The following is a 57,671-nucleotide window of genomic DNA, read 5'->3' on the forward strand; positions in this document are numbered from 1 at the left end:
GGCAGCAGCGGAACCGGCAGCGACTCCGACGCCACCCTTCCGCCCGAGCGGGGTGCCCGATGAGCGTCCCCGGGGTGATCATCGACGCGTCGAACGTGGCGGCGACCAAGCAGCGGCCCTGGCCGTTCTCCCGGGTCGTCGCCGTGCGGGACGCCTGGCTGAAGAAGCATCCGGGCGCCGGCGCCCTCGCGGTGCTGGACGCCAGCGTCCGGCCCGTGCTCGGCGACCAGCGGCTCGTCGAGCAGGCGGAGCGGGCCCAGTGGCTGGAGGTCCACCAGGGCGACGCGGACGACCGGATCCTGGCGCTGGCCCACCAGTACGGCGCCGACATCGTCTCCCGGGACAACTTCCGCTACGCCCGCCGCGAGCACCCCTGGCTGCAGGGCAACGGCTCGCGGGTGTGGAGCGCGCGCCACGTCGGCGGGGAGGTCGTCTTCAGCCCGCGGCAGCTCGGCGTGGCCACCGAGGAGGAGATCGAGCGGGACTGGCAGCGCAAGCGGGCCAAGGCGGGCCTGCTGAGCCGGGACGCCGAGGAACGCTTCCGCTGCACCTCCGAGCCCGCCGGCTGCCCGCGCGGCGGCCAGGTGCTGCTGCCGAGGCAGGTCAACAAGGACGGCTCCCGCTGGTACTGCCGCTCCTGCGGCTACGAGGCGGTCGAGATCATCGCCGAGCCGCCGCTGCCGGAGGGCCCGGCCACCGGACCCGTCCAGGTGGCCGTCCAGCACGGGCACACCGTCCGCACGGTGATCCCCGTGCCCGCCGAGGGCCTGACCCTGGGCCGGGCCTCGCGCAGCCGCCCCGGTGTCACCGACGTCACCGAGGGTCTCGGCCGGGACGAGGCGGGCGAGATATCCCGCACCCATCTGCGGATCTCCCTCGACGACGACGGGCTGCCGATGGTCGAGCACGTGCCGGAGCCGCACCAGAACGTCACGTTCCTCAACCCGGAGCTCGACTTCGCGAGCCGCCCCCGCTCGGGCCGGCTCGCCACGGCGACGCCGTACGCGCTGGAGGACGGCGACGAACTCCATCTCGGGCCGGGCACCGTTCGGCTGCGGATCAGCTTCGGGGGTGGCACGTGAGCGACTTCGTACCGAAATGGGAGGAAGCCGGCCACGCCGACGAGTACGGTTCGCCGCGCAAGGCCTTCATCCCCGCCGAGTACGGCGTGGACGGCCGGTTCGCCACCCGGGACGTGCTCGCCAAAGCCGGCCAGGGATACATCGTGCTCGCCGAGGACCGCTGGTCCGGCGGAGACGTCGTGATCAAGGGCATGTGGTGGCCGGATACCGCCCTCGACGACCCACGGCTGGTCCACGACGCGCTGGCCCAGCAGCACCGCCAGCGGCAGGCGGGGCTGCGGGCGGTCCGGCGGGCCACCCAGCTCACCCAGCAGTGCCCGGTCGTCATCAGCGTCGAGGCCCAGCCGTCGCCGTCGCTGATCGCCGCCGGCCGGCACCCGGACCCGCCCGACGAGAGCTTCCTGGTGCAGCAGTTCATCGGCCCCCGGGGCGGCAGGCCGCTCACGCTGAAGGCCGAGATCGAGGCCAGGAAGCGGGAGAACCGCCGCTTCACAGAGGACGAACTCCTGGATCTCGCCGAGCAGCTGTGCAACACCCTCGCCGCCCTGCACGCCGAGCGGCACACCGGCCGCACCGCCGCCAAGGGCTGGATCCACGCCGACATCAAACCGGAGAACATCCTCGTCCTCGGCCCGCCCGCCCGCTACGTCCTCATCGACTACGACGCCGCCGTCCGCGTCGGCGGCCGGATCGCCACCACCACCCAGGCCTACGCGCCGCCCGGCCCCGAGGGCTCCGACGAACCCGGCGAGACGGCCGAGGCGTCCGTACGGTTCGACATCTACATGCTCGGCGCCACCCTCGCGCACGCCGCCGCCCTGGACCGGCTCACCGAGCAGCAGCAGCGGCAGCTGTACGCCGACGACTTCGACGCCAGCGCCCCGGCCCGCAGGTACCTGACCTCCCTCGACTACGGCCCGGTGCTCACCAACGCCCTGGCCACCTGTCTGTCCTCCAAGAAGTTCCGGCTGGCCACCGTCGACCGGGTCCGTATCGACCTCGCCCGCGCCCGCGACGCCACGGTGCTGCAGTCGGCGCTGCGGGGACTGGGAGGCGCCGCATGAGCACCGGCCACACCACCCCCGGCCGTCTCCTCACCCGCATCCCCGGCCGCTCCGGGCGCTGGTGGGAACCGCACGCCGTCCAGCTGCGGCCCGGTCACCTGCGGTCGGCGGGGGCGGCCGAGGTACGCGCCACCCGGCTGGTGAAGGAAGAGGGCGCCGACGTCTACGGCGCCCTGCGGCTCTTCCCCAACCGGAAGCGGCGCGGGCAGGCCGCCGCGCTGCTCGCGGCCGGGAACCCGGTCACACCCGCCCTCCTCGACATCGTCGACCACCCGGGGCTGCCGCCCGCCCTGATCACCGCCTGGGCGCCGGGCGCCTCCTCCGTGCCGCTGCACACCCTGCGCGAACGCGACGACCTGGACGCGATGCTGGCCGCCGGGCACCGCTGGACGCCCGCGCAGGCACTGCGCACTCTGGTGCCGCTCGGCCGGGCCCTGGACGACATGGCCCGCGAGGGATTCGTGCCGATCGAGCTGTCACCCGACCACCTCGTGGTCAACTCCGGCTCGCTGATGCTGGCCGGCATCGGCCGGCACGGCTACCTGCCCCACGAGGGCCGGATGCCCGGCGTCCAGGGCATGTCCCTGCCCAGCGCGCTGCTGCTCGGCGGCGACCTGCCGACCGCGGCCACCGGCCAGGAGGCCCTGGTGCGCTGGCGCGAGGTCCAGGTCCGGGCCCTGACCCGGCTGGCCGGCTGGATGGCCTGCGGGCTGCCGCCCGGCGCCTGGGGCTCGGTGGACGGTCCGGCCGACCTGCACGGCTACCTGGCCGCGGCCGGCTTCCAGCGCGTCCCCGCTCTGCGCCCGGGCCGGCTCGCCGACACCCTGGCCCGCGCCGCCCGCCTGGAGGAACAGGCCCGCGCCCACGCCGACTTCGCCGAGGCGGAGGCGCTGCTCGTCTACGACGACACCGCCCAGTACAGCGGCGGCGAACGGCTCGCCGTCAACCCCGAGGCACTGCGCCTGGGCCTGCTGCACGAACACGGCCCGAAGGTGATCGCGCTGGCCGCCTTCGACAACCGCCGGCTGAGCACGCGCGGCGCCACCCTGCTCTCCGGCGCCGGCTGGGTCCTCGTACGCCCCGACGAACTGATCGGCCTGGCCGGCCGGGCCGCCTCCGCCGCCCCAACGCGCGCCCGGCTGGTGGTCGCGGGCCGGATGGGCGCCGCCGGACTGCGCGAGCTGCAGCGGGTGCGCGGCGGGCGGGTCGAACAGGTCGACCCCGACGACATGTCCGTCCTCCCGCCGAAGATCGCGGGCATGCGCGCCGACCAGCTGCCGTTCTTCAACGACCGGGACATGGAGGCGTACTCGGCGGAGATCCTGGACGGCAAGGGCGGCCAGGCCATGCGCCGGCGCACCTTCGCCGGAGGCTGGACGCTGCGGCTCGGCGGCGCCGACCGCGGGATGCGGCCCCGGGACCGGGCGATGCTGCTCGACCGGATGGCGGACTGCTTCGGCACCAACACCGAACTGCTGGTCGCGGTCCGCGCCCGGCAGAACGCGCCCGGCCTGCGCAAGCAGACCCGGCTGCTCGACGAGGCCGGCATGCGCCGCCTGGTCACCGCCCTGTCGGGCGTGCCCCGCTCGGTCTTCCGGGACTGCCTGATGTCCGCGCTGCTCGGACCCGCCGAGGAGGACCTGTACGAGGAGGCCGCCCGCCGGCTGCTGCCGGTGGCCGCACGGCTCGCCGAGGTCTTCGACCCGCACCGGCCGATCGGCGCGGACGGCCTGGCGATGGACGACGCGCTGCGCGAGCGGGCCGGCATCCGCCGGGTCGGCCTGTATGGCCGGCTGTGCACGGCCGTGGCGGAGGTGCCGCCGGAGCGGCTGGCGGTCGCGGTCACCGGCATGGACGACGCGCTGGTGCGCCTGCTGTCCCAGATCCCGGCGCCCAGCCTGCAGTTCCTCGCCACCCGCCTGGAGGACCCGGAGCTGTTCGCGCTGCTCAGGCCGCACCTCCAGGGCGACGACCTGGACCTGCTCGCCCGCTACACCCCGCAGATGTGGCGGCGTCTGCTGGACGGGCTGCGCCAGCCCGAACACCTGGGCGTACTGGGGCTCGGCTGGGTGCAGGTCGTCGACCAGGACCCGGCCGGTGCGGTGGACGCCCGGGTGCTGCTGCGGATCGCCGCCGACTCCCGGGCCCCCGGGCACGACACGGTCCGTGCGCTGCTCGGCACCGCGCCCGCCGACTGGCCGGTGATCTGCGCCCACCCGGTGCTCGCCGCCCGCTGGCTGGCCGAACAGGGCGACCTGGAGATCGCCGAGATCGTCGCGGCCTTCCCCGACACCGAGGAGGCCCTCGCCCGCTACGGCACCGACGGGCTGCGCAACGCCGTCGAACTCGGCCTGGACCAGCGGGCGATGGGCCTGCTCAAGGGGTACGCCGACGGCGTCGGCCACTCCCTGGCCGACGTGGTCGCCGCCTTCCAGCAACGCGGCTACGAACGTGCCGACCAGACCGGGCCGCTCGGCACCGTGGCCGCCGTCGCCTGGTCGCGCTGGCAGCTGGGGCGCGGCAGGGAGCTCGACTGGGTCATCGGCAACGTGGTCGAACGCCCCGGGAAGATCCGCGACTGGGCGGTCAACGGCCCGCAGCCGGCGCAGCGGGTCAGCGCCGCGATCCTCGGCCCCGGAGCCGCACCCGCCACGGCCGACGCCCTGGCCGCCGACCCGCCCCTGCTGCCCCTGCTGGCGACCCTGAGCACCCCCGAGCAACGCGCCGCCCTGCTGCGGCTGTACGGCACCGACCCCGACGGCACCCTCGACCCCCGCGCCCGCCGCGAGCTGCCGCTGATCCTCGCCTCCTCGGATCCGCCCCTCGCGCTGCGCACCCTGCTGCGCGAGGGCCTCGGCGTGGTGGCCCAGCAGTTCGCCGACCGCTTCCGGCTCAGCCCCGAGCAGCGCCGTATGCTCGCCGAACTCTCCCCGCTCACCACTGAGCTGGCGGCCCGCTCGCTGGAGGCCGTGCTCTCGGCCGGGGCCCGCTTCGGGCCCAGGGTCGCGGTCACCGCGGCCATCGTGGAGCAGCGCCTGCCGGGCTCCGCCGAAGCGGTGACCGTCTGGGGCCCGCGCTGGCTGCCCCTGCTGGCCGGCCGCTCCGGGGCACGCGTCCTCAGGCTGCTGGTGGAGCAGCGCGAGAAACACGGCGCCCGCGCCGGCCGGCTCACCCCCTGGCTGCTGGCGGCCGGGGAGGACGGCCTGGCCCTGGTCGAGCGCTACGGCTCCGACGCCCTGGACCTGGTCCTGGCCACCGGCGCCCCACCGGCCGAGGCCCGTCTGCTGGGCGAGTTGCTGATGCTTCCCGGCCCCGGCCCCACCCTGTACCGCCTGGTCACCGACCACGGCCTGCCCCCCGAGACCTGGCCCCGGGCCGCCCGCCTGCTGGCCCGCGGCGAACAGCCGGAACGGGTGCTGCTCACGCTGTGGAGCAGCACGCCGGTCCGCTGACCGGAGCCTGTCGTCAGATCCCCTCGACGCGGGCCACGGTGAACGGCGTCTCGGGCACGCCCGGTCCCATCGGCCCGCCCTTGTCGAACTGCGACCGCACGACCAGCAGCCGCCCCCGGTCGCGGACCAGCGTGGTCGGGATCTGCAGCGCGGGATCGGTCAGCCGCCGTTCCAGGCGGGCGGAGGTGCCGTCCGCGGAAAGGCGCCAGCGGCTGATCGTGTTGACGGTGTTGTGCGCGGCCCACAGCGTGCCGTGCGCCAGCTCCAGGCCGTCGCCGTGCGTCAGGTCGCCGCCCCGCAGGGCGACTCGGCGTACGGCGCCGGTGGCGGTGTCCACCCGGTAGAGGTCGCCGCCGGTCATGTCCACCACGAACAGGGTGCGTCCCGTCGGCTCGACGACGATGCCGTTGAGGGTGAACGCGTCGGGTGCCTGCGGATCCTTGACGCCGCTCAGGTCGTAGGCCGGGGTCAGTGTTCCCCGGCCGCCGCGGGCCAGGTCGGCGGGGGTGACACGGTAGACCACAGCGCGGGTGCTGTCGGTGAGGTATGCCGTGCCGTCGGGGGCGACGGCCAGGTCGTTGACGAAGCGGGGCGCGTCGCCGGGGACGTCGAGGCGGGCGATCAGGGCGCGGGTGCGCAGGTCGTAGACGCCGACCCCGGTGGTGGAGTCGGTGACCCACAGGCGGCCGGCCCGGTCGGCCTTCAGCCCGTTGGCGGTGGTGCGGCCGTCCGCGCCCGCCGGCAGGAAGACCTCGGCGGCACGCCGTCCGCGCGCGGCCCGGTAGACGGCCCCCGTCGTGTACGAGCCGACGTACGCGTCACCGGTGCGCGGGTCGAGCGCGATGCCCTCGGGGTAGGCGCGGTCGCCGGGGAGGGTGAAGGCGGTGGAGACGCGGGGCGCGGTGGCCGCGCGGGCCGTGGGGGCGGCCGCTGCCACGGTCAGGGCGGCGGCGGTGGTCAGGAAGGTGCGGCGATGGATCTGAGGGGACACGTCGGTGCCTCTCGCTTCGACTTCTCACTGGCTGACGCACATGAACGTAGATTAGAGCTCTAATGCTCGTCAATGCATTAATGAATGTGAGGGGGTGAATCGTCGGACGCGCCCGCTACCATGCGGAAATGACGTCCATGCCCGCATCCGAGCGCCTCGGCTCCCACCTCAAGCGGGCCGAACAGGCTCTCAACACGACCAAGACCGCGGTCCTGAAGCCGGCGGGCGTGACCGTCGCGCAGTACGGCGCGCTGCTCCACCTCTCCGCCAACCCCGGCATCTCCGCCGCGGCCCTGGCCCGCCTGTGCGGGGTCACCCCGCCGACCATGAACACGGTCCTGAACAACCTCCAGGACCGTGCCCTGATCGAACGCACCCCGCACGAGTGGCACCGGAACGTCCTGGAGACCCGCCTCACCGACGAGGGCCGCGCGGTCCTGGCCGACGCGGACACGCGGGCCGTACGCGTGGAGCGGGCGCTGGCCGCCGAGTTCACCGACGAGGAGCGGGCGGCGCTGGTCGGCCTGCTCGCCCGCTGCGTCGACCTCCTGGAGCGCGAGCGCCCCTGACCTCAGCTCACCGGTACGGCGTCGGCTCCGTCACCCACCCCGCCGCGAGGACCAGACAGGTCGCCCGGTCCACGGCGACAAAGCCGAAGGGACGGTCGAACACCGCCCGGACGACGGTGGTCTCGTAGCGGAACTGGGGAACCGCACCCGGCGCGGGCATCACGGCCGTCACCGCGGCTGCCCGGAAGCCCAGGGCGCCGAACTGCGCGACCGCCGACTGCCGGGCCGCCCCGATGGCCAGCGGCGCGGCACTGATCCCCGGGAAGTGACCCTGCCGGGCGTCCCGTGCCGTCGCGAGGCCGAACAGACGGTCCAGCGCCAGCAGGTCGTGGTCCGCCCGCACGTCGTACGCCACCGTCGTCACGTCGAGCGTCACCGGTTCCGGGCTGACGGACGGCTCCCGCTCGACGTACAGCCCCGGCCCCACGTGCCCGTACGGCAGTTGCCCGCCGCCGGTCACCGCCTGCTCGCGCTCCACGACGGCCACGCCCGCGCCCAGCACCTGGCCCGGCGTCATGCGCTCCTCGCCGAGGACGAGATGGACGTCGAGGCCGTTGTCGCCGGGCACCTTCAGGGCGGTCACGAAGCCGTCCGGGGTGCGGGCCACGCCGACCCGGTCCGGCCGCACGCCCCTGCGGTGCAGGCCCAGCAGCGTGCGGCCCTGCCACGGCCCGGCGTCCGGGCACAGCGGGCGCTCGCCGAAGGGGCGCGGCCAGTCGGTGCGCAGCGCCAGGGCGGTGGCGAGGACCATCCTGGCGTCCCGGGTCAGCGTGACCGGCATGCGCTCGACGAGCCCGCCGGTGCGCTTCGCCGCCCAGGCGTCCAGCGTCTGCTGGTCGGTCGCGAGGTCACCGCCGAACACCCCGTGCGTCTCGGCCGGCAGCCCCGCCCGCCACTCCTCGCGCAGTGCCAGCGCCCGGTCCGTCCACAGACCCAGGGCGCAGTCCAGCCCGGGTATGGCATCCATCCCGGCCAGCAACTCCCGCGCCGCCCCCGCAGCCTGCTCGGCGGGCAGCCCCAGCGCCTCGGCCAGCTCCGCCCGAGCCGGGCCCGCCGCCCCGTCGGCCAGGAAGGCCAGCAGCGGCCAGACACCGGCCGCCGAGAACACCGTGCCGCCCGTGCCGCCCTCCGCGGCCCACGCCCAGCGCGCGGTCAGCGCGTTGACCGCCCGGACTGCCGTCGTCCCACTCACTCGGTCCCCCACTCGTCGTCGTCCCAGGAGTACTCGGGGAACGGCAGCGGATCCGTCACCCAGCCCGCCGCGAGCACCAGCCGCGAGTGGCGGTGCAGGGCGAGGAAACCGAAGGGGCGGTCGAAGCGGGCCTCGACCGTCGTCTTCACGTAGCGCGTTTCCGGGATTCCGCCCGCGACCGCGCCGAACGCCGTCACCGCCGCCGCTTCGAAGCCCAGCGCGCCGAACCGGGCCATCGTCGACTGTCCGGCCGAGCCGATGGCCAGGGGGGAGCCGCTGACGCCGGGAAAGTGGCCCTGCCGGGCGTCGCGCGCGGTCGTCAGCCCGAACAGCGCGTGCAGTGCCGGCAGGTCGTGGTCCGCCCGCACCTCGAACGCCGCCGTCGTCACGTCGAGCGAGGGCGGCTGCGGGCTCGCGCAGCGCTCCTTCAGCACGCTCAGGCCCGGACCCACGTCCCCGTAAGGGAGTCGAGGACCGGATACCACCGCCGCCCGGCGCGCCAGCAGGTCCACGCCCGCCCCCAGCACCTGACCGGGCGCCATCCGCTCCTCGCCCAGCAGCAGGTGGACGTCGAGGGCGTTGCCGCCGAGCACCTTCAGCTCGGTGACGAAGCCGTCGGGCGTGTCCGCCACGCCGATCCGGTCCAGGACGGCGGTCGAGCGGAACAGGCCCAGCCGGCCGGGCTCGCCCCAGGGCTGGTGCGCGGTCTCCAACGGCACCTCCTGGAAGGGCGCCGACCACCGCGTCCGCATCGCCAGCGCACTCGCGAGCACCAGCTCGGTGTCCTCGTCCAGCCCGACCGGCAGGTGATCCACGAGACCCCCCGTGCGCTTCACGGCCCAGGCGTCCAGTGCCTCCCGGGTGGCGCCGAGGTCGTCGGTGAGCACCCCGTGCGTGTCCGCGGGCAGTCCCGCCGCCCACTCCTCCCGGAGCTCCAGCGTGCGCCTGGTCCACAGCCCCACGGCCGTGCCCAGGCCCCGCATCGCGCCCAGCCCGGCGAGCAACTCCCGTGCCGCTCCCGCCGCCTGATCGGCGGGCAGCCCCAGCGCCTCCGTCAACTCGGTCCGTGCCGGGCCCGCCGCCCCGTCGGCCAGGAAGGCCAGCAGCGGCCAGACACCGGCCGCCGAGAACACCGTGCCGCCGTCCGTGGCCCCCGCCCACCGGGCGGTGAGCCGGTTCACCGCCCGGACCGTCGCACTCGCGACCCGCATTCCACCCCCACCGACGGCGCGCTTACCATGCGCGCAGTCGTACGTCAGTCAGTCGGTTCCGTTGTCAGGTTCGCCGTCAGTTCAGCACTGCCGCAGCCCCCGTCCCCAGGAGCACGGTACCCGTGTCCATACCTCCGCCCCCCGGCCCCCACCAGCCCGACGGCTCCTACCCGCCGCCGTCGCCGTACTCGCCGTACCCGCAGGGCCCTTACGGACAGCAGCCCCAGGGGCCCTACGGGCAGCCGCCGTACCAGCCCTGGACGCAGGGCTACAGCCCGTACAACCGCCCGGCGGCGGTGAACGGGCTCGCCATCGCCGCCCTCGTGCTGGGCATCCTCTGCTTCCTGCCGGGCGTGGGGCTGGTGCTCGGGCTGGTGGCGCTGGCGCAGATCCGGAAGCGGGGCGAGCGCGGGAAGGGGATGGCGATCGCCGGCTGCGTGCTGTCCGGGATCGGGCTCGCGCTGTGGGTGGCGGCACTGGCGACGGGCGGGGCGGCCGACTTCTGGCAGGGCCTCAAGGACGGCGCGCGGGACGGCGCGAGCATCTCACTGGCCAAGGGCGAGTGCTTCAATGCGCCCGGCGGCTCGCTGGAGGGCGAGACGTACGACGTCGACAAGGTGCCCTGCGCCGGCGAACACGACGGCGAGGTGTTCGCCTCCTTCGAGCTGACGGGCGGTCCCTACCCCGGCGACTCCGCCGTAACGGACCGGGCGGACGAGCGCTGCTACAACCTGCAGGACAGCTACGCGATGGACGGCTGGGCCGTCCCGGACGACGTCGACGTCTACTACCTCACACCCACCCGGGACAGCTGGGCGGCCGGCGACCGCGAGGTCACCTGCGTGTTCGGCAACACCGACGAGGGCGCCGGCCTGACCGGCTCCCTGCGCAACGACGAGACGGTCCTCGACGCCGACCAGGTCGCCTATCTGAAAGCCGCGCACGTCCTCAACGCGGCCCTGGACACCGCGCCCGACGCGGAGTACGTCGAGGACGACCTGCCCGGCCACAAGGCGTGGGCGGGGCGCGTCACGGCGGCCCTGGAGAAGCAGGCCGGGATGCTGCGCGGGCACGCGTGGCCCGGGGACGCGAGGAAGCCGGTCACCGCGCTGGCCGGCGACCTCGACAAGGCGCGGGCGCAGTGGGCGAAGGCCGCGAGGGCCGCCGACGCCGACACCTTCTACGCGCACTACGACAAGGGCTTCAAGCTCATCGACCCGGACCGGACCGTCACCGCGCGCAAGGCTCTGGGGCTGGCCACGACTCCGCCGTCCTCCGACGACACCGGTCTGGAGGTGTGACGGAGGCTATAGCGGGGAGAAAGTGCCTGCGCAAAGCCCTCACCGGAGCAATGTCATCACATCGAGTGATTCTCTGGCCTTTGCTTGCACGGCACAACCCACGGTTGCCACGCTGTTGCTGTCTGTACAACCCGAGGGGAGCGGCTTGTGGCTTTCGGTGAGCAGCCGGCGTATCTGCGCGTCGCGGGCGATCTCCGCAAGAAGATCGTCGACGGTCAGCTGCTTCCCCACACCCGCCTCCCCTCGCAGGCCCGGATCCGCGAGGAGTACGGCGTCTCGGACACGGTCGCCCTCGAGGCGCGCAAGGTACTCATGGCCGAGGGCCTGGTCGAGGGCCGCTCCGGCTCGGGGACGTACGTACGGGAGCGGCCCGTGCCCCGGCGCATCGCCCGCTCCGGTTTCCGCCCGCCCGCCGGTGCCACGCCCTTCCGGCAGGAGCAGGCCGACGCCGCCGCGCGCGGCACCTGGGAGTCCCGCAGCGAGCAGGCCGAGGCGAGCGGCGCCATCGCCGAGCGGCTCGGCATCAAGCCCGGTGACCGCGTGATGTGCACCAAGTACGTCTTCAGGGACGCCGGCGAGCCGATGATGCTCTCCACCTCCTGGGAGCCCCTCGCGGTCACCGGCCGCACGCCCGTCATGCTGCCCGAGGAGGGCCCCCTGGGCGGCATGGGCGTCGTCGAGCGCATGCGCGCCATCGACGTCATCGTCGACAACGTCACCGAGGAGGTCGGCGCCCGCCCCGGCCTCGCCGAGGAGTTGCTCACCCTGGGCGGCGTCCCGGGCCATGTCGTCCTCGTCCTGCAGCGCACCTACTACGCCTCCGGCCGCCCGGTCGAGACCGCCGACGTGGTGATCCCCGCCGACCGTTACCGGGTCGCGTACCACCTGCCAGTGAAGTAGCGCACCACCCTGGGCAGTTGCTCCGGTCACCCGCCTGAGTCCCGCTCCCGCGCGGTCCGTTGGAATCCGGCCGTTTTCCCAGGTGACTCCGGGTCTGCCCGGCGACCCGTCAATCCGACGCTTCGAAGCGCACGGACGGCGCACTCGTCATCGTGCGCCCCCCGCGTTCTGGCCGGTTGCGTACCTCTTCGTGAAAAGGCGTATTCGCTGCGTGAAGGTTGGGCGTACGCTCGGGCATATGCGGACTGCGGTTTCCTCAGCGGGCGGGGCACGGCGGGAGCCGGGGACGGGAGACGGGCGGGCGAGGGCCGGAAGAAGAGGTGGGGTGCGATGAGCGAAGCCAACGGCACGGTCTCGCTGCCGTGGCTCGTCATACGGCAGGACGACAACGGCAATCGCTACCGTGTGGGCCGGTACGCGACCCGGGCCGAGGCCCAGAAGATCGCCGACAGCCTCGACGACCGCGGCCACAAACAGATGTACTGGGTCGAGCGCATCGGCCAGAACGGCAACGGCGCGCGCACCTGACCCCGGGCCCTGAAGCTTCGCTCCCGTAGGCTCCGGCGCATGACGGAACGGATCGTGGTGGTCGGAGCCGCCCTGCTGGACGACGGCCGCCTGCTCGCCGCGCGCCGCAGCGCGCCCCCCGAGCTGGCCGGCCGCTGGGAGCTGCCCGGCGGCAAGGTGGAACCCGGCGAGTCGCCCGAGGACGCCCTGGTGCGCGAGCTGCGCGAGGAACTCGGCATCGAGGCCGAGGCCGTCGGCCGCGTACCGGGGGAGTGGCCCCTGAAGCCCCCGTACGTCCTGCGGGTGTGGATGGCGCGCCCGCGCCCCGGCTCCCCCGCCCCCGAGCCCCTCCAGGACCACGACGAACTGCGCTGGCTCACGCCGGACCGGATCTGGGACGTGGACTGGCTCGACCAGGACGTCCCGGCGCTGAGGGAAGTGGCTGCGCGCCTGCGGTGACCCGGGTACGCCGTTCGGGGCCACCGGGCGCCTCTGGGGCGGTACTCGGCACTGGATATCGGGTATGTGCCCATTAACCCCACGAAACCGGACATGGGTGGGCTCGCTGGCCTGGGAAGTGATCGGCGTGATCGACTCCGAAGGCGACTGCGTCGAGTGGACCTTTCCCGCGGAGCCGGGCGCCGTGCGCTCCGCCCGCGGAGCGGTCCGCGACCAACTGCGCGGCTGGCGCCTGGACAGCCTCGCCGACCTCGCGGCCCTGCTCGTCAGCGAGCTGGTGACCAACTCCCTGCGGCACGCCACGGGCCCCATCGGCGTACGCCTGGTGCGCCCCGCCGAGCTCGGCGACACCCTGCTGGTCGAGGTCTCCGACCCGCTCCCGGACCCACCGCGCGAACGCGCCCCGCGCCCCGACGAGGAGAGCGGCCGCGGTCTCCAACTGGTCGCCGGTTCCTCGCGCCGCTGGGGTACGCGGCCGGGAACCACTGGCAAGACGGTCTGGTTCGAGCTGGTGGTGCCGGGGTGAGCGCGGGGGGCGCGCTCGCCTTGTACACGTCCGACAGCGCGGTCCAGCGACCGGCTCCCGTCCCGGACGGTTGTCGTCGCGGGTGATTCGAGGGCGTGTTCCCTGGTTAGAAGACTGGAAGTGTTGTCGCGGCCGGGACCGAAAACCACCGGGATCGTGCTGTGATCGTGAACACCGTGTTGTGCGGCGCCGTAGTGCTGGATACTGCGGGCAGCCGCCCCCGGTGACCGGTGCCGGGTGCGGTGAGCTGGAGGGGACGGTTCGCGTGAGCGAGATACCAGCGAAGGCCACGGAGTCCGAGGACCCGTCGGACGGCGCGAGGGCGGAGGCCGCGGACGAGCTGCCGTCCGGCGACGCCCTGTGGCAGAGCAGTCCGCCCGGCTCCATCTACGACTACATCAAGGTCGCCTCCTTCTCCATCAGCGCCGGAGGACTCGTCGACCAGTGGAGTCTGCGCGCCGAGCAGCTCTTCGGCGTCCCGGCCGAACGCGCCGTCGGAATGGACCCCATAGAGGCCTTCATCGACCCCGATCTGCGCGCGCGCGGGCAGCGGAAGATGGCCGAGATCCTCGACGGGCGGGAGTGGACCGGGGTCGTTCCCTTCCGGATGCCGGAGACGGCCGACGGGCAGCGCGGCGAGGAGGGCCTCGCCGAGGTCTACGTCATGCCCACCCGGACCACGGAGGGCGACAAGGCCGCCGTCTGCATCGTCGTGGACGTCCGCACCCTGCGCACCATCGAGACCGATCTCGCCGCCTCGCAGGCGATATTCGGCCAATCTCCCTTCGGCTTCCTGCTGATCGACACCGACCTGCGGGTCCGCCGCGCCAACGAGCAGTTCGCCGCGACCTTCGGCGGCACTCCCGACGACCACCGGGGCCGCGGCGTCCACGACTACCTTCAGCGCGGCGAGGCCGAACGGGTCGCGGCCACCCTGCGCCGGGTCCTGGAGACCGGCAACTCCATCACGGACATGCACGTCACGGGCTTCGTACCGGGCTCGGAAGAGCGCCGCCACTGGTCCATCAACCTCTACCGCGTGCACAGCGGCAGCGGCCGGCCCATCGGGATCGCCTGGCTCGGCACCGACATCACCGCCCGCCGTGCCGCCGCCCGCGAGGCCGCCGCCGCACGGCGCAATCTCGCCCTCCTCAACGAGGCGGGCGCCCGCATAGGGAACTCCCTCGACCTCGAGACCACCGCCCGCGAACTCCTCGACGTCGTCGTCCCCGGCTTCTGCGACCTCGCCACCGTCGACCTCTACCAGGGCCTGCTGACCGGCGACGAGACCCCGCCCGGACTCGCCGACGGCAGCGCGGAACTGCGCCGTGTCGCCTTCGCCAGTGCCGTCTCCGACGCGCCCTTCGTCGGCGGCGGAGCGCCCGTCGAGGTCGGCGCGGTCCACCACTACCCCTTCAACTCGGCCTGCGCGGACGCCCTGCGCACCGCCCGCCCGCAGTCCGTGCCCGCCGAGGGGGGCGGGCTCGTCCAGTCCACGCTGGCCGTGCCGATGGTCGCCCACGACACGGTCGTGGGGCTCGCGCAGTTCGCCCGCACGAAGGGCAGCGAGCCGTTCGGCGACCGCGACCGGGACCTCGCCGTCGAGTTGGCGGCGCGCGCGGCGGTCTGTATCGACAACGCCCGCCTTTACCGCCGCGAGCACGAGCGCGCGCTGATACTGCAACGGTCCCTTCTCCCGCCCGGCGACCCGGAGGCCTCCGGCCTGGACATCGCCTGCCGGTACCTGCCCGGCAACGCGGCGACGGAGGTCGGCGGCGACTGGTTCGACGTCATCGAACTGCCTGGCCACCGGACCGCGTTGGTGGTGGGTGACGTCATGGGCCGGGGTCTGCGCGCGGCGGTCGCGATGGGCGAACTCCGCACGGCCGTCCGCACCCTGGCCCTCCTCGACCTCGAACCGGCCGAAGTCCTCTCCGCGCTGGACGAGATCGCCCGCGGCCTCGGCACGCCTGGGGGTCCCGCCCAGGCTTTCGGCTCTGGGGGAGGCATCCAGCAGGCGACCCGCACGGCCCGCCAGCCCCGGGACGCCGACCTGTCCGAGGTGTACCTCGCGACCTGCGTGTACGCGGTCTACGACTCGGTGACCAGACGGTGCACCTTCGCCAACGCGGGCCACCTGCCGCCGCTGCTGGTGGAACCGGGCGAGGCGGCGCTCATGCTGGACGTGCCGCCCGGCATGCCGCTGGGCGTGGGCGGCGAGCCCTTCGAGGAGGTGGAGGTCGAACTGCCGGAGGGCGCCCTCCTCGCCCTCTACACGGACGGCCTGGTCGAATCCCGCGACCACCCCCTGGACGAAGGCCTGCAGGCATTCGTCGGAGCGCTGACCGACCCCTCCCAACCCCTGGAGGACGTCTGCGACCACGTCCTCAACACCCTCGACACCCACCACGGCGAGGACGACATCGCCCTGCTGATGGCCCGCGTCCAGGGCCTGCCCACCGAGTCCGTCGGCGACTGGACCCTGCCGCGCGAGCCGCGCAGCGTCGGCCGCGCCCGCGAGTACGCGCGCGGCCAGCTGCTCAGCTGGGACCTGGAGCCCCTGGTCGACACCACGGAACTCCTCGTCAGCGAACTGGTCACGAACGCCCTGCGCTACGGCGAGGGCGAGATACGACTGCGCCTGCTCCTGGACCGCACCCTCGTCTGCGAGGTCTGGGACTCCGGCCTCGTCCAGCCCCGCCGCCGCCGCGCCCGCGACACCGACGAGGGCGGCCGCGGCCTCCAGCTCGTCGGCCTCCTCAGCGCCGCCTGGGGCTCCCGCCGCACCCCACGCGGCAAGACGGTCTGGTTCGAACTCCCCCTGCCCGACGGGGAGAACGGGCTGACGGATCCGGCGGAGGCGTTGCTGAGTCTGTTCTGAGCGCCGCGGTGGGGCTGCCGACGACGCCGGGCGCGGGGCCCCGGGTCTGATCGGTGCGGGTGGTCGGGTTCAGGCGGGGTCCGGCCCTGGCGGCCGGCCCGGCCGGAGGCCGCGGCGGCCCCGGGTCTCCGGGCCGCCGAAGCTTGCCGGGGGGCCGCCGTCGGGTTCCTCGGCGAGGAGGATTCCGCCGAGGACGGCGCCGCCGAGGCCGGTCACGGGGTCGCCGGAGTAGGGGGTTCCGTGCGCTCGGACGTCCCGTTCGGCCAGGTCCCGGGCCTGACGGGCCAACTGGTCGGCGAGGGCCACGCCCGGCCCCCCCACGGCCAGTAGCCGTGCCGCCTCCGCCAGCAGCGTGCGGGCCTCGGCGCCCACGGCCCCCCGGTGCGTGTCGACGAAGTCCTCCGCCGCGCCGACGGCACCGCGGGCGACCAGCCGTACGGCCGCCCCGATCACCCCGGCCCGGCCGACGCCCAGCGGCTCGACGGCCCTGGCGATGTGCCGCAGGGCGCCCACCGGGTCGTACGGACCGCCGGTCAGCTCCTCCCGAACGGCACGCAGCACGCCGTCGGCCCGGGCGATCCGCGCCCGCAGTTCCCCGGCGGGCACGTCGGCCGGCCCGGCCTCGCGGGCCGCCGCGATCTCCGCCTCCGCGCCGGTCAGCGCCGCCGGCACCAGTCCCGCCGCCTCCCGCACCTGAGCCGCGAGCCGCTCCACGCCGGAGACCAGGACGTCGGCCTGCGCGATGGCACCCTCGGCGGCGCGCAGATGCCGGGCCGCCCGCTCACGGGCAGCGGCATCGTCCGCCTGGCGGCACGCGTTGAGGTGGCCGGTGGCGAACACCAGCCGGTCCTTGGCCTGTTCGAGATACCCCGTGACCGGCTTCACGACCGACGCGGCGAACCGCTCGCCCAGCCCGCCCAGCGTCAGCGCCGCCCCGCCCGTCCGCCCGGCCAGCTCCCGGAACCGCCCCTCCGCGATCTCCAGCGCCTCGCCCGCCCCCCGTTCCAGCGCCCGCAGCTGGTCGAACCCGGGCGCCTCCGCGTCCAGCCGCCGCCCGGCCTCCGCGCACCGCCCGACGACCCCCACCAGCGCCTGCCGCCGGGCCACCTCGTCCTGAGGCACCCCCTGCTCGTACCGCCGCCGTATCGCGAAGGCGGCCGCCAGCTCGGTTTCCGCTGCCCGCAGCGCCCGCGCGAACGGCGCCACCGCCTCCGCCCCGGACAGGGCCTCCGCGAAGGCGAGTTCCTCCCGGCTGGTGCGCACACTGTCGTCCGCGACGACCAGCGCGGTCCGTGCCTGCCGCTCGAACTCATCCGCCGTCGGCGCGGGCGGCCGGACGGACACCATCCCGGGCGTCGTACGGGTCCGGGCCCGCCGGGTGCGCCGTACGTACCCGTACCCGGCCAGCACGCCCGCCGCGCCCAGCACCGCGAGCGGCAGCAACAGATCGGTGGGCGACGTCTCGTCCCGTTCCGGCGCGGCGGCACTCGCGACCGGCCCGGCCCGGGCGACGGGAACCGGATCTTCGGTGCTGATCGTCATCCCCGGCAACACCAGCCACACGGATCCGACAGCACAGCCCAGCACGGCATGCGCCACCCGCACGGCTATGTGCGACGTGGCGTGCCGCGGCCGGCCCCTGATCAAGATGGACGTCACATTTCGGAGCGTATGGGCAGGTACCGGGCTCCGCGACCGGGGTGGGCGGTCGGGGGACGGGGATGACGAGGACAGGGGGTACGGGGATGGACGCGGAACCGACGCGGGAGCGGCCGGTGACCGGAGAGGGCATGGACGGAGAGCCCGCCGAAGCGCCGCACGCACCGACGGCCGCCGACGGCGAGAACCCCCCGCAGGGGCCACCCGCTCCCGATGACGAAAACAGCCCGGACGGTGCGGGCGGGAGCGAAGAGGCCGAAGGCGAAGCCGAGGTCAAGCGCCTGCCGAAGCGCCGCTGGGCAACCCGCATAGCCATCACCCTGGCCCTCCTGTTCCTCCTTCCCCTCCTCACCGCCGAGACCGCCCTCCGCGTCAACTACACCGGCGACCCGGCCGACGGCACCTACACCAGGGGCAAGGACGCCCTCTGGCTCGGCCACGCCTGGGTGGACGGCAGAAAGGACGAAAGGGACGTCAAAACCCTCGCCCGCCGCCTGCGGGGCACCGGCATCCGCGACCTGTACGTCCATTCCGGCCCCCTGGAACACGACGGCACCCTTCCCGATTCGGCCTACCCAAAGGCACGTTGGCTGATAGCCGCCGTCCACCGGGAACTGCCCGGCGTCCGGGTCCAGGCCTGGCTGGGCGACGTACTGGCCACTGAGTCCCCGGACGGCCTGCGCCTGGAGCGCGCGGCGACCCGCGCCGCCGTCGTCCGCTCCACCCGGGAGATCCTGGCCGACGGGTTCGAGGGCGCCCACTTCGACCTGGAGCCGCTCCACTCCGGCGACCGCGACTACCTCGCCCTCCTCGACGACCTGCGCCGCGTCACCCGCGACCACCACGCCCTGCTCTCCGTCGCCGCCCACCAGATCGACCCGCTGCCCGCCTTCCACTCCTTCTGGGGCACCACCACCGGCCACCCCAAGTGGTGGTCGCAGGCGTACTTCGGCCAGGTGGCCCGCCGCGTCGACCAGATCGCCGTGATGTCGTACGACACCATGCAGCCGCTGCAGAGCCTGTACGGCGGCTACGTCGCCCAGCAGACCTCCCTGGCCCTGGAGGTCACCCCGCCCTCCACCGACCTCCTCATGGGCCTGCCCTTCTACCACGAGAACCGTTTCGGCCACTGGGGCCACGCGGAGACCGTCCCGGCCGCCGTCCGGGGCGTGCGCCTGGGCCTGTCCCGCACCGACGCCGACCGCGCCCGCTTCGGCGTGGCCCTGTACGTGGACTTCGCGGCGACGGATGACGACTGGACCGCGTACGGGAAGGACTGGGTACACCAGTAGTGCCCCTGGCGTACAGAAGTGCCATGCTGATCGTCATGCACATGTACGTGGTGGTCGCGGGCGCGCTGGTCGTGGCGCTGATGGCGGGGTTCGGCATCGCGGGCATCACGACCGGCTGGGTGCTGCCGCCGGCCCGGCACCGCATCCTGCGGCCGAGGCTGTGGGGGTACGGCCAACTGCTCGGCGCGGCCGGGGCAGCCCTGTGGATGTTCCTCGGCGTGTTTCCCGCCAGGCTCGATGTGCTCCCGCTCATCGGCTGGTTCGTGTTCACGGGGAGCCTCGGCCTGCAGATGCTGGCCAAGCGTCCCGGCCGTACCCCCGGACCGCCCCCTACGAACTCCGCCTCCTGATCTTCGACCCCAGCCACACCAACGGGTCGTACTTGCGGTCGGCGGCGCGTTCCTTCAGCGGGATCAGCGCGTTGTCCGTGATCCTGATGCCCTCGGGGCAGACCTCCGTGCAGCACTTGGTGATGTTGCAGTAGCCGAGCCCGTGTTCGTCCTGGGCCGTGCGCTTGCGGTCCAGGCCGGTCTCGGCGGCGGCGTCCAGGGGGTGCATGTCCAGTTCGGCGATGCGCATCAGGAAGCGCGGGCCGGCGAACGCCGTCTTGTTCTCCTCGTGGTCACGGACCACATGGCAGGTGTCCTGGCACAGGAAGCACTCGATGCACTTGCGGAACTCCTGCGACCGGTCCACGTCCTCCTGCATCATGCGGTACTCGCCCGGCGCGAGACCGGCGGGCGGCACGAAGGCCGGGACCTCCCTGGCCTTCTGGTAGTTGAAGCCGACGTCCGTCACCAGGTCCCGGATCACCGGGAAGGCCCGCAGCGGGGTCACGGTGATCGTCTCCTCGCGGTCGAACACCGACATGCGCGTCATGCACATCAGCCGGGGCCGCCCGTTGATCTCCGCGGAGCACGAACCGCACTTGCCCGCCTTGCAGTTCCAGCGCACCGCGAGATCCGGCGCCTGGGTGGCCTGGAGGCGGTGGATGATGTCGAGCACCACCTCGCCGTCGTTGACCTCGACCTTGAAGTCCTCCAGGCCGCCGCCCCCCGTATCACCCCGCCACACCTTGAAGCGGGCCTCGTAGCTGCTCACTCGTAGAGCTCCTCTTCGGCGAGGTACTTGACCAGCTCCTCCTTCTCGAAGAGGGCGAGCAGGTCGGGACGGATGGGTTCGGTGGTCTCCCGTACGAGCTCGATCTGGCCGCGGACCGGGTCCGCCGCCGCCAGTCCGCCCGTGGGGTCGGTGAGCCGGCACAACAGGTTGACCCGGCGCCAGTCGCGCTCCATCGACGGGAAGTCCTCGCGGGTGTGCCCGCCGCGCGACTCGGTGCGCTCCAGCGCCGCCCGCGCCACGCACTCGCTGACCAGCAGCATGTTCCTGAGGTCCAGGGCGAGGTGCCAGCCCGGGTTGAACTGCCGGTGCCCCTCCACCCCGGCCCGCCGCGCCCGTACCCGCAGCTCCGCGAGCTTCTTCAGCGCCTGCGCCATCTCGCCCTCCCGGCGGATGATGCCGACCAGGTCGTTCATGGTCTGCTGGAGTTCCTGGTGCAGGGTGTACGGGTTCTCCGGCGGGCCGCCGGCCGGTTCCCCGGTCTCCGCCTCGGCCGAGAAGGGCCGCAGCGCCTCCGCCGCCGCCCGGTCGACCTGGGCGTCGTCCACGGGCGGGCGTCCGGACGCCCGCCCCCGCGCGTACTCGGCCGCGTGCCAGCCCGCCCGGCGTCCGAACACCAGCAGGTCGGAGAGCGAGTTGCCGCCCAGCCGGTTGGAGCCGTGCATGCCGCCCGCGACCTCCCCGGCCGCGTACAGCCCGGGCACCCCGCGCGCGGCGGCCGTGTCGGAGTCGACCGCGATGCCGCCCATCACGTAGTGGCAGGTCGGCCCGACCTCCATCGCCTCCGCCGTGATGTCGACATCGGCCAGCTCCTTGAACTGGTGGTACATGGAGGGCAGCCGCCGGCGGATCACCTCCGCCGGCATCCGCGTCGACACGTCCAGGAAGACACCGCCGTGCGGTGAGCCGCGGCCCGCCTTCACCTCGGAGTTGATCGCCCGGGCGACCTCGTCGCGGGGGAGGAGCTCCGGGGGACGCCGGTTGTTGTCCGGGTCCTCGTACCAGCGGTCGGCCTCGTCCTCCGACTCGGCGTACTTCTCCTTGAAGACGTCCGGGATGTAGTCGAACATGAACCGCTTGCCCTCGGAGTTCCTGAGCACCCCGCCGTCGCCGCGGACGGACTCCGTGACGAGGATGCCCTTGACCGACGGCGGCCAGACCATGCCCGTCGGGTGGAACTGCACGAACTCCATGTTCAGCAGCGGCGCCCCCGCCAGCAGCGCCAGCGCGTGCCCGTCGCCGGTGTACTCCCACGAGTTCGACGTCACCTTGAACGACTTGCCGATCCCGCCCGTCGCGATCACGACGGCGGGGGCCTCGAGGACGAAGAAGCGGCCGGACTCGCGCTCGTAGCCGAAGACCCCGGAGACCCGGTCGCCGTTCGTGAGGACACGGGTGACGGTGCACTCCTGGAAGACCTTGAGCCGGGACTCGTAGTCCCCGGTCTCGCGGTGGTCCTCCTGCTGGAGCGCGACGATCTTCTGCTGGAGCGTGCGGATCAGCTCAAGGCCCGTGCGGTCGCCGACATGGGCCAGGCGCGGGTACTCGTGGCCGCCGAAGTTGCGCTGCGAGATCCGGCCGTCCTTCGTACGGTCGAACAGCGCGCCCCAGGTCTCCAGCTCCCACACCCGGTCCGGGGCCTCCTGGGCGTGCAGCTCCGCCATCCGCCACTGGTTGAGGAACTTGCCGCCGCGCATGGTGTCGCGGAAATGGACCTGCCAGTTGTCGTGCTCGTTGGCGTTGGCCATCGCCGCCGCGATGCCGCCCTCGGCCATCACCGTGTGCGCCTTGCCGAACAGCGACTTGCAGATCACCGCCGTACGGGCGCCCCGCTCCCGCGCCTCGATGGCGGCCCGCAGCCCGGCGCCGCCGGCGCCCACCACGACGACGTCCCACTCCTGACGGTCGACCACGGACATCACAAAGCCCCACTCATCTAGAAGAAGCGCGGATCGTCGAAGACACCGGACGCGACCAGGTACACGTAGAAGTCGGCGAGCGCCACGCTCACCAGGGACGCCCAGGCCAGCAGCATGTGCTGGGCGTTCAGCCGCCCGATCCACTGCCACATCCGGTAGCGCACGGGGTGCTTGGAGAAGTGCTTCAGCTTGCCGCCGACGATGTGCCGGCAGGAGTGGCAGGACAGGGTGTACGCCCAGATCAGGACGATGTTGGCCAGAAACACCAGCGTGCCCAGACCCATGTGGCCCCAGCGGTAGTGCGTGTCGCGGAAGGCCAGCACGGTGTCGTAGGTGAGCACCCCGGCGACGAGCACGGCGGCGTAGAAGAAGTACCGGTGGACGTTCTGCAGGACCAGCGGGAAGCGGGTCTCGCCGGTGTACTTCCGGTGCGGCTCGGCCACCGCGCAGGCCGGCGGGGACGCCCAGAAGCTGCGGTAGTACGCCTTGCGGTAGTAGTAGCAGGTCAGGCGGAAGCCGAGCGGGAAGACCAGGATGATGATCGCGGGGGAGATGCCCCACCAGCTTCCGAAGACGTCGGCGTTCGGGCCCGCGCGCATGGCCCGGCAGTTCTCCGCCAGGCACGGCGAGTAGAACGGCGAGACGTACGGCGCCGCGTAGTAGTCGGCGTTGGTGAACCCCCGCCAGGCCGAGTAGACGACGAACGCCAGCAGGCCGGCCGCGGTGACGGCAGGGGCCAGCCACCAGCGGTCGGTCCGCAGGTGCGGGGCGGCGATCGCGGCGCGCGTACCCGTTCGTACACCGCCGCTGTTCGAATGGGATTCCGTACCAGTGGCCAAGGGATGACTCCGGTCGGTTCAGGGGGCGTGCCGGTCGCGGGCGCCCAGACCCTCGTCGTCCGAGTCCGTCCACAGGCTCATGTCGTACGGCGTGTCGGAGATGGTGACGAGGTCGGGCCGGTGCGAGGCGGCCGGGGCGGCGGCCGCCTCCCGCAGCAGTGCCACGCTCTCGCGCAGATGGTCGGCGTCCATCCGGATCCGGCGCATCTCGAGGCCACCGCTGCCGAGCTGCTTCTCCAGGCGACCCAGCGACCGGTACAGGTCGTCGAGACAGCGCTGGACCGATGTCAGTTCATCGTGTACGGACATGACTTGCCCTCACTTCCGCTGGTTCTGCGGGCCCTGGGCGGCAACGTTCATGCGCCTGCGAGTGTTGCGCGTCACACCTGTTGCTGTGAAGGCATGTGCATCGATTGGCGGAGTCGCGTGGGTGCATCTCCGGATGTGTTGCGCCGCACGGGTGGGCTTACTTTTCGTCGCCGCCGTGTCGCCCGGTGTAGCCGGATCCTTTCCTCTTCAGTAGCCGCATAGATCTGATCAGCTCCATATACCGCCAAACGTGATCATAACGCCCGCGGCTCCCCGGAGGTAAGCAGAGATGTCCCACGACGGCGTCGGACTGCGCGCGGTCATGCGCTCGGTAGCCTTCCTCACCGCGGGCGCGCTCGCGGTACCCGTCCTCACCGGCTGCGGCTCCGACGACGAGGCGAGCACCCCGCTGGCCGCACAGGACATCGCCTCCGCCGCCCGCGCCCAGGTCGCCGACGGCGGCACCCTGCGCTGGGCCGTGGACGAGGTACCGGAGACCCTGAACACCTTCCAGGCCGACGCCGACACCGGCACCACCCGGGTCGCCCAGGCCGTCCTGCCGTCGATGTTCCGTCTCGACGCCGCCGGCCGCCCGGTGCGCAACCCCGACTACCTGGACTCCGCCAAGGTCGTCGAGACCGAGCCCCGCCAGGTCGTTCTGTACAAGCTGAACCAGCAGGCCGTCTGGAGCGACGGCCGGGAGATCGGCGCCGCCGACTTCGCCGCCCAGTGGCGTGCCCTCTCCGGCAAGGACGCCGCCTACTGGACGGCCCGCAACGCCGGCTACGACCGCATCGCCAAGATCGAACGCGGCGCCAACGACCTGGAGGTCCGGGTCACTTTCAGCCGCCCCTACGCCGACTGGAAGTCGCTGTTCTCCCCGCTGTACCCGAAGGACGTCATGGGCACCCCCGACGCCTTCAACGACGGCGCCCGCCGCAAGCTCAGGGTCACCGCCGGCCCCTTCAAGGTCCAGAAGGTCGACACCGCCGCCAAGGACGTCGTCCTCACCCGCAATCCGCGCTGGTGGGGCCACCCCGCCAAGCTGTCCGAGATCGTGCTGCACGCCGTACCCCGCGACCAGCGGGCCGCCGCGCTCGCCGACGGCACGGTGAACCTTGCCGACGTCGACGCCTCCGAGGCCGGGCGCATCAACCTCGCCACCCGCGAGAAGGGCACGGGCACGCCGCTGCAGGGATCCGGGCGCACCTCCGCCAAGAAGCTGCGGGCCTGGGCCCTCGCGCACGGCTTCGACTCCGACGACGTCCACGCCGGCCAGAAGAAGCTGCGCAACGCCATCACCACCTACCTCCGCCAGCAGCAGGACCTGCGCGGCTACGAGGTCCGCAAGTCCCTGGAGCCCGCCTACACCCAGCTCGCCCTCAACGGCTCCGAGGGCCCCCTCGCCGACGAGCGGGTCCGCCGCGCCGTCGCCCGCGCCCTCGACCGCGCGGAACTCGCCAAGGTCGTCCTCACCCCCCTCGGCCTGCCCGCCGTCCCGGTCGGCAGCCACCTCGCCCTGTCCGGGCAGGCCGCCTACGCCGACAGCAGCGGCGCCCTCGGCGGCCAGGACACCGCCGAGGCGAAGGCGCTGCTCGCGGACGCCGGGTGGGTGGCCGGCGGGCCGGTCAAGGAGCAGAAGAAGGGCGAGAAGGCGGCCGGCCCCGAGCGGAAGAAGGGTGACGAGTCGGCGGGCGGCGACGACGGCACGTACATCGTCGGCGAGGACAACAAGGACGCCCGGGACCACCAGGACCACACGAAGAACGACGAGGGCGGCAAACACCTCGCGCAGGAGGGCAGGCAGCACACCGGCAAGCAGGGCGGTGCCCCCGGCGCGTACGCTCCCCGGGGCACCGCCGCCCCGGCGGGCGCCGCGGCCGGAGCGCTCGCCAAGGACGGCAAGGCGCTGATCCTGCGCTTCGTACTCCCCTCCGGCCCCGGCTCCCAGACCCTGCGCGCGGTCGCCGACCGGATCTCCGGCATGCTCCAGAAGGTCGGCATCCGCACCGACATCACCACGGTCTCGGACGAGAGCTACTTCAAGGACCACATCGCATCCGGCCAGTACGACCTCGCCCTGTACTCCTGGCCGTCCTCCCCCTTCCCCGCCACCGACGCCCGCCCGGTCTACGCCAAGCCGGTCCCGGCCGCCGACGGCTCCCTCAACGTCGAGCAGAACTACACCCGCGTCGGCACCGACCAGGTCGACCAGCTCTTCGACGAGGCCGCGGCCACCCTCGACGAGGACGAGTCCCGCGACCTGATCCGCAAGGCCGACTCCCGCATCTGGGCCGCCGCCGCCTCCATCCCCCTCTACCAGCGCCCCCAGCTCACCGCCGCCCGGAAAAACCTGGCCAACGCGGGCGCCTTCGGCTTCCAGACCCCGGTCTACGAGGACATGGGCTTCCTGAAGAAGGGCGCGAAGCCGTCGACCAGCCCGTCGTCCTAGTAGCCGCCGGCAGCCTGCCGGGGCCGCGCCGCTGCGGGCAGTCGTGCCTCCTCCAGTGCCTCACGGGCCTGGGGGACCCCCGGCGGCACGGGTGGGCGATGGGGTCCCCCCCCGCTCGAGCGAAGCCGAGAGTGGGGCGGGCGCCCCGCGGCGCGGGGCGCCCGCCCCAGCACCGGCCCGGACCCGAAAAAGCAGGCCTGACCTGCACCGACGTACCCAAGACGCCGAACTCCCGGCGGGCCCCGTACCATGGGGTGAGGCCGTGGCGTGTCCAGCCCGGCAGGGCCCGCGCAACACAGACGTCCGCGCAGGGCATTCCTCACACTCCGGGAGTACGCCGCAATATGGCCACGCGCCACGACATCCGCAACGTCGCCATCGTCGCCCACGTAGACCACGGCAAGACCACCATCGTCGACGCCATGCTCAAGCAGGCCGGTGCCTTCGCCGCGCACCAGCTCGACCAGGTCGACGACCGCGTCATGGACTCCAACGACCTGGAGCGTGAGAAGGGCATCACGATCCTCGCCAAGAACACGGCGGTGAAGTACCACCCCAAGGACGGCGGGGACCTCATCACCATCAACATCATCGACACCCCCGGCCACGCAGACTTCGGCGGCGAGGTCGAGCGCGGTCTGTCGATGGTCGACGGTGTGGTTCTGCTGGTCGACGCCTCCGAGGGGCCGCTGCCGCAGACCCGCTTCGTGCTCCGCAAGGCCCTCCAGGCCCGCCTCCCCGTCATCCTGTGCATCAACAAGACGGACCGCCCGGACGCCCGTATCGACGAGGTCGTCAACGAGACCTACGACCTCTTCCTCGACCTGGACGCGGACGAGGAGCAGATCGAGTTCCCGATCGTCTACGCCTGCGGCCGTGACGGCATCGCGTCCCTGACCAAGCCGGAGGACGGGACCGTCCCGGGCGACTCCACCAGCCTGGAGCCGTTCTTCTCCACGATCCTGGCGCACATCCCCGCCCCCACCTACGACGAGGCCGCCCCGCTGCAGGCCCACGTCACCAACCTGGATGCCGACAACTTCCTCGGCCGTATCGCGCTGCTCCGCGTGGAGCAGGGCGAGCTCAGGAAGGGGCAGACCGTCGCCTGGATCAAGCGCGACGGGTCCATCAGCAACGTCCGCATCAGCGAACTGATGATGACCGAGGCCCTCACCCGCAAGCCCGCCGAGAAGGCCGGCCCGGGTGACATCTGCGCCGTCGCCGGCATCCCGGACATCATGATCGGCGAGACCCTCGCGGACACCGAGAACCCCATCCCGCTGCCGCTGATCACGGTCGACGAGCCCGCGATCTCCATGACCATCGGCACCAACACCTCGCCGCTGGTCGGCCGTGGCGGCACCGGCAAGGGCGCCGACGCGAAGGCGGCCGTCAAGGACCGCAAGGTCACCGCCCGCCAGGTCAAGGACCGCCTCGACCGCGAGCTGATCGGCAATGTCTCCCTCCGCGTGCTCGACACCGAGCGTCCGGACGCCTGGGAGGTCCAGGGCCGTGGTGAGCTCGCGCTCGCCATCCTGGTGGAGACCATGCGCCGGGAGGGCTACGAGCTCACGGTCGGCAAGCCGCAGGTCGTCACCAAGGACGTCGACGGCAAGACGTACGAGCCGGTCGAGCGCATGACGATCGACGTGCCCGAGGAGCACATGGGCGCGGTCACGCAGCTCATGGGCGTGCGCAAGGGCCGGATGGACAACATGTCCAACCACGGCTCGGGCTGGGTCCGCATGGAGTTCGTGGTCCCCTCGCGCGGTCTCATCGGCTTCCGTACCGAGTTCCTCACCAGCACCCGCGGCACGGGTATCGCCCACTCCATCCACGAGGGCTTCGAGCCCTGGTTCGGCCCGCTGCAGACCCGCAACAACGGCTCGCTGGTCGCCGACCGCGCCGGTGCCGTCACCGCGTTCGCGATGACGAACCTCCAGGAGCGCGGCGTGCTGTTCGTGGAGCCGGGCACCGAGGTGTACGAGGGCATGATCGTCGGTGAGAACTCCCGCTCCGACGACATGGACGTCAACATCACCAAGGAGAAGAAGCTCACCAACATGCGGTCCTCGACGGCCGACGTGGCCGAGTCGATCGTGCCGCCGCGCAAGCTCTCCCTGGAGCAGTCGCTGGAGTTCTGCCGCGACGACGAGTGCGTCGAGGTGACCCCGGAGGCGGTCCGCATCCGCAAGGTCAACCTCGACCAGCGTGAGCGCGCCCGCGCCGCCAGCCGCGCCAAGCACAGCTGACGCGCAGCTCGCGCACAGCCTGAGCCCGGGTGCCCCCATGAGGGGTGCCCGGGTTTTTTGCAACCCATTTTCGAGCGACCCCTGTCCGGAATCCGGAGATCCGCGCCCGATACCCATGGAACACGTCCGTTTCGCGGCCTTCTCCCGCTCGATGGTTTGTCCAATTTCTGGAAGGTGTACGCCTCAGCTGTGACTGAATTGAGATTTAAAGACGGTGGTCGACACCTGGCTCATGGCAGATAGTTAGCCGCGTAGCGCTCGGGTCAATGGGTCTCGCGCTGTGGGGGCAGCGCCGACTCACGAGCACCAGGGGGTGCCTGACCCTCCGTCAGGGGTGTCGGAGGGCGGACGGAAACCCCTCCTGTCGGTGAACGCGTGACGTCATGAGGAGGAACCCTATGTGCGGTGTCGAGTACGCCAGGTGGGCCCCGCGGCTCTGAGGATCCGGCCGGCCACTCAGGTGGGCCGTTCAACTACGCGCGTCCGACTGCGGTTTCGCGCTGCTCGGAGTGCCCGGACCCTCACACACCCATACCTGTGAAACGGACGAACCGTGACAAGTCCTATCGACACTGAGGGCGGCGGGACGTCGGTCGTCGTCGACGGCGCATCAGGGCCGCAGACGAGACCCGAGGTCGCCAAGCTCGAGGGCCGGTCTCCCGGCCAGCTGATGTGGATCCGCTTCAAGCGCGACCGGACAGGCGTCGTCTCGGCCTACGTCGTGGGCTTCTTCTTCCTGATCGGGCTGCTCGCCCCGCTGATCTCCAAGCTGTACGGCAAGGATCCGTACACGGTGTACGCGGACGAACGCCCCGAGCTCTTCGACAGCGCGGGTGTGCCGGTGCAGCCCAACGGCGGTATCAGCGGCGAGTTCTGGTTCGGCCTCGAACCGGGCAACGGCTACGACGTCTTCACCAAGCTCCTCTACGGCATCCGCACCTCGCTGATGATCTCGGTCGCGGTCACCATCGCGGTCGTCGTCACCGGCATCCTGCTCGGCGTCGCGGCCGGCTACCTCGGCGGCAGGACCGACTACGCCATCGGCCGGGTCATCGACTTCCTGCTCGCCTTCCCGGCCCAGCTGTTCTTCATCGCCAGCATGCCCGTCGTGGTCTCACTGTTCGTCAGTCCCCGCGACGAGACCCCGACTTACGTGCGGGTGGTCGCCCTCATCCTCGTCCAGTGGTTCCTGGGCTGGATGAGCCTCGCCCGCATCCTGCGCGGCACCTCACTCGCCCTGCGGGAGCGGGAGTTCATCGAGGCGGCCAAGGTCAGCGGCGCCTCCCCGTGGCGGATCACCCGCAAGGAGATCCTGCCCAACGTCGTCACACCGCTCCTGGTGCAGTCGACGTACCTGCTGCCCGCCTTCGTGACCGCCGAGGCCGGTCTGTCCTACCTGGGCGTGGGCATCGTCGAACCGACGCCGGACTGGGGGCAGATGTTCTCCAAGGCGTCCACCGAACTCGTGATGCAGAACGACATCACGTACATGTTCTTCCCCGGCATCTCGATGATCGTCTTCATCGTCGCGTTCAACCTGCTCGGGGACTCGGTCAGAGACGCCTTCGACCCCAAGACCGCGCGCTGACCAGGCAGTTGCAGTTCTCTTCGCACGCACTTCTTCCGCACTGGTGACACACAGATGGGTGGGAAACTTCAGTGATGAGTAGGGGCGGACGCCATCTCTACGGGGCACTCTCCGTGCTCGCGGCCGGAGCTCTTGTGCTCACCGGTTGCAGCAAGGGCGGCAGCGACAACGGCACCAACGACAAGAAGGACCAGCAGGACGCCAAACGCCAGCAGGCGTCGATCAAGTTCGGCGACGCGGCCGACTCCACCGGCCCCGCGGCCGACGTCCCCGGCGCCAAGCCCGGCGGCACCATGGAAGTCCTGCAGCGCGACACCTACGCCCACCTCGACCCGGGCCAGATCTACGTCTCCGACGAGATGTCGCTCTCGCAGCTGATCCACAGAGGGCTCACCGGCTACAAGGCCACCAGCAACGACGGCAGCAAGCACGAGGTGGTCGGCGACCTCGCCACCGACTCCGGCACCACCACGGACGGCGGCAGGACCTGGAAGTACACGCTCAAGGACGGCATCAAGTTCCAGGACGGCACCCCGATCACGTCCAAGGACGTCCGGCACACCATCGAGCGGCTCTTCGCCCCCTTCATCAACCAGGGCCCCGCCTACGTCCAGCAGTGGCTGGCCGACACCGCGGGCGCCGACTACCGCAAGCTCCTCAAGGACGGCCCCTACAAGGGCAAGCACCTGCCGAACAGCGTCCTTCGGACGCCGGACGAGAAGACCATCGTCTTCCACTTCAAGACCCCGCACCCCGACCTGCCGTACGCGCTGGCCATGGCGGGCTACTCGGTGGTCTCCGAGAAGGGCGACACCAAGGAGAAGTACGACAAGGCGCCGCTGGCGACCGGACCGTACAAGGTCCGGTCGTTCAAGTCCGGCAAGTCGATGGTGCTGGTGAAGAACACCAACTGGGACTCGAAGACGGACCCGCTCCGCCACCAGTACGTGAACCAGTTCACCTTCACCTTCAACCAGCAGTTCGAGACCTCCACCAAGGCCCTGCTGGCGGACAGCGGCGCCGACCAGACCGGCCTCAGCTTCAACAACCAGGTCGACGCGGGCAACCTGTCCAACGTCCTGCGCGACCCGAAGCTCAAGTCCCGCACGGTTTCCGGCTACCAGTCGTACGTCGGCCAGATGAACATCAACATGAGCCACCCGGCGATGAAGGACAAGACGGTCCGCGAGGCCATCGCCTACGCCCTGCCGGTCACACCGTTCGTCCGCGCCTTCGGAGGCACCGACGCGATGGAGGTCGCCGGCGGTCTGATCTCCCCGACCGTCTCCGGCTACGACCCCTCGTTCGACCCGTGGGGCAAGAAGAAGAAGCCCGCCGGTGACCCGGACAAGGCCAAGGCGCTGCTGAAGAAGGCCGGCAAGCTCGGCATGAAGCTGACCTTCGGCTACATCAACACCCCCGAGGGCCAGCAGTACTCCACCGCCATGGCGGCGGGCCTGAAGAAGGCAGGCTTCGACGTCCAGCGCCAGGAGATCCCGGCCGAGACCTACTACGACCAGGTCTCCAAGCTGAACAACAACTACGACATCTTCCACACCGCGTGGGGTGCCGACTGGCCGTCCGCCTCGACCGTCATCCCGCCGCTGTACGACGGCCGCGTGATCGCCGAGGGTGCGCAGAACTACTCGCAGGTCAACGACCCGAAGATCAACAGCGAGATCGACCGCATCAGCAAGATCACCGACCCGGCCAAGTCGGCGGCCGCGTGGGAGAAGCTCGACCAGTACATCGTGAAGGACGTCGTCAACGTCGTCCCGACCGCGTACTACAAGCAGACCCAGATCGCCGGTACCAAGGTCGGCGGCCTCGTCTACGACGACGTGATCAGCGGCATCGACCCGCGTCGCCTCTACATCAAGTAACCGTCCCCGCCGGTACCCGGTGTGCCGCCCTCCTGGCGCACGCCGGGCACCGTCCGGCCAGCCGACGTCAGAGAGCTGCCCCTGTCATGCTGCGCTTCCTCGTCCGCCGGTTCCTCGGTGCCGTCGTCATTCTCTTTCTGCTGAGCATCGTCACGTTCCTGCTGTTCTTCGGGATGCCGCGCGACCCGGCGCTGCTGATGTGCGGCAAGACCTGCAATCCGGACAGCCTGGCCAACATCCACCACGTGCTCGGCCTCGACAAGTCCGTCCCCGAGCAGTACTGGATCTTCCTGCACAACCTCGTCATGGGCAGCAGCGACTTCGCCCAGGGCCCCTGCCCCGCCCCGTGCTTCGGCTACTCGTACCACACCAACGAACAGGTCTGGGGGACGCTGACGGACCGCCTGCCCACCACCGTCTCGCTCACCCTCGGCGGTGCGGTGTGCTTCCTCATCGTCGGCCTCGGCACCGGCCTGCTGGCCGCCTGGCGGCGCGGGACGCTGATCGACAAGACGGCCACCGCGGGCGCGATGGTGCTCAGTTCGATGCAGATCTACTTCCTCGGCCCGCTCGCCCTGGCGGTCCTCGTCTACCAGACCCACTGGTTCGACAAACCCGCCTACAACGAGTTCACCGCGGACCCCGTCACCTGGTTCACGGGCCTGATCATCCCCTGGGTGGTCCTCTCCACGATCTTCGCCGCGCAGTACACCCGTATGGCCCGCTCCTCGATGATCGAACAGCTCCAGGAGGAGCACGTGCGCACCGCGCGGGCCAAGGGCATGTCCCGTCGGTACGTCTTCTTCCGCTACGCCTGGCGCGGCTCGCTGATCCCGATCGTCACCATCTTCGGCATCGACCTCGGATCCCTGCTCGGCGGCGCGATCATCACCGAGTACACCTTCGGCCTGCCGGGGCTCGGCAACCTCGCGGTGCAGGCCGTCTTCTTCAGCGACCTGCCGCTGCTGCTCGGCGTGATGCTGTTCTCCGCCACCATGATCCTGCTGTTCAACATCATCGTCGACGCCGCCTACGCCTATATCGACCCGCGCGTCCGGCTGGCCTAGGCCGGGTAAGAGGAGCACTGTCGTGACCACTCTGACCAAGGAAGCCGGCGCGCCCTCACCGGCGGGCGGGGGGACCCTGCTCTCGGTGCGGGACCTGCACGTCAGCTTCAAGACCGAGGACGGCATCGTACGGGCCGTCGACGGGCTCTCCTTCGACCTCGAACGCGGCAGGACGCTGGGGATCGTGGGGGAGTCCGGGTCCGGAAAGTCCGTGACCAACCTGACGATCCTGGGCCTGCACAATCCCATGTTCACCACGGTCGAGGGCGAGATCCTGCTCGACGGGCAGGAACTGACCACGGCCCGCGAATCGGAGCTGGAGAAGCTGCGCGGCAACAAGGTCGCCATGATCTTCCAGGACCCGCTGACCGCGTTGTCCCCGTACTACACCGTGGGCCGCCAGATCGCCGAGCCGTATCGCAAGCACACCGGCGCCTCCAAGCGGGCCGCGTGGAACCGTGCGGTCGAGATGCTCGGCAAGGTGGGCATCCCCCACCCCGAGGAGCGGGCGAAGGACTACCCGCACCAGTTCTCCGGCGGCATGCGCCAGCGCGCGATGATCGCCATGGCCCTGGTCTGCGACCCCGACCTGCTGATCGCGGACGAGCCGACGACGGCGCTGGACGTGACGGTCCAGGCCCAGATCCTGGACCTCCTGAAGGACCTGCAGCAGGAGTTCGGCTCCGGGATCGTCTTCATCACGCACGACCTCGGCGTGATCGCCGACATGGCCGACGACATCATGGTGATGTACGCGGGCGGCGCGGTGGAGCGGGGGACGGTGGACGAGGTGCTGCGCGCCCCTCAACACCCCTACACCTGGGGGTTGTTGAACTCGATGCCCCGTCTGGACTCGGACATCGACGCCCCGCTGGCACCCATCCCCGGCTCGCCGCCCTCGCTGCTGAACCCACCCTCCGGCTGCCGCTTCCACCCCCGCTGCACCTTCCAGGACCGCGTGCAGGGAGCCGGCCGCTGCGTGAACGAACGCCCCCCGCTGGGGCCGGACCGGGCATCGGCCTGCCACCTCACGGCGGAACAGAAGCGGACCATCTTCATCGAAGAGATCAAGCCCCGGTTGGGCTGAGGCTCCTACGGCACAGGAGGACACCGTCATGAAAGAGGACCTGGTCCTTCCCGCCCCGCGCGAGTCGGCCACCGGGGCGGAGGGGGAGCCCCTGCTGGAGGTCTCCGCGCTGACCAAGCACTTCCCGGTCAAGGGCGGCTTCCCGATCCGGCGCACGGTCGGCCACGTCCAGGCCGTGGACGGCATCGACCTGACCGTGCGGGTCGGGGAGAGCTTCGGCCTGGTGGGCGAGTCGGGCTGCGGCAAGTCGACGACGGGCCGGCTGATCACGCGGCTGCTGGAACCGACGAGCGGGACGATCTCGTACCGGGGCCAGGACATCAGCCACGCCTCGCGCAGGCAACTGGTGCCGATCCGCTCCGAGATCCAGATGATCTTCCAGGACCCGTACTCGTCCCTGAACCCCCGCCAGACGGTGGGCAAGATCATCTCCAATCCCATGGAGGTCAACGGGATCGAACCCGAGGGAGGCAGGGAGACTCGGGTCCGCGAGCTGCTGGAGATCGTGGGGCTGAACCCCGAGCACTACAACCGCTTCCCGCACGAGTTCAGCGGGGGCCAACGTCAACGGATCGGGGTGGCACGGGCTTTGGCGCTGGAGCCGAAGCTGATCGTCGCCGACGAGCCGGTGTCGGCCCTGGACGTGTCGATCCAGGCCCAGGTGGTGAACCTGCTCCAGGAGGTCCAGAAGGAGCTGGGTATCGCGTTCCTGTTCATTGCCCACGACCTGGCGGTCGTTCGCCACTTCTCGCAGCGCGTGGCGGTGATGTACCTGGGCAAGATCATCGAGGTGGGGGACCGGGACTCCATCTACACCCGCCCCCGTCACCCCTACACACATGCCCTGCTGTCAGCGGTGCCCGAGGTGAACCTGACGGAGGAGGAGTCGGGCGGCCGCGAGCGCATCCGCCTGGCCGGCGACGTACCGTCCCCGATCTCCCCGCCGTCCGGCTGCCGCTTCCGGACACGCTGCTGGAAGGCCCAGGACACGTGCGCGACGGAGGAGCCACCGCTGGTCCAGATCACCGGCAACCGGCCCGGTCACCTGACGGCCTGCCACTTCCCGGAGGAGCCCACGACGGAGGCCCGGGACGAGGACATCGTGCTGGACCCGGCGCTGGCGGCGTTGGAGGAGACGGGGGAGACGGGGAAGGCGGCCCGGGAGGGCTAACAGGCGGCCCGTGCCACCGTGATGAGCTCCGGACTGGCGGGGGTGACCGGCCCCCGCCCCCAGTCCCCGTACTGCTCCACGACCGTCAGCCCGGCCTCGGCCAGGAAGCCGGAGAGGGCCTCGACGCCGAGGAAGCGCAGGGTCGACGTACTGACCCTGGGCCGGTCCCAGCCGTCGCTGTCGAAGGTCTCGGTCAAGGTCACCCTCTCCCCGACGGGACCGCCCCGCACCTCCTGTCGCACGCGTACGGTCCTGCCGTCGGCCCCCGTCGCCCTCCGCACCCGTTCCGGCGTCCAGCTCTCCCACGCCCGGGCGAACGGATTGGGCGTATCGAAGACGAACCGCCCGCCGGGCGCCAGCGCCGACCGCACGGCCCGCAGACAGGTACGCACCTCCTCGTCGCCGAGGAGTGCCTGGAAGGCGTGACCGGTCATCACGACCAGTTCGAACTCCCCGGCCCACAGCCGCGTCCGCAGATCGCCCAGCACCCACTCGACCCCGGGTTCCGAAGCCCATGCCCGGACGAGCATCGCGGCGGCCGGATCCAGGCCCATGAGCCGCCCCCGGTGCCCCTCCGCACGCGCCCGCCGCAGCAGCTGCCCCGTGCCGCAGCCGACGTCCAGCACAGAGCCTGCGGACATCACCAGGCCGAGATGGAAGTCGCCACCCGGCCCCCACGGGTGGAGGCTGTCGTACAGCGCGGCGAGCGAGAGATCGGCGAACGAGTGATCGACCACCGCGGCAGTGTGTCACACGCGGCAGCGACGCACGGCCGGTTCGGCTCTCTTCCTGCCCACCACCGAACTCCGCACCACAGCAAGGGACTTCACGACACAGCGAAGGCCCGCGCCTGGGGAGGCACGGGCCTTCGTCCCCTGGAACCGGACGATCATGGGCTCGGGTCAATGGGCCGGTGAAAGTCCGTTCCGCAGGCGGCGGCTGACGGAAAGGGGTGTGTCAGGCCGCCGCCTCGGGGTCCTTGGAGAGACGGGGGGCCGGAACCGTGTCCGCCGTCTCGGGGTAGTGGCACGCCGTGAGGTGGCCGGGCTTGTTGCCCTCCACCTGGACCAGCGGCGGGGCCTGAGTCGCGCACTTCTCCGTCGCCTTCCAGCAGCGGGTGCGGAAGCGGCAGCCGGAGGGCGGGTTGATCGGGGACGGCACGTCGCCGGTGAGCCGGATGCGCTCGCGGGCCGGAGCGTCGTCCACCGTCGCCTCGGGCACGGCGGACAGCAGGGCCCGCGTGTAGGGGTGACGCGGGTTGCCGTACAGGTCCTCGCGGTCGGCGATCTCCACGATCTTACCGAGGTACATGACGGCCACGCGCTGCGAGAAGTGCCGCACGATCGCCAGGTCGTGGGCGATGAAGACGAACGCGATGCCGAGTTCCTTCTGGACCTTCTGGAGCAGGTTGACGACCTGCGCCTGGATCGAGACGTCCAGGGCCGACACCGGCTCGTCCGCCACGATCAGCTTCGGCTCCAGGGCCAGCGCGCGGGCCACCCCGATGCGCTGGCGCTGGCCGCCCGAGAACTCGTGCGGGAAGCGGTTGTAGTGCTCGGGGTTGAGACCCACGATCTCCAGCAGTTCGCGGACGCGCTTCTCGTGGCCGCCGGGCGGGTTGATGCCGTTGATCTCCATCGGGCCGGAGATGATCTTGCCGACCGTGTGCCGCGGGTTCAGCGAGGCGTACGGGTCCTGGAAGATCATCTGGATCTCGGACCGGACCGGAGCCAGGTCCTTGCGGCCGGCGTGCGTGATGTCCTGCCCGCGGTACAGAACCTTGCCGCCCGTCGGCTCCAGCAGCCGCGTGATCAGCCGGCCCGTCGTCGACTTGCCGCAGCCGGACTCGCCGACCAGGCCCAGGCTCTCGCCCTCGGATACCTGGAAGTCGAGCCCGTCGACGGCCTGGACGTGGCCGACCGTACGGCGGATGGGGAAGCCGCCCTTGATCGGGAAGTGCTTGGTCAGCCCGGAGACGTCCAGGAGGGGAGTGGTGCTGCTCATGGTGGTGAAATCCCGTCTCTTGTACGTCAGTGGGCCTTGCTGGCGGCAAGGTCGGCGAGGAACTCGCGGCGCTGGTCGTCGGTCAGGTGGCAGGCGTTGCCGCGGCCGTCCACGACCTGCAGCAGCGGGCGCTCCGTCGAGCACCGGTTGCCCTCGACCTTGTCGGCGAAGGCGCAGCGCGGGTGGAAGCGGCAGCCGGACGGCGGGTTCAGCAGCGACGGCGGCGAGCCCGGGATCGGGTTCAGCGGCACGTCGACCGGGCCGTCCAGGCTCGGCATGGAGCCGAGCAGACCCCAGGTGTAGGGGTGCTGCGGCGCGCGCAGCACCTCCTCCTTCGACCCGCGCTCCACGCACCGGCCGCCGTACATCACCAGGACCTCGTCCGCGATGTCGGCGATCACGCCCAGGTCGTGGGTGATGAAGATGATCGCGGTGCCGAACTCCTGCTGGAGGTCCTTGAGCAGGTCCATGATCTGCGCCTGCACGGTCACGTCGAGGGCCGTCGTCGGCTCGTCGGCGATCAGCAGCTCGGGGTCGCAGACCAGTGCCATGGCGATCATCGCGCGCTGGCGCATACCGCCGGAGAACTGGTGCGGGTAGTCGTCCACCCGCATCTCCGGCTGCGGAATGCCGACCCGCTTGAGCATCTCGACGGCCCGCGCCCGGGACTCCTTCTTGGAGGCGCCGGTGTGCTTGCGGTACACCTCGCCGATCTGCGTGCCGATGGTGTGGTACGGCGACAGCGAGGCCAGGGCGTCCTGGAAGATCATCGCCATCTTGTTGCCGCGGAGCTTCTCTAGCGCGCGCTCCGAGGCCCCGTTCAGCTCCTCGCCGTCGAGCTCGATGGAGCCCTCGACCTTGGTGCTGTCCGGGTTGTGCAGGCCCAGGATGGTCAGGTTGGTGACCGACTTGCCGGACCCCGACTCACCCACGATGCCCAGGGTCTTGCCCCGCAGGAGGTCGAAGGAGAGGCCGTCGACGGCCTTGACGGTGCCGTCCTCGGTCGAGAAGTGCACCTTCAGGTCCTTGACGGACAGGAAGGGCTGCTGATCGGTGCTCGTCACGGGGACGCTCCAGAGGGGGGTGATGCGGGGTTGCGGTCGGGGGCGGGCGGGGTCAGGCGAGCCGGATCCGCGGGTCGATCAGGGCGTAGCAGGCGTCGACGACGATGTTGGCGACGACCACGAAGGCAGCGGTGATGATCATGACGCCGAGGAGCATCGGGAGGTCGTTGTTCATCACCGACTTCACGGAGAGCATGCCGAGGCCCTGGAGGCTGAAGGTCTTCTCGGTGATCATCGCTCCGCCGAGCAGCACGCCCATGTCGATACCGAAGATCGTGACGATCGGGCCCATCGCGCCGCGCCAGGCGAAACGGAAGAAGACGTTGCGCCGGGACAGGCCCTTGGCGCGGGCGGTGCGGACGTAGTCCTCGCTGAGCGTCTCGACCAGTTGGGAGCGGGTCATACGGGTGTAGTTGGCGGTCCAGATCAGCGCCAGGACCAGCCACGGCACGAGCAGGCCGCTGAACCAGGCGCCCGGGTTCTCGCTGAAGGGCGTGTACGAGGGCTGCTCGAGCAGGTGCGACTGGTACACGAGGAGGTACAGGGCCACCGGGCCGACGAAGTAAATCTGCATCGACGACGCGATCAGAGAGGCGGAACTCGCGATCTTGTCGGTGGGCCGGCCCTGCTTCACCGCGGCGAGCATGCCGGTGCCGATGCCGAAGACGAGGAAGACGACCGAGGAGCCGAGGGCGAGGGAGGCCGTGGTCGGGAACCGGTCCAGGACCGTGGCGAGGACGGGCTCGCGGTTGATGAACGAGTAGCCCAGGCACGGGGCGTCGCAGTGGCCGAAGCCCGTGTAGTCCCGGCCCACGAAGATGGCCTCCAGCCAGTGCCAGTACTGGACCGGCATCGGGTCGGCGATCCCCATGTTGTGGCGGATCACTTCGAGCGTCTCCGGCGTGCAGACCTTGCCGCAGGCGACTCGGGCCGGGTCGCGCGGCACCGCGTAGAAGAGCATGAACGTGATCGCGCTGATGATCACCAGCGTGATCGCGGCGCCGAGGAGTCGGCGGACGAGGAAGCGAAGCATGGGGGTTGGCTTTCCTGGGAGGGCCGTCGTGCGGATCGGGCCGGGCCGGGGTGGCCGGAGGCCCGGTGGACGAGCCGAGGGTGGGGCGGTCGGTCACCGCCCCACCTCTCAGGGATGGATCAGGCCTTGACGTACATCTTGTAGAGCATGCAGCCGTCGAAGTTCGGGTCCATCTTCACGTTGCCGAGCTTCGAGCCGTGGATGTACAGGCGCTTCATGTACACGTCGGGGATGAAGGCGCCCAGCTCGGTGACCTGCTTGTCCAGCGCGGCCCACATGGCGTTGGCCTTGTCCTGATCGGTCTCGGAGGTGGCGGCCTTGATCGCCGCGTCCACGTCGTCGTTCTTCAGGTGGCAGTAGTTGGTGCCCTGGTCCACCACGTTGTGGCTGTCGAACAGCGGCTGGAAGACCGAGTAACCGGTCGGCCAGTCGGCGGACCAGCCACCCCAGTAGATGTCGTACTCGTTGTCGATCTTGCCGATCTGGTCGTACCAGGTGGTGGAGTCGATGCCCTTGGAGACGACGTCGAAGCCGGCCGCCTTCAGGGCGTTCTCGACGACGACCTTGACCTTGGCGTTGATCGGGTCCTGCTGGTAGGCGTAGACGACCTTGGTGCCGAGCTTGCCGGCCTTCTTCAGGATCGCCTTGGCGGCCTTCGCGTCGCCCGCCGGGTTCTTCAGCTTGCCCCAGACGTCCTGCGACTTGTAGCCGGCGACGAGCGGGCTCATGATGCCGGTCGCGTAGTCACCGCGGTGGGTGCCGCCCTGGATCTGACGGATGCCGGCGGTCGGCCAGGCACGGATGATGGCCTCGCGGACCTTGATGTCCGTGACGCGGGTCTGGTTGATCCAGTAGACGCTGGTGCCGCTGCTGAGGTCCTCGAAGAGACGGTCCTTCGCCTTGGTGGTGGCCTGCTGCTGGCGCGCCTGCGGGACCGTGCGCCAGGAAACGGCGTACTGGTCGTTGCCGGAGTCGGCGATGATGCGGTCGGCGGCGGTCTCCGCCTCGATGCCGAAGGTGAAGTCGAACTCGTCCGGGTACGCGTTGCGGATCGGGTCCGTGTTCGGGTCCCAGTGCTCGTTGCGGACCAGGACCATCGACTTGTCGGTGGCGTGCGACTTGATCTTGTAAGGACCGTTCGACAACGGCTTCTTGTCGTAGTCCTGCTTGGTGTCGTGCTTCACCGGGGTGGGAGCGTACGAGCTCATGGCGAGCACGTAGTTGAAGTCCGGGCGCGCCTCGGAGAGGTGGAAGGTGATGGTCTTCCCGCTCGTCGTGATCGACTTGAGGTGCTTGTTGCCCTTGAAGGGACCCGCGTAGGACTTGCGGTACTCCTGGCTGCCCGTCAGCCAGGTCTGGGCGTACACGGCGCCCTCGGTGATGAAGTTGGCGAAGGCGCGCTCGAAGCCGTGCCGGACGTCGTCGACGGTGACGTCGGAGCCGTCCTCCCACTTGACGCCGTCCTTCAGGGTGAAGGACCAGGTCTTGCCGCCGTCCTTCATGGTGCCCGTGTCGGTGGCGAGGTCACCGACCAGGGTCATCGAACCGTCGTCCGCGACCTTGTAGTTGGTCAGGCAGCGGTTGAGGACGATCGACGCGAGCGAGTTCCAGGCGTAGTAGACGCGCTGCGGGTCGAGGTGGGAGAAGTCGTCGTCGTTCAGCAGGTAGACCTTGCCGCCCTTCTTGGCGCCGGAGACCTCCGGAGCCGGGCCCTTGGAGTCCTCCGCCGTGCCGATCTTGACCGTGGTCGTGTGGGCCTTGGCCGCTTCCTGCTTGCCGGTGTTGCCGGAGCTGCTGGAATTGCCGCTGCTGCACGCGGTCAGCACGGAGCCGGAGGCGGCGGCAACGCCAGTGGCTATCAGGAAGTTTCTGCGCGAGAAGGACATCGCATCCTGCCTTGGAGTGGGTTGATGAGACAGATCCGGCACTTCGGCGTCCTTGCCGAAGTCCTGAAGAGGGCCGGAGTCAGCGCTTGGTCTTCGGGTCGAGCGCGTCGCGCACCGAGTCACCGAGGAGGTTGAACGCCAGCACGAAGATCACCATCGTGATGCCGGGGAAGAGCAGGAAGGTGATGTCGTCCTGGTAGAAGCCGGTGGCGTACCCGATCATGACGCCCCAGTCGGGGGTCGGGTCCTGCATGCCGACACCGAGGAAGGCGAGGCCCGCTTCGGTGGTGACCATCAGCGGCAGCAGGAGCGTGCCCTGGATCAGGATCGGCGTCCACAGGTTGGGCAGCAGTTCCTTGAAGATGATGCGGGCCGGAGAGGCACCCGTGACCTTCGCCGCCTCGACGAACTCCCGCTCACGCAGGGCCAGTACCTGACCACGCAGCAGTCGGGCGATGGAGGCCCAGCCGAAGACGACCAGGAGCGAGATCAGGGAGACCACGACGATCCAGGTCGGAGTGTCCTCGTTCGGGGGCACGAACAGGTTCAGGACCACCGGCGTGAACGCCACGAAGAACAGCTGCTGAGGGAAGGCGAGCAGGATGTCGATGACCCGGCCGAAGAACCAGTCGGTCTTGCCGCCGATGTAACCCGCGGTGACGCCGATCGCCACACCGACGATCATGACGAGGATCGTGATGGCGGTGGAGATCAGCAGCGAGTTGCGGATCGCGTAGAGCAGGAAGGTGAAGACGTCACGGCCGAGCTGTGGGTCGATGCCGAACCAGAACTCGCTGTCGATGCCGCCGTTCGGCTTCGCCGGAAGGCCGTTGTCGCCCAGCAGACCGGGCGTGTTGAGGCCGTATGTCGTGTACGGGTCCTTTCCGTACAGCTTGGCTATGAGCGGTGCGGCGAGACCGATCATGAAGAAGGCGATCACGATGATCGCCGAGATCACACCCGTACGGTCCCGCTTGAACCGGCGCCAAGCCAGCTGTCCCGGGGACCTGCTCTCGTTGCCCTTGGAGTCGGGAGAAGTGATCGACTTCTCGACGCTCTCGTCGGTCACCTCGAGCGGGGCAGCCGCAGATGGAGTTGGGGGGGTCATGGTGCTCCTGGCCCAGGGAGGGTCTGATGACTCCGCAGGGCGCTCCCCTACGGGCTACGCCGGACTTTTTCAACGCAATTCATTCAAGGTCAATAAATTCTCGGGCGGCTTGGCTTTGTCTTTACCCTCTTTGCTTGCACTTGACCATTCCGTAGCTACGCGGGTAGCGCGCCGTGATCTATCCGTGCTTCACATCGGACTAATTAGACTAATCGGGCAACAAGTTCGATATGCGGACGCCTGTGTGTCGACATGCGTACATCGACCGGTCCGAATCCAACGTTTCGGCATCGTTGCACGGAGATCCGTTGCGCCCCGCGCGTAAGGTCACCCAGCCCGACGTCCGGGCCCCGCGGGCATCCGGATGATCTGTCCCTCTAAAGGCTCCATGACGGGGGGTCAGCCGTGCGTTATGCGTCTTGTCTGTTGATATTGACCGATAAGTGATCGGCGTCCACGGAGGAGACACCCATGCGCGCAGCCACGCACGCCAGACGCGCCGCCTGCGCGGCGGCGGTGGCGCTCGCCGCGACGGCCTGCGGGGGCGGCGGCGGGAGCGGCAGCGGTGGAAACGGCGGCGCGGTGCTCAGTTCGTCCTGGGGTGACCCGCAGAACCCGCTGGAGCCGGCCAACACCAACGAGGTGCAGGGCGGCAAGGTCCTCGACATGATCTTCCGGGGTCTGAAGAAGTACGACCCGAAGACCGGCGCGGCCGTGGACATGCTGGCCGAGAAGATCGACACCCCGGACTCGCGGAACTTCACGATCACCGTCAAGGACGGCTGGACCTTCTCCAACGGCGAGAAGGTCACCGCCAGATCCTTCGTCGACGCCTGGAACTACGGCGCCGGCCTGAGGAACAACCAGAAGAACGCGTACTTCTTCGGCTACATCGAGGGCTACGACAAGGTCCACCCGGCCCAGGGCGCGCAGAGCGCCGACACGCTCTCCGGCCTCCGGGTCGTCGACGACCGGACCTTCACCGTCAGGCTCAACCAGAAGTTCTCCGGCTTCCCCGACACCCTGGGCTACGCGGCGTTCGCACCGCTGCCCCGGGCGTTCTTCTCCGACCACGCGGCCTGGGTGAGGAAGCCGGTGGGCAACGGGCCGTACACCATCGAGTCGTACACCAGGGGCTCGCAGATGTCCCTGAGGAAGTGGGACGGCTACCCCGGCGCGGACAAGGCGCGCAACGGCGGCGTGACCCTCAAGGTGTACACGGACAACGACACCGCCTACACCGACCTGCTGGCCGGCAACCTCGACCTGGTCGACGACGTCCCCGCCTCGCAGCTGAAGAACGTGAAGAACGACCTGGGCGGCCGCTACATCAACACCCCGGCCGGCATCATCCAGACCCTCGCCTTCCCCTATTACGACAAGGACTGGAACCGGAGCGGCACGGAGAAGGTACGCAAGGGCCTGTCCATGGCGATCAACCGCAAGCAGATCACCGACACGATCTTCCAGCAGACCCGTACCCCGGCCACCGACTGGACCTCGCCGGTCCTCGGCGCGGACGGCGGCTTCAAGGACGGGCTGTGCGGGGACGCCTGCGAGTACAACCCGGGCGAGGCCAAGAGGCTGGTCCAGGAGGGCGGCGGGCTGCCGGGCGGCCGGCTCAGCATCACCTACAACGCGGACACCGGATCGCACAGGATGTGGGTGGACGCCGTGTGCAACTCCATCAACAACGCCCTCGGCAACGACAAGGCCTGCGTCGGCAACCCGGTCGGCACCTTCGCCGACTTCCGCAACCAGATCAGCCGGCACAAGATGCCGGGCCCGTTCCGGGCCGGCTGGCAGATGGACTACCCGCTCATCCAGAACTTCCTGCAGCCGCTCTACTACACGAACGCCTCCTCCAACGACGGCAAGTGGTCCGACAAGGACTTCGACAAGCTCGTCGACCAGGCCAACGCCGAGACCGACCCGGCCAAGGCCGTCCAGACCTTCCAGAAGGCCGAGGAGGTCGTCCGGGACAACATGGCCGCGATCCCGCTCTGGTACCAGAACGGCAGCGCAGGCTACTCCGAGCGGCTGTCCGACGTGGCGCTCAACCCCTTCAGCGTCCCCGTCTACAACGAGATCAAGGTCGGCTGAGCCGCCATGGGGCGCTACGTCGCGAGGCGTCTGCTCCAGATGATCCCGGTGTTCGTCGGGGCCACTCTGCTGATCTTCCTGATGGTGAACGTGATGGGCGACCCCGTCGCCGGCCTGTGCGGCGAGCGGCAGTGCGACCCGGCGACGGCCGCCCAGCTGAAGAAGGAGTTCGGCCTCGACAAGCCGGTGTGGCGGCAGTACCTGACCTACATGGGGAACGTCTTCACCGGCGACTTCGGCACCGCGTTCAACGGGCAGAAGGTCACCGAGCTGATGTCCACGGCGTTCCCCGTCACCATCCGGCTGACGATCGTGGCGGTCCTCCTCGAGATCGTCATCGGCATCACCCTGGGCGTGCTCACCGGGCTGCGGCGCGGCCGGCCCGTCGACACCGGCGTGCTGGTGGCCACCCTGGTCGTCATCTCCGTCCCCGTCTTCGTCACCGGTCTGCTGCTCCAGCTCCTGCTCGGCGTCGAGTGGGGCTGGATCAAGCCGTCGGTCCCGTCCGAGGCCACCTTCGACGAGCTGATCGTGCCCGGCCTGGTGCTGGCCTCCGTCTCGCTCGCCTACGTCACCCGCCTGACCCGCACCTCCATCGCGGAGAACAAGCGGTCCGACTACGTCCGCACGGCGATCGCCAAGGGCCTGCCCAGGCGCCGCGTGATCACCCGGCACCTGCTGCGCAACTCGCTCATCCCCGTGGTCACCTTCATCGGCACCGACATCGGCGCCCTGATGGGCGGCGCGATCGTCACCGAGCGGATCTTCAACATCCACGGCGTGGGCTTTCAGCTCTACCAGGGGATCCTGCGTCACAACACCCAGACGGTCGTCGGCTTCGTGACCGTCCTCGTCCTGGTGTTCCTGGTGGCCAACCTGCTCGTCGACCTCCTCTACGCCGTACTCGACCCGAGGATCCGCTATGCCTGAGCAGCCGTACGAGCCCGAGGGCGCCATCGCGGGCACCGGCATGGGCGGCGCGATGGACCTGGCGGCGAGCGAGGCGGTGACCCTGGAGAGGACACCGGGAGGCCCGCAGGGAACCGGCCCGGCGGGCAGGCCGCGCTCCCTCTGGTCCGACGCCTGGCGGGACCTGCGCCGCAACCCGGTCTTCGTCATCTCCGGGCTCGTCATCCTCTTCCTGGTCGTCATCTCCCTGTGGCCCTCGGCGATCGCCTCCGGCAACCCCCTCAAGTGCGACCTCGCCAAGGCCCAGGAGGGCTCCCAGCCGGGCCATCCCTTCGGGTACGACGGTCAGGGCTGCGACGTCTACACGCGGACCGTCTACGGCGCCCGTACGTCCGTCACGGTCGGCGTCTGCGCCACGCTGGGGGTGGCGCTCCTCGGGTCGGTGCTCGGCGGGCTCGCCGGGTTCTTCGGCGGTGTGTGGGACGCGGTCCTCTCCCGCGTCACCGACATCTTCTTCGCGATCCCGGTCGTCCTCGGCGGTCTCGTCCTCCTCTCCGTGGTGACCAGCAACACGGTGTGGCCGGTCGTCGGGTTCATGGTGCTGCTCGGCTGGCCGCAGATCTCCCGCATCGCCCGCGGCTCGGTCATCACCGCCAAGCAGAACGACTACGTCCAGGCCGCCCGCGCCCTCGGCGCCTCCGCCCCCCGCATCCTGCTCAGGCACATCGCCCCCAACGCGGTCGCGCCGGTGATCGTGGTGGCGACCATCGCGCTGGGCACCTACATCGCGCTGGAGGCGACCCTGTCGTACCTGGGCGTCGGCCTGAAGCCGCCCAGCGTCTCCTGGGGCATCGACATCTCCGCCGCGTCCCCCTTCATCCGCAACGCCCCGCACGCCCTGCTGTGGCCCTCCGGCGCGCTGGCGGTCACCGTCCTGGCGTTCATCATGCTCGGCGACGCGGTGCGCGACGCCCTCGATCCGAAGCTGAGGTGACGGCGGCATGCTGCTGGAAGTGCGTGACCTGCACGTGGAGTTCCGCACCCGGGACGGGGTCGCCAAGGCCGTCAACGGCGTGACCTACGGGGTGGACGCGGGGGAGACGCTCGCGGTGCTCGGCGAGTCCGGCTCCGGCAAGTCCGTCACCGCGCAGGCGGTCATGGGCATCCTCGACATGCCGCCTGGGCGGATCACCGGCGGGGAGATCCTCTTCCGGGGCCGGGACCTGCTGAAGCTGAAGGAGGAGGAGCGGCGGAAGGTCCGCGGGGCGCAGCTGGCGATGATCTTCCAGGACGCGCTGTCGTCGCTCAACCCCGTGCTGTCCGTGGGCGACCAGCTCGGCGAGATGTTCGTCGTACACCGCGGGATGTCCAGGAAGGACGCCCGGGCCAGGGCGGTCGAGCTGATGGACCGGGTACGGATTCCGGGCGCGGCGCAGCGGGTGCGGGACTATCCCCACCAGTTCTCCGGCGGCATGCGCCAGCGCATCATGATCGCCATGGCCATGGCGCTGGAGCCGGCCCTCATCATCGCCGACGAGCCCACCACCGCGCTCGACGTCACCGTGCAGGCCCAGGTGATGGACCTGCTCGCGGAGTTGCAGCGGGAGTACCACATGGGGCTGATCCTGATCACCCACGACCTGGGGGTCGTCGCGGACGTGGCCGACCGGATCGCGGTGATGTACGCGGGCCGGATCGTCGAGTCGGCCCCCGTGCACGACATCTACAAGTGCGCCGCTCATCCGTACACCCGCGGCCTGCTGGACTCCATCCCGCGCCTGGACCTCAAGGGCAAGGAGCTCTGCGCCATCAAGGGCCTGCCGCCGAACCTCACGCACATCCCGCCGGGCTGCGCCTTCCACCCGCGCTGCCCGATGGCCCGGGACGTGTGCCGGACCGACGAGCCGCCGCTGTACGAGGTCGCCGAAGACCGGGGGAGCGCCTGCCACTTCTGGAGGGAGTGCCTGCATGGCAGCCTCGACGACTGAGCCGATCCTGGAGGTCAGCGGGCTCGTCAAGTACTACCCGCTCACCCGCGGAATCCTGTTCAGGAGGCAGATCGGAGCGGTCAAGGCCGTCGATGGCGTGGACTTCACCCTCGGCAGGGGCGAAACCCTCGGCATCGTCGGCGAGTCCGGCTGCGGGAAGTCCACGGTCGCCAAGATGCTGTGCAACCTGGAGCGGCCGACGGCGGGTTCCATCCGGTTCAAGGGCGAGGACATCACCAGGCTGTCCGGCCGGGCCCTGAAGGCCGTACGGCGCAACATCCAGATGGTCTTCCAGGACCCCTACACCTCCCTCAACCCCCGTATGACGGTGGGGGACATCATCGGGGAGCCGTACGAGATCCACCCCGAGGCCGCCCCGAAGGGCGACCGGCGCAGGAAGGTGCAGGAGCTGCTGGACGTGGTCGGCCTCGACCCCGAGTACGTCAACCGCTATCCGCACCAGTTCTCCGGCGGCCAGCGCCAGCGCATCGGCATCGCACGGGGGTTGGCGCTCCGCCCGGAGGTCATCGTCGCCGACGAGCCGGTCTCGGCCCTGGACGTGTCGGTGCAGGCGCAGGTGATCAACCTGCTGGACCGGCTCCAGGCGGAGTTCGACCTCTCCTACGTCTTCATCGCGCACGACCTGTCGATCGTGCGGCACATCTCGGACCGGGTCGGGGTGATGTACCTCGGCCGGATCGTGGAGATCGGCAGGGACGCGGAGATCTACGAGCACCCGACGCATCCCTACACCCAGGCACTGCTGTCCGCCGTGCCCGTTCCCGACCCCGAGGCCCGCGCACGCCGGGAGCGGATCATCCTCTCGGGTGACGTGCCGTCCCCGACGAACATCCCCTCCGGCTGCCGCTTCCGCACCCGCTGCTGGAAGGCGCGGGAGCGCTGCGCCCTGGAGGTACCGGCGCTGGCGGTCCCCGCCGAGTTCCGCCTCACGGCCGGTCCGGCGGCCCACGACTCCGCCTGTCACTTCGCGGAGGAGAAGCAGGTCGTACCGCCCGGGGAGCACGGCAACGGGCCGGGGTGACATAGCGCACCCCGGCCCGTTTACGGCACCCGCACGGCCGTACGCTGTTCAGCCTCGCGCGTCCGTATATCGGTACCGCTTCCGTGAAGTTGCCTGCGTGTTAACGCGGTTCGTGGGTGTTTGCGCGGTTATGCGAGCGAACGCTTGAGGAAGTCCACCTGGAGCAGCAGCAGGTTCTCCGCGATCTGTTCCTGCGGGGTGAAGTGCGTGACGCCGGACAGCGGGAGCACCTCGTGCGGGCGGCCGGCGGCGAGCAGGGCCGAGGACAGGCGCAGGGAGTGCGCGACCACCACGTTGTCGTCGGCCAGCCCGTGCACGATCATCAGCGGGCGGTGCGGGTCGGCCGGAGCGGAGAGTCCGTCGTCGGTGACCAGGCTGCTCTTCGCGTACGCCGCCGCGTCCGTGGCCGGGTCGCCCAGGTACCGCTCGGTGTAGTGGGTGTCGTACAGCCGCCAGTCCGTCACCGGGGCGCCCGCGATGCCCGCGTGGAAGACGTCCGGGCGGCGCAGGACGGCGAGGGCGGCCAGGTAACCGCCGTAGGACCAGCCGCGGATAGCCACCCGGGACAGGTCCAGGGGATACCGCTCGGCGAGACCCTGGAGCGCCTCGATCTGGTCGTCCAGGGTGAGGGTGAAGTCGCGGTGGACCGCCTTCTCCCAGGCGGGGGAGCGCCAGGGAGTACCGCGGCCGTCGGCGACGACCACCGCGAAGCCCTGGTCGGCGAACCACTGCGAGGTCAGATACGCGTTGTGCGCGGCGACCACGCGGGGGCCGTGCGGGCCGCCGTACGGGTCGAGGAGTACGGGGAGGGGAGCGCCGCCGGCGGTGTCACCGGGGTAGTCGGTAGGCATAAGCACGGCGCACGGAATTTGCCGTGCGCCCCCCTGGGTGAGTGTCACGCGCGGGGACAAACCGGGGTCTTCGGTGTACGACATGACAGTTGCCAGTCGTTTCCCGTCACGCAGCACCTGTACACGGGCGCCCGGGCGGTCGAGTGCTGCGGAGACCAGCACGGTCACGCCTCCGGCGCGTACCGCCGAATGCACGCCGGGTTCCTGCGACACGCGCTCCAGGCCGAGCTCGTTGACCCGGTACACATGGACCTCGCCGATTTCCGGCGCCTGGGCCTCCTCGCCCGCCGAGGCCGAGACCAGCACGTCGCCGGCGGCGACGTCCAGCACCGCACGGACGTGCAAGGGCGCGCCGGTCAGCGGGCGTTCGCCGACCGTCAGCACCCGCGCACCGCCCTCGTCAGCGATCCGGACGAGCTGTCCCGAGGGACTCCAGCAGGGCACCCCAGGGAAAAGTTCAAGCCATGTTGGATCTTCATCGGCATGGACCATTCGAGTCGCCCCCGAGTCCGGGTCGACGGCCAGGAACAGCTGGCTGCGCTGATCCCGCGCCTGCACCAGGAGCAGCGGTGCCCCCGCGTCTGACCAGTGCACACGCGCCAGATACGGGTAGCGGGCCCGGTCCCAGACGACCTCCGTGCGCGTGCCGTCGAGTCCGAAAACGAACAGGCGGACCTCCGCGTTCGCGGTCCCCGCCGCCGGGTACGCGACGTGGCTTGGCTCACGCTCCGGGTGGGCCGGATCGGAGATCCACCACCGCCGCACCGGCGTGTCGTCCGCGCGGGCCACGAGCAGCCGGTCCGACTCCGGGGCCCACCAGAACCCCCGCGAACGCGCCATCTCCTCGGCCGCGATGAACTCGGCCAGGCCATAGGTGACACCCTCCGACTCCGGCTCCGCCAGCGCCCGGTCGCCCTCACCCTCGGCGCCCACCACCCGCAGGGCGCCCCCGGCGACGTACGCCACGTGCCGTCCGTCGGGCGCCGGGCGCGGGTCGATCACCGGCCCGGGGACGGGGAGTTCCGTCGCGGTGCCGACCCGCAGCTCCGCCGTGAACAGCCGCCCTGACAAGGCGAAAGACGCCAGCTCCACGGCCGCGTCGGTGGCGTAGCCGACGATGCCGGCACCGCCCTCCCGGCTGCGTTCGCGGCGTGCCCGCTCCTCGGGCGAGAGCTGTTCCGAGGCGCCTCGCAGCAGGGCGCGCGGGTCGGCCGCCAGCCGCTCGGCGCCGCCCGCCACATCGAGAACCCACAGGGAGTTCGCCCGGTCCGTACCGGAGTGCGAGCGCAGGAACACGACACGCGAACCGTCGGGCGCCACCGTGAACGAGCGCGGCGCGCCGAGGGTGAACCGCTGGGTGCGGGCGTGCCGTCGGGGGAAGGAGTCAGGCTCGGTCGTCATGCCCTGACCATATTGGCCATGCGCCCCCTTGTGCGGCCGTGCGCCGAGCGATGCGCGAGCACGGATAGTTATGATCACTACCACCGAGTGGGTATGAACCTGCTGGCTTCTGTATGGAATTGCTGGATCGATCTACAACCCCCATAGTCGAAAGCCCCACGTCCCTGGGATCTTTGGAGGTGAGCCGCCGTGGCACTCTCGATTTCGGCGGTGGTGCTGCTGGCGATCATCGTCTTCCTGCTGGTCAAGAAATCAGGCCTGAAGGGCGGCCACGCGGTCGTCTGCATCCTCCTCGGCTTCTACCTCGCCTCCTCGACCGTCGCCCCGACGATCAACGAGCTGACGACGAACGTCGCTAGCATGATCGGCAGCATCAAGTTCTGACGACGCTCGACCGGAACACGGATCCCGGAGGACACCGGCTCCTGGGCGGCGAGGTGCGACCCCGTTGGTTGCCGGGTTGCCGGGCCGCCCAGCGTGAAGGCTCAGCATCGGGGACGCCATCGACTGGGTGGAGCTCATCGCGCTCGCCATCGCCACCCGCTCGACGACGACGGGTGACAGACGACCGGGCAGGTGGTGGGAGACGGGCGGTCGCCTCATAGGCTGGGTCCATGACGGAACTGCCCGCCCGGCGTCTGCTGCTGGTGCACGCGCACCCGGACGACGAGTCGATCAACAACGGCGCGACCATGGCCGAGTACGCGGCCCGCGGTGCCCACGTGACGCTGGTCACCTGCACCCTCGGCGAGCGCGGCGAGGTCATCCCGCCGGAGCTGCGGCACCTGACCGGCGCCGCCCTGGGCGAGTACCGCCTGCGCGAGCTCACCGCCGCGATGCGCGCACTGGGTGTCACGGACTTCCGCCTGCTCGGCGGTGCGGGGCGCTACGGCGACTCCGGGATGATGGGCATCCCCGACAACGACGACCCCGCCTGCTTCTGGCAGGCCGACGTCGACGAGGCCGCCGGACACCTCGTCGAGGTGATCCTCGAGGTCCGCCCCCAGGTCCTCGTCACCTACGACGACCACGGGGGGTACGGCCACCCGGACCACATCCAGGCCCACCGCGTCGCCATGAGAGCCGTGGAGCTGGCCGCCGAGGCGGGCTGGCGGATCCCCAAGGTCTACTGGAACCGCGTCCCGCGCCCGGTCGCCGAGGCCGCCTTCGCCCGCCTGCGGGACGACCTGCCGGGTCTGCCCTTCGCCAAGACCGCCGTCGTGGAGGACGTACCGGGCGTGGTCGACGACGACCGGATCACCACCGAGATCGACGGCGCCGCGCACGCCGCCGCCAAGGCCGCCGCGATGCGCGCGCACGCCACCCAGATCGAGGTGGCCCCCGACGCGCCGTACTTCGCGCTCTCCAACGAGCTGGCGCAGCCCCTGTTCAGCACCGAGTACTACGAGTTGGTGAGCGGCGAGCGCCCGGCCGTGCGGGAGACCGATCTGTTCGCCGGGACCGAGGAGGCGTCATGAGTGCCGCAGGCCGGGGTTCGATGCTCGCCCAGCCGTTGCAACGCCCCTCCGCCGGACGGGCCGCCGCCTGCCTGGGGCTGTTCTTGCTCGGCGCGGTGACCGCACTGGCCGGGTCCCTGGTGCAGGCCGGCTGGTTCCCGGGCGGGCTGCTGCTCGCCCTGGCGGGCTCGGCCGGGCTGTTCCTCGGCGGGGCGCGCGCCCTGGGCAGCCGCGCGGGGGCGGTCGCGCCGGCGGCCGGCTGGATCGTCACCGTCATCTTCCTCACCGCCAGCCGCCCCGAAGGGGACTTCCTGTTCGGCGCGGGCGGCGGCTCCTACCTGTTCCTGCTCGGCGGCATGGCCGTTGCTGTGATCTGCGCCACCCTCGGGCCCGGGCGGCGACCCGGGGGCGATGCCGCCCGACTTGGCAAGTGACGTACCACTTCGCCGTACGGCACGCGTGCGAGTCCGGTGTGGGTTTCCCCAGCGGTCGTGGGATAAGCGCCAGAAGCGGCCAGTATGGTGGTGCGCGCCGCCGAGCCTCCCCCAGACGCTCGACTTCGCTCGTGCTCGGGGGGGACACCGTGAGGTCGTGACGGGCGGCGGAGCCAACCGGGAGAACCTGCCTTGAGTCGTGAAACTGACACTCCGTCCTCCGGGCCCAACGGGCGCGGCGGAGCCGCATACCCCTCGGGCACGCCGCCGTACGGGACCCCCATGGTTTCCGCCGACGGTACGGACGCGGGCCGTTCGGCCGCGCAGCCGGAGGAGCGCAAGACCGAGACCACGCTGACGACCCGGATCCGGATCAACATCCCCGGATCACGGCCGATCCCGCCGGTTGTGGTGCGCACGCCCGTCGCGGATGCCGAGGGCATCGGCGACGACGCGGGAGCGGACCCGCAGCCGGCGGCCGCCGCGACGTCCACCGGCACCGCCGAGTCGCCCGCCGAGCCCGCGGCACCGGCACCGGCAGCGGCCGAGGAGAAGACCAGCGACTGGTTCGCGCCCCGCAAGTCCGGCGCGGGCAAGGGCGGTCAGAGCGGCGGCGGCACGAACGGCGCCGGTCTGCCGGGCGGTTCCGCCGCGGGCGGTACGACGGCTCCGGGCGCGGGCGCCGCGGGCGGTGCGCGTCCGGGGGGTTCCGGCACCTCGGGCGGCGCGCGTCCGGGCACCGGCCGTCCCGGCGGCGTGGTCGGCTCCATGAGCGTGCCGGGCGGTTCCCGGCCCGGCGGCACGAACGGCGCGGGGCTCCCCGGCGCCACCGGCGGTCCCGTGGCTCCGGGACACGGCGGCGGCACCGGCTCCTTCGACGTGACCGAGGCGCTGGCCGCGGGTCCGCTGGGCAACGGCTCCCGCCCCGGCTCCGGTGGCAGCGGCGAGCCGCGCCGCGACGACCTGCCGTACTTCGCGGAGAACGACCGCGGCGGCCAGAACGGCCAGAGCGGCCCGGCCGGACCCGGTGGCCCCAGCAACTTCGGCGGTCCGAACGGCCGCGGCGGCCCCGGTGGCCCGCAGGGCCCCGCCGGCCCGACCAGCGGTCCGGTCACCGGCGACGGCCCGCTGGCACCACCCGTCGGCGGTACCCCGGGCGGACCCGGCGGCCCGGGCAACGCCGGCATGGACCCCGGCTTCGCGTTCGACGCCCCGGACTTCGGCGGCCCGAGCGGCCCCGGCGGCCCCCGTACGACCCCCGGCGCGGGCCCCGGCACCGGCGGCCCCGGTGGCGGCATGAGCGACGACACCGCGATTCTCACCCCGCAGAAACCGGCCCCCGAGCCCGACACGCCCGGCTACGGTTCCCCGGCCGACAACGTCTCCGGGCACACCGTCACCAGCGGCATCCCCGTGGTCCCGCCCGGCGCGAAGTCCCCGTTCGGACCGGGCGCGCACACCGACGGCCCGCTGCCGCACACGCCCCCCAAGCTGCCCGAGCCGGTCGCGCAGAACGTGCCGGAGACCAAGCCCAAGAAGAAGGGCCGCAACAAGCTGGTACTGCTCGGCAGCGGCTTGGTCGTGGTCGCCGGTGTCGCCTACGGCGCCGGGCTGCTCATGAACCACTCCGACGTGCCCAAGGGCACCACCGTGCTCGGCGTCGACATCGGCGGCGGCACCCGCGACGAGGCGGTCAAGAAGCTCGACGACGCCTTCGGCGACCGGGTGAACAAGCCGCTGAAGCTGTCCGTGGGCGGCAAGACGGTCTCCCTCACGCCGGACAAGGCGGGCCTGCAGTTCGACTACCAGTCCACGGTCAGCGCGGCGGCGACGAGCGACTACAACCCCGTCCACGTGATCGGCTCGCTCTTCGGGCAGCACCGGGTCGTCGAACCGGACATGCCGGTCGACGAGGAGAAGCTCCAGGCCGCCCTGCAGGACACCGGCGGCGGCTCCGGCTCGGTCACCGAGGGCACGATCGAGTTCAAGTCCGGCAAGGCCGTCGCCGTGTACGGCAAGGCGGGCAACGCCATCGACGCCGGCCGGGCGACGGAGGCCGTCGAGGAGGCGTACCGCACCGAGGTGGAGACGGCCTCGTCGACTCCGGTGACGGTGCCGACGACCACCAAGCAGCCGACGATCTCCAACGCGGAGGTCGACCGGATGATGAAGAAGTTCGCGGAGCCCGCGATGTCGGGCAACGTGACGGTGCGGACCGACGCCGCGCACATGGTCGTCTTCAGCCCGCAGAACTCGCTGCGGAAGTTCCTGAGGGTGAAGGCCGTCGACGGCAAGCTGGTCGACGCCCCCGACAAGGCCGTCCTGAAGGAGCTGTACGGCCACGCCTTCGACGGTGTGCTGATCACCCGGGCCAACGGCAGGAAGACGGCCGTCACGGTCGAGGACGTGTACCTCGCCCTGCGCCCGGCGCTGATGAGCACGACCAACCGGGTCGCCGTCATCGACACCGACCCCAGCTGACCCGGAGAGGGGGCGCCCGGTGATCACACAGGGCGCCCCCTCCCGGCATGTCACGCCCACCGTACGGCGATCCAGAAGCTGGCGGTACGCAACAGGGCGGAGGCGGTGCGGATCGCGCGGGAGCAGGGCCGGCTCCAACCTGGCTGTGACCGGGCTCAGTTGAGCATCGCCCGCGCGGCATGGGCCTGCTGCCGCACCCGGTCCGCGGCCGTCTCGTCCACCGCCCCCACCACCTCGGCGTACGCTTCCAGCTCAGCCGCGCCTCTGAGGAAATCACCCCGCTGCACGAGGAGTTGAGCTCGCTCGTACCGCAGCTGCGCGGGATGGGACGGCAGCAACAGTGACAACTCCACCGCCCACAACCCCACATCCGATCGTTCCGGCCGAGTCGCGGCCCACGCCCGGACGTTGTTCAGGATCCGCCGCACGACATCGAGCGGATCGGCGGGCGCCAGCATCGCCGGATCCAGCGGAACCCCCGCCGCCCCCACGACGAGCAACTCCGCGTCCGCCCCCGTCAGCACCCGCCCCCCGTCGAACGGATCGGCGAGCACCTGCTCCTCAGCCGTCCCGAACCCCACCACGAAGTGCCCCGGCAGCGCGACCCCGTACACCGGCGCCCCCGCCCTGCGGGCGACCTCCATCCACACCACCGACAACAGGATCGGCAACCCCCGCCGCCGCACGAGCACCTCGTGCAGCAGCGACGACTCCAGCCGCTGGTAGTCCGCGGCGCAGCCGCGAAACCCGTACCGGTCGCCGAGCAGCTCGCACAGCGCCACCGCCCACGCGCGCGGCCCGCCCGGCCGGAACGGCAGCTGCCCCGCCAGCCGGTCCAGCTCCATCTGCGCCGTGTCCATGCCGGCCTCGTCCAGCGAGCCGTCCGCCTGCGCGGCGAGCAGCAGGCACAGCGCGGACAGGTCCGGCCGCTCGGACCGCGCCTCCTCGGCGAACCGCTGCCGCAGCTCGGCGGACCGTTCCGGCGGTGGGGGGCAAGGGGGACGCATAGCAGGCACGTGCCCCCTCACGCCGATCCGTACCACCGGCCACCGGAGGCATCCGGCTCGCGGTAGTGGTGATACGAGTGGTGCGCCGCGAAGCCCATGCCGGCGTACAGCGCCCGCGCCGCCTCGTTGTCCGCCTCGACCTGCAGCCAGGCCGCCGAGGCGCCCTCCTCCAGGGCCCGCCGGGCCAGCGCGGCCATCACCTCGGTGGCCAGCCCGCGCCGCCGCGCGGCCGGGTCCACCTCGACGGCGGCGAACCCGGCCCACCGCCCGTCCACGACACACCGCCCGATGGCGAGCGGCTCGCCACCGCCCTCCCCGGGCACGGTCGCGAACCACACCGAGGGCCCGCCCCCCAGCACCTTCAGGGCCACCTCACTCACCCCTTTGCGCTGATACCGCGCCAGCCACGCCTCGTCCGCCTCCCGGGCCAGCACCACAGCGGTGTCCCCGGCCCGGTCGGCGACCGGTGCCAGCGCGCCGGTCCACAGCTCGGCGGTCACCTCGCGCACCCAGCCGCGCCGCTCCAGCTCCGCGCAGAGCAGCTCCTGGGTGCCCTCGGCGCCGGTCGCGGTCTGGACGTACGCGGGGAGCCCGCGCTCGCCGTACCAGCGTCGTACAGCCGCCAGGGCTTCGTCGAGGGGCAGGCCGGGGTCGCCGAGCGGCAGGACGCTGTTCGCCCGCCGCGTGAACCCGTCGGCGGCCCGCAGCTCCCACTCACCGAGCCGCTCGCTCTCCACCGGCCGCCACGCCCGGGACGCGACGTGTGCCAGCTCCGTGTAGGACACGGCCGGACCCCGCCGACGCGCCGGAGCGGCCGGCACCACCTTGCCCGCCACCAGCGCGGATTCCGGAATGCGGACACTCCGGCCGTCCCGCTGTGTGATCAGCAGCACGCCGTTGTCCCATGATGTGAGAACACCCACCGTGTCGGTGAACTTCTCTCCCGGTGCTGCCGTGTCGTTCAGGCGCCGCACCGAGACCCGTTTGCCCACGTCAGCAGCGGTGATACGGACCTCGAAGCGCCCAGCGGCCGAGATTTCCACAGGTCAGTTCACCCCTCCTGTTCGGATCATGCCCAGGAACGGAGATACTAGGGGCGGGCATCGACGACGCCGCGCTCCCGCGCGCCAGGCGGCGGAGCCTGAGGAGGCCCGCCAGCGCCCTATCGAGGAGGAACGACAGCGTGACCTACGTCATCGCGCAGCCTTGTGTCGACGTCAAGGACAAGGCGTGCATCGAGGAGTGCCCGGTCGACTGCATCTACGAGGGCCAGCGGTCCTTGTACATCCACCCGGACGAATGCGTCGACTGTGGTGCCTGTGAGCCGGTCTGCCCGGTCGAGGCGATCTTCTACGAGGACGACACTCCCGAGGAGTGGAAGGACTACTACAAGGCGAACGTCGAGTTCTTCGACGAGCTCGGCTCTCCCGGCGGCGCCAGCAAGCTGGGGCTGATCGAGCGCGACCACCCCTTCATCGCCGCGCTGCCGCCGCAGAACCAGTAAGAGCGGCCCGCAACCGCGCCGCCTCGGTCCCGCACGGCCCGATCACCCCTGATCGCTGTGCGGGACCGAGGCGTTTGCCGTACGAGAAAGAGAGCCAGACCCGTGTCCGCAGTCTCCGACCGCCTCCCGACCTTCCCCTGGGACAAGCTGGAGCCGTACAAGAAGACGGCCGCCGCGCACCCGGACGGCATCGTCGACCTGTCCGTCGGCACCCCGGTCGATCCGGTCCCCGAGCTGATCCAGAAGGCCCTGATCGCCGCGGCCGACTCCCCGGGCTACCCGACGGTCTGGGGCACCCCGGCGCTGCGCGACGCGATCACCGGCTGGGTCGAGCGCCGCCTCGGCGCCCGCGGGGTCACCCACCGCCACGTCCTGCCGATCGTCGGCTCCAAGGAGCTGGTGGCCTGGCTCCCCACCCAGCTGGGCCTCGGCCCCGGCGACAAGGTCGCCCACCCCCGTCTGGCGTACCCGACCTACGAGGTCGGCGCCCGCCTCGCCCGCGCCGACCACGAGGCCTACGACGACCCGACCGAGCTGAACCCGGAGGGCCTGAGGCTCCTCTGGCTGAACTCGCCCTCCAACCCCACCGGCAAGGTCCTCGCCAAGGAGGAGCTGACCCGGATCGTC

General features: G+C 71.1%; 48 protein-coding genes and 1 pseudogene (2 of these 49 cut by a window edge). 32 read left to right on the forward strand and 17 right to left on the reverse strand.

Annotated elements, in window-relative coordinates; all coding sequences use genetic code 11:
• The 4 genes in view from ACIBBH_RS08310 to ACIBBH_RS08325 are tightly spaced (each overlapping or abutting the next) and all read left to right on the forward strand, a layout consistent with a single transcriptional unit that may run on beyond the window.
• Window positions 1-63 carry the final stretch of a VWA domain-containing protein gene (locus tag ACIBBH_RS08310; protein WP_399403212.1) on the forward strand. It extends 1,470 nt beyond the left edge of the window, so the window shows 63 of its 1,533 coding nt (coding positions 1,471-1,533); its start codon lies off the left edge, out of view; it ends in the stop codon at window positions 61-63.
• A complete protein-coding gene (locus tag ACIBBH_RS08315; RefSeq protein WP_399403214.1) occupies window positions 60-1,082 on the forward strand; it encodes a hypothetical protein in 1,023 nt (340 codons plus the stop codon). Before ACIBBH_RS08310 ends, ACIBBH_RS08315 begins: the two co-directional genes overlap by 4 nt.
• A complete protein-coding gene (locus tag ACIBBH_RS08320; protein WP_399403216.1) occupies window positions 1,079-2,146 on the forward strand; it encodes a hypothetical protein in 1,068 nt (355 codons plus the stop codon). The genes ACIBBH_RS08315 and ACIBBH_RS08320 overlap by 4 nt, the downstream gene beginning before the upstream one ends.
• Window positions 2,143-5,598 (forward strand): hypothetical protein, encoded by a 3,456-nt coding sequence (locus tag ACIBBH_RS08325; protein ID WP_399403218.1) that lies wholly within the window; start codon window positions 2,143-2,145, stop codon window positions 5,596-5,598. Before ACIBBH_RS08320 ends, ACIBBH_RS08325 begins: the two co-directional genes overlap by 4 nt.
• Before the next feature lie 13 nt (window positions 5,599-5,611).
• Here ACIBBH_RS08325 and ACIBBH_RS08330 read toward each other — a convergent pair whose 3' ends face one another.
• A complete protein-coding gene (locus ACIBBH_RS08330; RefSeq protein WP_399403220.1) occupies window positions 5,612-6,589 on the reverse strand; it encodes an SMP-30/gluconolactonase/LRE family protein in 978 nt (325 codons plus the stop codon).
• Window positions 6,590-6,717: 128 nt separating this feature from the next.
• On the opposite strand from ACIBBH_RS08330, the gene ACIBBH_RS08335 reads away from it, so the two are divergent.
• Window positions 6,718-7,158 (forward strand): MarR family winged helix-turn-helix transcriptional regulator, encoded by a 441-nt coding sequence (locus tag ACIBBH_RS08335; RefSeq protein WP_399403222.1) that lies wholly within the window; start codon window positions 6,718-6,720, stop codon window positions 7,156-7,158.
• Between the two features lie 7 nt (window positions 7,159-7,165).
• Here the strand turns inward: ACIBBH_RS08335 and ACIBBH_RS08340 are convergent, their stop codons facing one another.
• Both ACIBBH_RS08340 and ACIBBH_RS08345 read right to left on the reverse strand, forming a co-directional pair.
• On the reverse strand, window positions 7,166-8,350 hold the full coding sequence (locus ACIBBH_RS08340) for a serpin family protein (protein ID WP_399403224.1): 1,185 nt from the start codon (window positions 8,348-8,350) through the stop codon (window positions 7,166-7,168).
• Window positions 8,347-9,561 carry a serpin family protein gene (locus ACIBBH_RS08345; protein WP_399403226.1) on the reverse strand — a complete coding sequence of 405 codons (1,215 nt, stop codon included), beginning with the start codon at window positions 9,559-9,561 and terminating at the stop codon, window positions 8,347-8,349. The genes ACIBBH_RS08340 and ACIBBH_RS08345 overlap by 4 nt, the downstream gene beginning before the upstream one ends.
• Before the next feature lie 122 nt (window positions 9,562-9,683).
• Here ACIBBH_RS08345 and ACIBBH_RS08350 point away from each other — a divergent pair, with 122 nt between their 5' ends.
• The 6 genes from ACIBBH_RS08350 (at window position 9,684) to ACIBBH_RS08375 (ending at window position 16,135) form a co-directional block, all read left to right on the forward strand.
• Window positions 9,684-10,862 carry a DUF4190 domain-containing protein gene (locus ACIBBH_RS08350; protein ID WP_399403228.1) on the forward strand — a complete coding sequence of 393 codons (1,179 nt, stop codon included), beginning with the start codon at window positions 9,684-9,686 and terminating at the stop codon, window positions 10,860-10,862.
• Window positions 10,863-11,009: 147 nt separating this feature from the next.
• Complete coding sequence (locus tag ACIBBH_RS08355; RefSeq protein ID WP_399403230.1) at window positions 11,010-11,762, forward strand: GntR family transcriptional regulator; 753 nt, start codon at window positions 11,010-11,012, stop codon at window positions 11,760-11,762.
• A 330-nt stretch (window positions 11,763-12,092) separates the two neighbouring features.
• Window positions 12,093-12,290 carry an SPOR domain-containing protein gene (locus ACIBBH_RS08360; protein ID WP_399403232.1) on the forward strand — a complete coding sequence of 66 codons (198 nt, stop codon included), beginning with the start codon at window positions 12,093-12,095 and terminating at the stop codon, window positions 12,288-12,290.
• 39 nt (window positions 12,291-12,329) lie between these two features.
• Window positions 12,330-12,728 carry a (deoxy)nucleoside triphosphate pyrophosphohydrolase gene (locus ACIBBH_RS08365; protein ID WP_399403234.1) on the forward strand — a complete coding sequence of 133 codons (399 nt, stop codon included), beginning with the start codon at window positions 12,330-12,332 and terminating at the stop codon, window positions 12,726-12,728.
• Between the two features lie 97 nt (window positions 12,729-12,825).
• Window positions 12,826-13,254, forward strand: a complete 429-nt coding sequence (locus ACIBBH_RS08370; protein WP_399403236.1) for an ATP-binding protein — start codon at window positions 12,826-12,828, stop codon at window positions 13,252-13,254.
• Between the two features lie 265 nt (window positions 13,255-13,519).
• Window positions 13,520-16,135, forward strand: a complete 2,616-nt coding sequence (locus ACIBBH_RS08375; protein ID WP_399403238.1) for a SpoIIE family protein phosphatase — start codon at window positions 13,520-13,522, stop codon at window positions 16,133-16,135.
• A gap of 69 nt (window positions 16,136-16,204) precedes the next feature.
• Here the strand turns inward: ACIBBH_RS08375 and ACIBBH_RS08380 are convergent, their stop codons facing one another.
• A complete protein-coding gene (locus ACIBBH_RS08380; RefSeq protein WP_399403648.1) occupies window positions 16,205-17,677 on the reverse strand; it encodes a hypothetical protein in 1,473 nt (490 codons plus the stop codon).
• 203 nt (window positions 17,678-17,880) lie between these two features.
• Here ACIBBH_RS08380 and ACIBBH_RS08385 point away from each other — a divergent pair, with 203 nt between their 5' ends.
• Together ACIBBH_RS08385 and ACIBBH_RS08390 are read left to right on the forward strand one after the other, a co-directional pair.
• A complete protein-coding gene (locus ACIBBH_RS08385; protein WP_399403240.1) occupies window positions 17,881-19,086 on the forward strand; it encodes a hypothetical protein in 1,206 nt (401 codons plus the stop codon).
• A 23-nt stretch (window positions 19,087-19,109) separates the two neighbouring features.
• Window positions 19,110-19,436 carry a hypothetical protein gene (locus ACIBBH_RS08390; protein WP_399403242.1) on the forward strand — a complete coding sequence of 109 codons (327 nt, stop codon included), beginning with the start codon at window positions 19,110-19,112 and terminating at the stop codon, window positions 19,434-19,436.
• On the opposite strand, the gene ACIBBH_RS08395 is transcribed toward ACIBBH_RS08390, so the two are convergent.
• The 4 genes from ACIBBH_RS08395 to ACIBBH_RS08410 are packed head-to-tail and all read right to left on the reverse strand — an operon-like array spanning window position 19,417 to window position 23,272.
• Complete coding sequence (locus ACIBBH_RS08395; RefSeq protein ID WP_399403244.1) at window positions 19,417-20,187, reverse strand: succinate dehydrogenase/fumarate reductase iron-sulfur subunit; 771 nt, start codon at window positions 20,185-20,187, stop codon at window positions 19,417-19,419. The genes ACIBBH_RS08390 and ACIBBH_RS08395 overlap by 20 nt on opposite strands.
• Window positions 20,184-22,124 carry a fumarate reductase/succinate dehydrogenase flavoprotein subunit gene (locus ACIBBH_RS08400; protein ID WP_399403246.1) on the reverse strand — a complete coding sequence of 647 codons (1,941 nt, stop codon included), beginning with the start codon at window positions 22,122-22,124 and terminating at the stop codon, window positions 20,184-20,186. Before ACIBBH_RS08400 ends, ACIBBH_RS08395 begins: the two co-directional genes overlap by 4 nt.
• Window positions 22,125-22,141: 17 nt before the next feature.
• A complete protein-coding gene (locus tag ACIBBH_RS08405; protein ID WP_399403247.1) occupies window positions 22,142-22,963 on the reverse strand; it encodes a hypothetical protein in 822 nt (273 codons plus the stop codon).
• An 18-nt stretch (window positions 22,964-22,981) separates the two neighbouring features.
• Window positions 22,982-23,272 carry a hypothetical protein gene (locus tag ACIBBH_RS08410; protein ID WP_399403249.1) on the reverse strand — a complete coding sequence of 97 codons (291 nt, stop codon included), beginning with the start codon at window positions 23,270-23,272 and terminating at the stop codon, window positions 22,982-22,984.
• 289 nt (window positions 23,273-23,561) lie between these two features.
• Here ACIBBH_RS08410 and ACIBBH_RS08415 point away from each other — a divergent pair, with 289 nt between their 5' ends.
• From ACIBBH_RS08415 to ACIBBH_RS08445, 7 genes are all read left to right on the forward strand, one after another.
• Entirely contained in the window at window positions 23,562-25,724 is a 2,163-nt protein-coding gene (locus ACIBBH_RS08415; RefSeq protein WP_399403251.1) for an ABC transporter family substrate-binding protein, read from the forward strand.
• 344 nt (window positions 25,725-26,068) lie between these two features.
• Window positions 26,069-27,976 (forward strand): translational GTPase TypA, encoded by a 1,908-nt coding sequence (typA, locus tag ACIBBH_RS08420; RefSeq protein ID WP_399403253.1) that lies wholly within the window; start codon window positions 26,069-26,071, stop codon window positions 27,974-27,976.
• Between the two features lie 553 nt (window positions 27,977-28,529).
• Window positions 28,530-29,564 (forward strand): ABC transporter permease, encoded by a 1,035-nt coding sequence (locus ACIBBH_RS08425; protein WP_399403255.1) that lies wholly within the window; start codon window positions 28,530-28,532, stop codon window positions 29,562-29,564.
• A 74-nt stretch (window positions 29,565-29,638) separates the two neighbouring features.
• Entirely contained in the window at window positions 29,639-31,447 is a 1,809-nt protein-coding gene (locus tag ACIBBH_RS08430) for an ABC transporter substrate-binding protein (protein ID WP_399403257.1), read from the forward strand.
• Between the two features lie 86 nt (window positions 31,448-31,533).
• A complete protein-coding gene (locus ACIBBH_RS08435; protein WP_399403259.1) occupies window positions 31,534-32,514 on the forward strand; it encodes an ABC transporter permease in 981 nt (326 codons plus the stop codon).
• Window positions 32,515-32,536: 22 nt separating this feature from the next.
• Complete coding sequence (locus ACIBBH_RS08440) at window positions 32,537-33,601, forward strand: ABC transporter ATP-binding protein (RefSeq protein WP_399403261.1); 1,065 nt, start codon at window positions 32,537-32,539, stop codon at window positions 33,599-33,601.
• Window positions 33,602-33,629: 28 nt separating this feature from the next.
• Window positions 33,630-34,772 (forward strand): ABC transporter ATP-binding protein, encoded by a 1,143-nt coding sequence (locus tag ACIBBH_RS08445; RefSeq protein WP_399403263.1) that lies wholly within the window; start codon window positions 33,630-33,632, stop codon window positions 34,770-34,772.
• Here the strand turns inward: ACIBBH_RS08445 and ACIBBH_RS08450 are convergent.
• The 6 genes from ACIBBH_RS08450 to ACIBBH_RS08475 all read right to left on the reverse strand — a co-directional run bounded on the left by ACIBBH_RS08450 (window position 34,769) and on the right by ACIBBH_RS08475 (window position 41,867).
• Window positions 34,769-35,509 carry a class I SAM-dependent methyltransferase gene (locus tag ACIBBH_RS08450; RefSeq protein ID WP_399403265.1) on the reverse strand — a complete coding sequence of 247 codons (741 nt, stop codon included), beginning with the start codon at window positions 35,507-35,509 and terminating at the stop codon, window positions 34,769-34,771. The two genes, ACIBBH_RS08445 and ACIBBH_RS08450, sit on opposite strands and share 4 nt — an antisense overlap.
• 220 nt (window positions 35,510-35,729) lie before the next feature.
• A complete protein-coding gene (locus ACIBBH_RS08455) occupies window positions 35,730-36,776 on the reverse strand; it encodes an ABC transporter ATP-binding protein (protein WP_399403267.1) in 1,047 nt (348 codons plus the stop codon).
• A 26-nt stretch (window positions 36,777-36,802) separates the two neighbouring features.
• Window positions 36,803-37,840, reverse strand: a complete 1,038-nt coding sequence (locus ACIBBH_RS08460) for an ABC transporter ATP-binding protein (protein ID WP_399403269.1) — start codon at window positions 37,838-37,840, stop codon at window positions 36,803-36,805.
• A 52-nt stretch (window positions 37,841-37,892) separates the two neighbouring features.
• Window positions 37,893-38,873: an ABC transporter permease gene (locus ACIBBH_RS08465; RefSeq protein ID WP_399403271.1), complete on the reverse strand. Its 981-nt coding sequence runs from the start codon at window positions 38,871-38,873 to the stop codon at window positions 37,893-37,895.
• A gap of 119 nt (window positions 38,874-38,992) precedes the next feature.
• Window positions 38,993-40,759 carry an ABC transporter substrate-binding protein gene (locus ACIBBH_RS08470; RefSeq protein ID WP_399403273.1) on the reverse strand — a complete coding sequence of 589 codons (1,767 nt, stop codon included), beginning with the start codon at window positions 40,757-40,759 and terminating at the stop codon, window positions 38,993-38,995.
• Between the two features lie 79 nt (window positions 40,760-40,838).
• On the reverse strand, window positions 40,839-41,867 hold the full coding sequence (locus tag ACIBBH_RS08475) for an ABC transporter permease (RefSeq protein ID WP_399403275.1): 1,029 nt from the start codon (window positions 41,865-41,867) through the stop codon (window positions 40,839-40,841).
• 471 nt (window positions 41,868-42,338) lie between these two features.
• On the opposite strand from ACIBBH_RS08475, the gene ACIBBH_RS08480 reads away from it, so the two are divergent.
• From ACIBBH_RS08480 to ACIBBH_RS08500, 5 genes are read left to right on the forward strand one after another with little or no spacing between them, the layout of a single operon-like run.
• On the forward strand, window positions 42,339-43,970 hold the full coding sequence (locus ACIBBH_RS08480) for an ABC transporter substrate-binding protein (RefSeq protein WP_399403277.1): 1,632 nt from the start codon (window positions 42,339-42,341) through the stop codon (window positions 43,968-43,970).
• A gap of 6 nt (window positions 43,971-43,976) precedes the next feature.
• On the forward strand, window positions 43,977-44,900 hold the full coding sequence (locus ACIBBH_RS08485; protein ID WP_399403279.1) for an ABC transporter permease: 924 nt from the start codon (window positions 43,977-43,979) through the stop codon (window positions 44,898-44,900).
• The gene (locus ACIBBH_RS08490) at window positions 44,893-45,873 is read left to right on the forward strand and encodes an ABC transporter permease (RefSeq protein ID WP_399403281.1); all 981 of its coding nucleotides are present in this window, start codon (window positions 44,893-44,895) and stop codon (window positions 45,871-45,873) included. The genes ACIBBH_RS08485 and ACIBBH_RS08490 overlap by 8 nt, the downstream gene beginning before the upstream one ends.
• Before the next feature lie 7 nt (window positions 45,874-45,880).
• Window positions 45,881-46,867, forward strand: a complete 987-nt coding sequence (locus ACIBBH_RS08495) for an ABC transporter ATP-binding protein (protein WP_399403283.1) — start codon at window positions 45,881-45,883, stop codon at window positions 46,865-46,867.
• A complete protein-coding gene (locus ACIBBH_RS08500; RefSeq protein WP_399403285.1) occupies window positions 46,848-47,909 on the forward strand; it encodes an ABC transporter ATP-binding protein in 1,062 nt (353 codons plus the stop codon). Before ACIBBH_RS08495 ends, ACIBBH_RS08500 begins: the two co-directional genes overlap by 20 nt.
• Window positions 47,910-48,037: 128 nt before the next feature.
• On the opposite strand, the gene ACIBBH_RS08505 is transcribed toward ACIBBH_RS08500, so the two are convergent.
• Window positions 48,038-50,161 (reverse strand): prolyl oligopeptidase family serine peptidase, encoded by a 2,124-nt coding sequence (locus tag ACIBBH_RS08505; protein ID WP_399403288.1) that lies wholly within the window; start codon window positions 50,159-50,161, stop codon window positions 48,038-48,040.
• A gap of 189 nt (window positions 50,162-50,350) precedes the next feature.
• Between ACIBBH_RS08505 and ACIBBH_RS08510 the strand changes: the two genes are divergently transcribed.
• The 5 genes and pseudogenes from ACIBBH_RS08510 to ACIBBH_RS08530 all read left to right on the forward strand — a co-directional run.
• A complete protein-coding gene (locus tag ACIBBH_RS08510; RefSeq protein ID WP_190013027.1) occupies window positions 50,351-50,545 on the forward strand; it encodes a hypothetical protein in 195 nt (64 codons plus the stop codon).
• Window positions 50,546-50,775: 230 nt separating this feature from the next.
• Window positions 50,776-51,639, forward strand: coding sequence for an N-acetyl-1-D-myo-inositol-2-amino-2-deoxy-alpha-D-glucopyranoside deacetylase (gene mshB / locus ACIBBH_RS08515; protein ID WP_399403290.1), 864 nt, complete (start codon window positions 50,776-50,778; stop codon window positions 51,637-51,639).
• Complete coding sequence (locus tag ACIBBH_RS08520; protein WP_399403292.1) at window positions 51,636-52,052, forward strand: DUF6113 family protein; 417 nt, start codon at window positions 51,636-51,638, stop codon at window positions 52,050-52,052. The genes mshB and ACIBBH_RS08520 overlap by 4 nt, the downstream gene beginning before the upstream one ends.
• Before the next feature lie 192 nt (window positions 52,053-52,244).
• Window positions 52,245-54,533, forward strand: a complete 2,289-nt coding sequence (locus ACIBBH_RS08525) for a hypothetical protein (RefSeq protein WP_399403294.1) — start codon at window positions 52,245-52,247, stop codon at window positions 54,531-54,533.
• A gap of 63 nt (window positions 54,534-54,596) precedes the next feature.
• Window positions 54,597-54,668 (forward strand): annotated as a pseudogene (locus ACIBBH_RS08530) (DNA-binding response regulator); the annotation flags it as partial.
• A gap of 20 nt (window positions 54,669-54,688) precedes the next feature.
• Here ACIBBH_RS08530 and ACIBBH_RS08535 read toward each other — a convergent pair.
• Complete coding sequence (locus tag ACIBBH_RS08535; protein WP_399403296.1) at window positions 54,689-55,540, reverse strand: tetratricopeptide repeat protein; 852 nt, start codon at window positions 55,538-55,540, stop codon at window positions 54,689-54,691.
• Window positions 55,541-55,557: 17 nt separating this feature from the next.
• On the reverse strand, window positions 55,558-56,583 hold the full coding sequence (locus tag ACIBBH_RS08540) for a GNAT family N-acetyltransferase (protein ID WP_399403298.1): 1,026 nt from the start codon (window positions 56,581-56,583) through the stop codon (window positions 55,558-55,560).
• Window positions 56,584-56,723: 140 nt separating this feature from the next.
• Between ACIBBH_RS08540 and fdxA the strand changes: the two genes are divergently transcribed.
• Window positions 56,724-57,044, forward strand: coding sequence for a ferredoxin (gene fdxA, locus ACIBBH_RS08545; RefSeq protein WP_030669097.1), 321 nt, complete (start codon window positions 56,724-56,726; stop codon window positions 57,042-57,044).
• Window positions 57,045-57,146: 102 nt separating this feature from the next.
• Window positions 57,147-57,671: the 5' portion of a bifunctional succinyldiaminopimelate transaminase/glutamate-prephenate aminotransferase gene (locus ACIBBH_RS08550; RefSeq protein WP_399403300.1), read on the forward strand. The gene runs 573 nt beyond the window's last position; 525 of the gene's 1,098 nt are visible here — the first part of the coding sequence; it begins with the start codon at window positions 57,147-57,149; its stop codon lies off the right edge, out of view.

The organism is Streptomyces sp. NPDC051636 (genome assembly GCF_044453765.1).
Lineage (GTDB): Bacteria > Actinomycetota > Actinomycetes > Streptomycetales > Streptomycetaceae > Streptomyces.

Excerpts from the sequence above, each read along its gene's own strand:
- ACIBBH_RS08315 (WP_399403214.1), top strand. The coding sequence starts at position 60 with ATGAGCGTCCCCGGGGTGATCATCGACGCGTCGAACGTGGCGGCGACC.
- ACIBBH_RS08325 (WP_399403218.1), top strand. The coding sequence starts at position 2,143 with ATGAGCACCGGCCACACCACCCCCGGCCGTCTCCTCACCCGCATCCCC.
- ACIBBH_RS08335 (WP_399403222.1), top strand. The coding sequence starts at position 6,718 with ATGACGTCCATGCCCGCATCCGAGCGCCTCGGCTCCCACCTCAAGCGG.
- ACIBBH_RS08345 (WP_399403226.1), bottom strand. The coding sequence starts at position 9,561 with ATGCGGGTCGCGAGTGCGACGGTCCGGGCGGTGAACCGGCTCACCGCC.
- ACIBBH_RS08360 (WP_399403232.1), top strand. The coding sequence starts at position 12,093 with ATGAGCGAAGCCAACGGCACGGTCTCGCTGCCGTGGCTCGTCATACGG.
- ACIBBH_RS08365 (WP_399403234.1), top strand. The coding sequence starts at position 12,330 with ATGACGGAACGGATCGTGGTGGTCGGAGCCGCCCTGCTGGACGACGGC.
- ACIBBH_RS08380 (WP_399403648.1), bottom strand. The coding sequence starts at position 17,677 with ATGACGATCAGCACCGAAGATCCGGTTCCCGTCGCCCGGGCCGGGCCG.
- ACIBBH_RS08385 (WP_399403240.1), top strand. The coding sequence starts at position 17,881 with ATGGACGCGGAACCGACGCGGGAGCGGCCGGTGACCGGAGAGGGCATG.
- ACIBBH_RS08390 (WP_399403242.1), top strand. The coding sequence starts at position 19,110 with ATGCTGATCGTCATGCACATGTACGTGGTGGTCGCGGGCGCGCTGGTC.
- ACIBBH_RS08400 (WP_399403246.1), bottom strand. The coding sequence starts at position 22,124 with ATGTCCGTGGTCGACCGTCAGGAGTGGGACGTCGTCGTGGTGGGCGCC.
- ACIBBH_RS08410 (WP_399403249.1), bottom strand. The coding sequence starts at position 23,272 with ATGTCCGTACACGATGAACTGACATCGGTCCAGCGCTGTCTCGACGAC.
- ACIBBH_RS08415 (WP_399403251.1), top strand. The coding sequence starts at position 23,562 with ATGTCCCACGACGGCGTCGGACTGCGCGCGGTCATGCGCTCGGTAGCC.
- typA (WP_399403253.1), top strand. The coding sequence starts at position 26,069 with ATGGCCACGCGCCACGACATCCGCAACGTCGCCATCGTCGCCCACGTA.
- ACIBBH_RS08430 (WP_399403257.1), top strand. The coding sequence starts at position 29,639 with ATGAGTAGGGGCGGACGCCATCTCTACGGGGCACTCTCCGTGCTCGCG.
- ACIBBH_RS08435 (WP_399403259.1), top strand. The coding sequence starts at position 31,534 with ATGCTGCGCTTCCTCGTCCGCCGGTTCCTCGGTGCCGTCGTCATTCTC.
- ACIBBH_RS08445 (WP_399403263.1), top strand. The coding sequence starts at position 33,630 with ATGAAAGAGGACCTGGTCCTTCCCGCCCCGCGCGAGTCGGCCACCGGG.
- ACIBBH_RS08455 (WP_399403267.1), bottom strand. The coding sequence starts at position 36,776 with ATGAGCAGCACCACTCCCCTCCTGGACGTCTCCGGGCTGACCAAGCAC.
- ACIBBH_RS08465 (WP_399403271.1), bottom strand. The coding sequence starts at position 38,873 with ATGCTTCGCTTCCTCGTCCGCCGACTCCTCGGCGCCGCGATCACGCTG.
- ACIBBH_RS08470 (WP_399403273.1), bottom strand. The coding sequence starts at position 40,759 with ATGTCCTTCTCGCGCAGAAACTTCCTGATAGCCACTGGCGTTGCCGCC.
- ACIBBH_RS08475 (WP_399403275.1), bottom strand. The coding sequence starts at position 41,867 with ATGACCCCCCCAACTCCATCTGCGGCTGCCCCGCTCGAGGTGACCGAC.
- ACIBBH_RS08480 (WP_399403277.1), top strand. The coding sequence starts at position 42,339 with ATGCGCGCAGCCACGCACGCCAGACGCGCCGCCTGCGCGGCGGCGGTG.
- ACIBBH_RS08485 (WP_399403279.1), top strand. The coding sequence starts at position 43,977 with ATGGGGCGCTACGTCGCGAGGCGTCTGCTCCAGATGATCCCGGTGTTC.
- ACIBBH_RS08490 (WP_399403281.1), top strand. The coding sequence starts at position 44,893 with ATGCCTGAGCAGCCGTACGAGCCCGAGGGCGCCATCGCGGGCACCGGC.
- ACIBBH_RS08495 (WP_399403283.1), top strand. The coding sequence starts at position 45,881 with ATGCTGCTGGAAGTGCGTGACCTGCACGTGGAGTTCCGCACCCGGGAC.
- ACIBBH_RS08500 (WP_399403285.1), top strand. The coding sequence starts at position 46,848 with ATGGCAGCCTCGACGACTGAGCCGATCCTGGAGGTCAGCGGGCTCGTC.
- ACIBBH_RS08505 (WP_399403288.1), bottom strand. The coding sequence starts at position 50,161 with ATGACGACCGAGCCTGACTCCTTCCCCCGACGGCACGCCCGCACCCAG.
- mshB (WP_399403290.1), top strand. The coding sequence starts at position 50,776 with ATGACGGAACTGCCCGCCCGGCGTCTGCTGCTGGTGCACGCGCACCCG.
- ACIBBH_RS08520 (WP_399403292.1), top strand. The coding sequence starts at position 51,636 with ATGAGTGCCGCAGGCCGGGGTTCGATGCTCGCCCAGCCGTTGCAACGC.
- ACIBBH_RS08535 (WP_399403296.1), bottom strand. The coding sequence starts at position 55,540 with ATGCGTCCCCCTTGCCCCCCACCGCCGGAACGGTCCGCCGAGCTGCGG.